The organism is Mycobacterium attenuatum (assembly GCF_900566085.1).
Classification (GTDB): Bacteria; Actinomycetota; Actinomycetes; order Mycobacteriales; family Mycobacteriaceae; genus Mycobacterium; species Mycobacterium attenuatum.
Genome location: NZ_UPHT01000045.1, coordinates 1 through 45,777, shown reverse-complemented (window position 1 = coordinate 45,777; position 45,777 = coordinate 1). Strand labels below are relative to the sequence as shown.

The 45,777-nt window shown below is 65.1% G+C and carries 37 protein-coding genes and 3 pseudogenes; 12 read left to right on the top strand and 28 right to left on the bottom strand.

Going from position 1 to position 45,777, the window contains the following annotated elements; genetic code table 11:
- Nucleotides 1-291 precede the first annotated feature (291 nt).
- The 9 genes and pseudogenes from EET13_RS07285 to EET13_RS07245 form a co-directional block, all read right to left on the bottom strand.
- Nucleotides 292-3,177 (bottom strand): annotated as a pseudogene (locus EET13_RS07285) (PPE domain-containing protein); the annotation flags it as partial.
- Nucleotides 3,178-3,546: 369 nt separating this feature from the next.
- Nucleotides 3,547-5,415: a PPE family protein gene (locus EET13_RS07280; protein WP_122441641.1), complete on the bottom strand. Its 1,869-nt coding sequence runs from the start codon at nt 5,413-5,415 to the stop codon at nt 3,547-3,549.
- Nucleotides 5,416-5,611: 196 nt separating this feature from the next.
- Complete coding sequence (locus EET13_RS07275; protein WP_122441640.1) at nt 5,612-6,049, bottom strand: hypothetical protein; 438 nt, start codon at nt 6,047-6,049, stop codon at nt 5,612-5,614.
- Between the two features lies 1 nt (nt 6,050).
- Nucleotides 6,051-7,328: a DUF58 domain-containing protein gene (locus EET13_RS07270; protein ID WP_122441639.1), complete on the bottom strand. Its 1,278-nt coding sequence runs from the start codon at nt 7,326-7,328 to the stop codon at nt 6,051-6,053.
- Nucleotides 7,312-8,289, bottom strand: coding sequence for an AAA family ATPase (locus tag EET13_RS07265; protein ID WP_122441650.1), 978 nt, complete (start codon nt 8,287-8,289; stop codon nt 7,312-7,314). The genes EET13_RS07270 and EET13_RS07265 overlap by 17 nt, the downstream gene beginning before the upstream one ends.
- A 27-nt stretch (nt 8,290-8,316) precedes the next feature.
- A complete protein-coding gene (locus tag EET13_RS07260; RefSeq protein ID WP_122441638.1) occupies nt 8,317-8,799 on the bottom strand; it encodes a hypothetical protein in 483 nt (160 codons plus the stop codon).
- Entirely contained in the window at nt 8,796-9,755 is a 960-nt protein-coding gene (locus tag EET13_RS07255) for a DUF4129 domain-containing protein (RefSeq protein WP_122441637.1), read from the bottom strand. Before EET13_RS07255 ends, EET13_RS07260 begins: the two co-directional genes overlap by 4 nt.
- A gap of 40 nt (nt 9,756-9,795) precedes the next feature.
- Nucleotides 9,796-10,648 (bottom strand): annotated as a pseudogene (locus EET13_RS07250) (SDR family NAD(P)-dependent oxidoreductase).
- Nucleotides 10,645-11,247 (bottom strand): TetR/AcrR family transcriptional regulator, encoded by a 603-nt coding sequence (locus EET13_RS07245; protein WP_122441636.1) that lies wholly within the window; start codon nt 11,245-11,247, stop codon nt 10,645-10,647. Before EET13_RS07245 ends, EET13_RS07250 begins: the two are co-directional and overlap by 4 nt.
- Nucleotides 11,248-11,290: 43 nt before the next feature.
- Here EET13_RS07245 and EET13_RS07240 point away from each other — a divergent pair, with 43 nt between their 5' ends.
- The 3 genes from EET13_RS07240 (at nt 11,291) to EET13_RS07230 (ending at nt 14,962) form a co-directional block, all read left to right on the top strand.
- Complete coding sequence (locus tag EET13_RS07240; RefSeq protein WP_122441635.1) at nt 11,291-12,427, top strand: phosphotransferase family protein; 1,137 nt, start codon at nt 11,291-11,293, stop codon at nt 12,425-12,427.
- The gene (locus EET13_RS07235) at nt 12,427-13,542 is read left to right on the top strand and encodes an Rv3169 family protein (RefSeq protein ID WP_122441634.1); all 1,116 of its coding nucleotides are present in this window, start codon (nt 12,427-12,429) and stop codon (nt 13,540-13,542) included. Before EET13_RS07240 ends, EET13_RS07235 begins: the two co-directional genes overlap by 1 nt.
- Nucleotides 13,543-13,615: 73 nt before the next feature.
- Nucleotides 13,616-14,962 carry a flavin monoamine oxidase family protein gene (locus EET13_RS07230; protein ID WP_122441633.1) on the top strand — a complete coding sequence of 449 codons (1,347 nt, stop codon included), beginning with the start codon at nt 13,616-13,618 and terminating at the stop codon, nt 14,960-14,962.
- On the opposite strand, the gene EET13_RS07225 is transcribed toward EET13_RS07230, so the two are convergent.
- On the bottom strand, nt 14,957-15,919 hold the full coding sequence (locus EET13_RS07225; RefSeq protein WP_211186375.1) for an alpha/beta fold hydrolase: 963 nt from the start codon (nt 15,917-15,919) through the stop codon (nt 14,957-14,959). The genes EET13_RS07230 and EET13_RS07225 overlap by 6 nt on opposite strands.
- Nucleotides 15,920-16,079: 160 nt before the next feature.
- Between EET13_RS07225 and EET13_RS07220 the strand changes: the two genes are divergently transcribed.
- Nucleotides 16,080-17,435 carry a flavin monoamine oxidase family protein gene (locus tag EET13_RS07220; protein ID WP_244603809.1) on the top strand — a complete coding sequence of 452 codons (1,356 nt, stop codon included), beginning with the start codon at nt 16,080-16,082 and terminating at the stop codon, nt 17,433-17,435.
- Nucleotides 17,436-17,465: 30 nt separating this feature from the next.
- Here the strand turns inward: EET13_RS07220 and EET13_RS07215 are convergent, their stop codons facing one another.
- From EET13_RS07215 to EET13_RS07175, 9 genes and pseudogenes are all read right to left on the bottom strand, one after another.
- On the bottom strand, nt 17,466-17,843 hold the full coding sequence (locus tag EET13_RS07215; protein ID WP_122441632.1) for a nuclear transport factor 2 family protein: 378 nt from the start codon (nt 17,841-17,843) through the stop codon (nt 17,466-17,468).
- Between the two features lie 63 nt (nt 17,844-17,906).
- Entirely contained in the window at nt 17,907-18,635 is a 729-nt protein-coding gene (locus EET13_RS07210; RefSeq protein WP_122441631.1) for a DUF2652 domain-containing protein, read from the bottom strand.
- 103 nt (nt 18,636-18,738) lie between these two features.
- Nucleotides 18,739-18,972, bottom strand: a complete 234-nt coding sequence (locus EET13_RS07205) for a hypothetical protein (RefSeq protein ID WP_122441647.1) — start codon at nt 18,970-18,972, stop codon at nt 18,739-18,741.
- Nucleotides 18,973-19,096: 124 nt separating this feature from the next.
- Nucleotides 19,097-19,627, bottom strand: a complete 531-nt coding sequence (locus EET13_RS07200) for a DUF5994 family protein (protein ID WP_244603808.1) — start codon at nt 19,625-19,627, stop codon at nt 19,097-19,099.
- Between the two features lie 355 nt (nt 19,628-19,982).
- Nucleotides 19,983-20,323: pseudogene (locus EET13_RS07195) on the bottom strand (citrate/2-methylcitrate synthase); the annotation flags it as partial.
- 137 nt (nt 20,324-20,460) lie between these two features.
- A complete protein-coding gene (locus EET13_RS07190) occupies nt 20,461-20,604 on the bottom strand; it encodes a LuxR C-terminal-related transcriptional regulator (protein ID WP_122441630.1) in 144 nt (47 codons plus the stop codon).
- A complete protein-coding gene (locus EET13_RS07185) occupies nt 20,556-21,548 on the bottom strand; it encodes a hypothetical protein (protein ID WP_136623128.1) in 993 nt (330 codons plus the stop codon). The genes EET13_RS07190 and EET13_RS07185 overlap by 49 nt, the downstream gene beginning before the upstream one ends.
- Nucleotides 21,466-22,419 (bottom strand): DMT family transporter, encoded by a 954-nt coding sequence (locus tag EET13_RS07180; RefSeq protein WP_122441628.1) that lies wholly within the window; start codon nt 22,417-22,419, stop codon nt 21,466-21,468. The genes EET13_RS07185 and EET13_RS07180 overlap by 83 nt, the downstream gene beginning before the upstream one ends.
- Before the next feature lie 150 nt (nt 22,420-22,569).
- The gene (locus tag EET13_RS07175; RefSeq protein ID WP_122441627.1) at nt 22,570-23,448 is read right to left on the bottom strand and encodes an oxidoreductase; all 879 of its coding nucleotides are present in this window, start codon (nt 23,446-23,448) and stop codon (nt 22,570-22,572) included.
- Between the two features lie 474 nt (nt 23,449-23,922).
- On the opposite strand from EET13_RS07175, the gene EET13_RS07170 reads away from it, so the two are divergent.
- Nucleotides 23,923-24,939, top strand: a complete 1,017-nt coding sequence (locus tag EET13_RS07170) for a diacylglycerol kinase family protein (protein ID WP_122441626.1) — start codon at nt 23,923-23,925, stop codon at nt 24,937-24,939.
- Between the two features lie 2 nt (nt 24,940-24,941).
- Here the strand turns inward: EET13_RS07170 and EET13_RS07165 are convergent, their stop codons facing one another.
- Complete coding sequence (locus tag EET13_RS07165; protein WP_122441625.1) at nt 24,942-25,253, bottom strand: hypothetical protein; 312 nt, start codon at nt 25,251-25,253, stop codon at nt 24,942-24,944.
- A 943-nt stretch (nt 25,254-26,196) separates the two neighbouring features.
- On the opposite strand from EET13_RS07165, the gene EET13_RS07160 reads away from it, so the two are divergent.
- The 5 genes from EET13_RS07160 to EET13_RS29855 all read left to right on the top strand — a co-directional run bounded on the left by EET13_RS07160 (nt 26,197) and on the right by EET13_RS29855 (nt 33,925).
- Nucleotides 26,197-29,436: a thioester reductase domain-containing protein gene (locus EET13_RS07160; RefSeq protein WP_122441624.1), complete on the top strand. Its 3,240-nt coding sequence runs from the start codon at nt 26,197-26,199 to the stop codon at nt 29,434-29,436.
- 51 nt (nt 29,437-29,487) lie between these two features.
- Entirely contained in the window at nt 29,488-30,396 is a 909-nt protein-coding gene (locus EET13_RS07155; RefSeq protein WP_122441623.1) for a metal-dependent hydrolase, read from the top strand.
- 13 nt (nt 30,397-30,409) lie between these two features.
- A complete protein-coding gene (locus tag EET13_RS07150) occupies nt 30,410-32,161 on the top strand; it encodes an SDR family oxidoreductase (RefSeq protein WP_122441622.1) in 1,752 nt (583 codons plus the stop codon).
- Nucleotides 32,162-32,171: 10 nt separating this feature from the next.
- Complete coding sequence (locus EET13_RS07145; protein ID WP_244603807.1) at nt 32,172-33,248, top strand: PDR/VanB family oxidoreductase; 1,077 nt, start codon at nt 32,172-32,174, stop codon at nt 33,246-33,248.
- Nucleotides 33,249-33,520: 272 nt separating this feature from the next.
- Complete coding sequence (locus EET13_RS29855; protein ID WP_136623127.1) at nt 33,521-33,925, top strand: hypothetical protein; 405 nt, start codon at nt 33,521-33,523, stop codon at nt 33,923-33,925.
- Here the strand turns inward: EET13_RS29855 and EET13_RS07140 are convergent.
- From EET13_RS07140 to EET13_RS07105, 7 genes are all read right to left on the bottom strand, one after another.
- Nucleotides 33,915-34,541 (bottom strand): hypothetical protein, encoded by a 627-nt coding sequence (locus EET13_RS07140; protein WP_244603806.1) that lies wholly within the window; start codon nt 34,539-34,541, stop codon nt 33,915-33,917. The genes EET13_RS29855 and EET13_RS07140 overlap by 11 nt on opposite strands.
- 302 nt (nt 34,542-34,843) lie before the next feature.
- Entirely contained in the window at nt 34,844-35,332 is a 489-nt protein-coding gene (locus EET13_RS07135) for a hypothetical protein (RefSeq protein ID WP_244603805.1), read from the bottom strand.
- A gap of 143 nt (nt 35,333-35,475) precedes the next feature.
- Nucleotides 35,476-37,242, bottom strand: a complete 1,767-nt coding sequence (locus EET13_RS07130) for a putative alpha/beta hydrolase (RefSeq protein ID WP_244603804.1) — start codon at nt 37,240-37,242, stop codon at nt 35,476-35,478.
- Nucleotides 37,243-37,605: 363 nt separating this feature from the next.
- The gene (locus EET13_RS07120; protein ID WP_122441619.1) at nt 37,606-38,766 is read right to left on the bottom strand and encodes a Wadjet anti-phage system protein JetD domain-containing protein; all 1,161 of its coding nucleotides are present in this window, start codon (nt 38,764-38,766) and stop codon (nt 37,606-37,608) included.
- Nucleotides 38,763-42,161 carry an ATP-binding protein gene (locus EET13_RS07115; RefSeq protein ID WP_122441618.1) on the bottom strand — a complete coding sequence of 1,133 codons (3,399 nt, stop codon included), beginning with the start codon at nt 42,159-42,161 and terminating at the stop codon, nt 38,763-38,765. The genes EET13_RS07120 and EET13_RS07115 overlap by 4 nt, the downstream gene beginning before the upstream one ends.
- Nucleotides 42,154-42,732, bottom strand: a complete 579-nt coding sequence (locus tag EET13_RS07110; RefSeq protein WP_122441617.1) for a DUF4194 domain-containing protein — start codon at nt 42,730-42,732, stop codon at nt 42,154-42,156. Before EET13_RS07110 ends, EET13_RS07115 begins: the two co-directional genes overlap by 8 nt.
- A complete protein-coding gene (locus EET13_RS07105; RefSeq protein ID WP_122441616.1) occupies nt 42,729-44,171 on the bottom strand; it encodes a DUF3375 domain-containing protein in 1,443 nt (480 codons plus the stop codon). Before EET13_RS07105 ends, EET13_RS07110 begins: the two co-directional genes overlap by 4 nt.
- Nucleotides 44,172-44,365: 194 nt before the next feature.
- On the opposite strand from EET13_RS07105, the gene EET13_RS07100 reads away from it, so the two are divergent.
- Both EET13_RS07100 and EET13_RS07095 read left to right on the top strand, forming a co-directional pair.
- Nucleotides 44,366-44,590 carry an AbrB/MazE/SpoVT family DNA-binding domain-containing protein gene (locus tag EET13_RS07100; protein ID WP_023371817.1) on the top strand — a complete coding sequence of 75 codons (225 nt, stop codon included), beginning with the start codon at nt 44,366-44,368 and terminating at the stop codon, nt 44,588-44,590.
- Entirely contained in the window at nt 44,583-44,999 is a 417-nt protein-coding gene (locus EET13_RS07095; RefSeq protein WP_342211233.1) for a type II toxin-antitoxin system VapC family toxin, read from the top strand. Before EET13_RS07100 ends, EET13_RS07095 begins: the two co-directional genes overlap by 8 nt.
- A gap of 89 nt (nt 45,000-45,088) precedes the next feature.
- Here the strand turns inward: EET13_RS07095 and EET13_RS07090 are convergent, their stop codons facing one another.
- The gene (locus EET13_RS07090) at nt 45,089-45,607 is read right to left on the bottom strand and encodes a glycoside hydrolase family 19 protein (protein WP_425294228.1); all 519 of its coding nucleotides are present in this window, start codon (nt 45,605-45,607) and stop codon (nt 45,089-45,091) included.
- Nucleotides 45,608-45,777: the final 170 nt, after the last annotated feature.

Sequence of the window (45,777 nt, the reverse complement as noted above, 5' to 3'; positions counted from 1 at the left end):
AACTTGCGCACGATGTCCTCCGCGGAATGCCGCTTACGACCAGCCATGTGTTTCATCGTCCCTTCCAGCCCGACCTCGGGCCACAGGACTCTAAAACAAGCCGGACTCATTCACGGGGAACACGCCACCGGCGTTGAAGAAGCCCGCCAGCGCGCCATTACCCGTATTTTGGACACCGGACACGTAGGCGCCGCCGGTCGCGTTCTGGAAGCCAGAGGTATCGGTGCCCGAGTTGTAGAAGCCCGACATGTTGGTGCCCGTGTTGCCGAAGCCTGACACCGTACCGGGTTGGTCGATCGAGCTGCCGACGCCCGTGTTCACGCTGCCCGCATTGAAAAGCCCGGTGTTGAGGTCTCCCGAGTTGAACCAGCCCGTGTTCTCGTTGCCCGAGTTGAACGAGCCCGTATTGACCCCATCCCCGGCGAAGCTGTTGAAGCTGCCGGTGTTTCGCGTGCCCGAGTTTCCGAAGCCCATGTTGTCCAGTCCCGAGTTGCCGACCCCCACATTGAAACGTCCGGCATTCCCGAATCCGAAGTTGCCGTCGCTGCCGTTTCCGAAGCCCGTGTTATGGCTGCCCGTGTTCCAGAAACCGGTATCGACGCTGCCGGAGTTCGCGAAACCGTAGTTAGCGTTGCCCGAATTGAAGAAGCCGACGTTGTTGTCACCGGAATTGAAGAACCCAATGTTGTTGTTACCCGAGTTCCCGAAGCCGATGTTGTTGGTGCCGGCGTTCAATCCGCCGATGCCGATCATGTTGTCTCCGGTGAGCCCGAAGCCGATGTTGTTGTTTCCGTGGTTGCCGAAACCGAAATTGTTGCTGCCTAGGTTGCCGAAGCCCAGGTTGTGGGAGCCGTGGTTTCCACTGCCCACGTTGGAGCTACCGAAGTTCCCCCCGCCGGAATTGAAGCTGCCCCGGTTTGAGCTGCCTACATTTCCGGCGCCGAAATTGCCGAAGCCGACATTACCGTTGTTGAGGTTTCCGAAGCCCAGGTTGAGATCGCCGAAGTTGCCGATGCCGAAGTTGGCGGTGCCCAGGTTGCCGCTACCCAGGTTGAAGAAGCCCCGGTTTCCGCTGCCCAGATTGGCGTTGCCGACGTTTCCGCTACCGACGTTGAAGTCACCAGTGTTTCCGCTACCGACGTTGAAGTCACCGGTGTTTCCGCTACCGGGGTTGAAATCACCGATGTTGCCCGTGCCCAGATTCCAGCTGCCGGTGCTCCCAAAGCCGGTGTTGATCCCCGGAATGCTGATCGCCGGCACGGACAGATGCGGCAAGGCCGGAAGGGCTGCCGTCGGCAAGATCGCGTGTAAGAAGCCCGACTGGTTGTCACCGGTGTTGAAGAACCCCGAGCTGAATAGACCCGCATTGGCGATGCCCGAGACCAGCTCACCGGAGTGGCCCAGGCCAAAATCGTTGGTGCCCTTGTTGAACCAGCCCGAGTTGATGCTGCCGGAGTTGAACCAGCCCGCGTCGCCGTCGCCTGAGTTGCCGATGCCCGAATTCAAGCCGAGGCCCGTGTTCGTGTTCTGGAAGCCCGAGGTGGCGGGACCGGTGTTGTTGAAGCCCGATACGTCGGTGCCGGTGTTGTTGAAGCCCGAGACCGAACCGGGTTGATCGATGGAGCTTCCGAAGCCCGTGTTCACGCTGCCGGCATTGAACAGGCCCGTGTTGGTGGCACCCGAGTTGAAGAAGCCGGTGTTGTTCGGGCTCGAGTTGAAGGAGCCGGTGTTTCCAGCCGATATGCCGAATGTGCCTCCGCCCGAGTTGAAGTCACCGGTGTTGAAGTCGCCCGAGTTGAAGAATCCCATGTTGTCGGACCCGCCGTTGCCGAAGCCCACGTCCTTGATGCCCCCGTTGCCGAAGCCGAAATCGAGGTTGCCCCCGTTGCCGGCGCCGGTGTTCCAGTTGCCCGCGTTCCAGAAACCCGTGTTGATATTGCCGGAGTTCGCAAATCCGAAATTACCGCTGCCCGAGTTGAAGAAGCCGAAATTGTTGTCACCGGAGTTGAACAGCCCGATGTTGTTGTTGCCCGAGTTCCCGAAGCCGATGTTGCCGATGCCCGAGTTCAGCCCGCCGATGCCAACTTGGTTGTCGCCGGTGAGCCCGAAGCCGATGTTGTTGTTGCCATGGTTCCCGAAGCCGAGGTTCTTGCTACCGAAGTTGCCGACACCGATGTTGTAGGAGCCGTGGTTGCCGGATCCCACGTTCTCGGGTCCCCAGTTTCCAAAGCCGACGTTGCTGCTGGAGTGGTTTCCGCTGCCCAGGTTTGCGTTGCCCCAGTTTCCGAACCCGAAGTTTCTGTTGCCATCGACGGGTCCGGTGTTGCCGCTACCGAAGTTGAGGTCGCCGCGATTTCCGTTACCGAGATTGAGGCTGCCGAAATTCCCGTTGCCCAGGTTGAAGAAGCCTCTGTTTGCGCTGCCCAGGTTTCCGTTGGCGACGTTTCCGCTGCCCAGGTTGGCGTTGCCGACGTTTCCGCTGCCGAAGTTGAGGTCACCGTGGTTTCCGCTGCCCAGGTTGTAGTTGCCGATGTTTCCGATGCCCAGGTTCCAGGCGCCGGTGTTGCCGAAGCCGGTGTTGATCGCCGGCACGATCGACGCCGCGGCAGCTGCCACCGGGCTGGCCGACACCACGCCGTCCACTTGACCCGCCACACCTTGCAGCGCACCCCGCCACGACGCCAACTGCTCAGCGATGACCGACACCCCACTGTGGTACCCAGTCATCGTGGCCACCGCCGACGCCCACATCCCCTCATACTCGGCCTCGGCCGCCGAAATCGCCGGCGCGTTCTGCCCCAACAGATTCGACATCACCAACTGCACGAACTCGTTGCGATTGGCCGCCACCACCACCGGCCGCACCATCGCCGTCCGCGCGGCCTCGAACACACTGGCCACCGCGTTGGCCTGGGCCGCTGCCCCAGCAGCCCGCGCGGCAGCGACATTGAGCCACCCCGCATACGGAGCCGCAGCCGCCACCATCGCCTGCGCTGCAGGACCCTGCCACGCCTGACCCGCCAACCCGAACGTCACCGAGGAAAACGACGACGCAGCAGACCCCAACTCCGCAGACAACCCGTCCCAAGCCGTCGCGGCCTGCAACATCGGGGTCGAACCGGCACCAGAAAACATCCGCAACGAATTGATCTCCGGAGGCAAGACTGAAAAATTCATCGCGCCCGTCCCTTCGAAGCCTGGTCGTCACCGGCCGATCGGCGAAAACCGAGCATCGCGCGAACCCCTCCGGCCCAGTAGGGCCTTCAGACCCTAGTCATCGGGACGAAAGTTCAGACCGTTGGCGGGAACGGGCCGCCGCGCGGCCGGCGGACATCGACGCGAGCTAAGACGATCTAAGACCGATTCCGCGCCCCGGCTGGCCGACCGGCACAGCAATGCACACCGCAGCTGCCATCAATGCGTGTTGGGTTGCGCCACCAAAGCTTTCATGCTTCGGTCCGTACTCGACCGATCGGCGCAGGGCGGGACGCTGACTCGGGCCGCAGCGGCGCCGGCGGATGCAACGTAAACCGGATACCGGTTCCGTTAGGGCTGACCGAGGATACCCGCCTGGTTGTCGCCCTGGTTGAACAAGCCCGCGCTGCCGTCACCGGAGTTGCCGAGACCGGAGCTGCCAAGGCCCGAGTGGAACAGGCCCGAGCTGAAGCCAAGTGCGGCCGTGTTTCCGATGCCGAAAACAAAACTGCCCGAGTTGCCGATGCCGGTGTTGTTATTGCCGGAGTTGAACAATCCGGTCTGGCCGTCGCCGGTGTTCTGGAAGCCCGAGTTGGAGTCTCCGTGGTTCTGGAAGCCGGAGGTGTCGTTGCCGTTGTTGAAGAAGCCGGAGACGTTGGTACCGGTGTTGCCGAAGCCCGACGAGGTCGCGCCGGCGGGGGTGATCGCACTACCGACACTGGTGTTGAGATCGCCCGAGTTGAACAGTCCGGTGTTGACGTCACCCGCATTGCCGAAGCCGGTGTTGTGGTTGCCCGAGTTCAAGAAGCCGGTATTCAACGCGTCGGCGTTGAACGCACCGGTATTGTCGTCGCCCGCATTACCAAGACCCAGGTTGGCGGCGCCCGCGTTCCCGAAGCCCATGTTGGCAGAGCCCGCATTGCCGAAACCAAAGTTGATGGAGCCACTGTTGCCGAAGCCGGTATTCGTGCTGCCCGAATTCCAGAAGCCCGTGTTGGTGTCACCCGAGTTGGCGAAGCCGAAGTTGCCGGTTCCGGAGTTGAAGAAGCCGAAATTGCCGTCGCCGGAGTTGAAAAAGCCGATGTTGTTGTTGCCGGTGTTCCCGAAGCCCATGTTGTTGAGGCCCGCGTTCAACATGCCGAAGCCGACCTGGTTGTCACCGGTGAGCCCGAAACCGATGTTGTTGTTGCCGTGGTTGCCGAAACCGAAGTTGTTGTCGCCGATGTTGGCGAAGCCGATGTTGGAAGAACCAATGTTGGCGCTACCGATGTTGAAGGCGCCCTGGTTCGCATCCCCGAAGTTGTTGGAACCAAATATGTTTCCGCTGCCCAGGTTTCCGCTGCTGAAGAAATTTCCGAAGCCGAAGTTCCCGTTACCGAAGAAGTTTCCGCTGCCGACGTTGAGATTGCCTCTGTTACCCCAGCCGAAGTTGGTGTTGCCGATGTTGCCGCTGCCCAGGTTGGCAAAGCCGAAGTTGCCGTTGCCCGAGTTGAGGTTACCGATGTTTCCGCCGCCCAGGTTGAGGCTGCCGAAGTTCCCGTTGCCCAGGTTGAACGATCCGATGTTGCCGCCACCGACGTTCCAGTCGCCGGTGTTTCCAAGCCCCGTGTGGGACAACGCAATACCGAACGGCGCTGCAGCCGGTGACGCGGCCGCCGCGCCGACGGCCGACGCCGCCGCCTGACCCAGGCCCGGTAGCCCGGACAACGCCTGTTGCCACGACTGCAACGCCGATGCCGCCGTCACCGCCCCACCGTGATACCCGACCATCGCGGAAACATCCGCGGCCCACATCTCCTCGTAGAGGCCCTCAGCAGCCGCAATCAACGGCGCATTCTGACCAAACACGTTGGACAAGACCAGCTTCACGAACACGTTGCGGTTCGCGGCAACCTCCAGCGGATGAACCATGGCCGACCGCGCCGCCTCGAACGCGCTCGCCACCGCCTTGGCAGAAGCACAGGCACCCACCGCCCGGGCCGACGCCGCCTCCAAGAATCCCGCGTACGGAGCCGCCGCGGCGGCCATGGCCGCCGCCGCCGGCCCCTGCCACGCCTGGCCCGCCAGCCCCGAAGTCACCGACGTGAACGACTGTGCCGCCGCGCCCAACTCCTCCGCCAACCCATCCCAAGCCGCCGCCGCCGCCAGCATGGGCGCGGACCCCGCACCGGTAAACATCCGCAGCGAATTGACCTCTGGGGGCAAGACAAAAAAATTCATCAGCTAGTCCTTTCGTCCGGTCGCCACACCGCATTCCTCCCCGGGCCGCGCGACAGGCCTCCCCGCGAGCTTCGGGCGACCGCGCACGGCACTACACCGGTTATCGCAGACTTTAGAAAAATCGCCGCATCAATGTGGGAGTTCCGTCAAAGTCGTTGACCCTTGTTGCTAACAGCAACATCGACCGGCCAGACACTCAGCCCACGAACGGGCGAGTGGCCAACACATAGATCGCCACCACCGACACCGGCGCCACCAACGGCAGCCACGGCAGCTGCAACGGGAATGACGTCGCGACCAACCCGGCCAAAGCAAATCCCACGGCGGACACGATCGTCGGCACACTGACCACCACGAGACCGACGCCGTGCCGGCACACCAAGTAGCCCGCCGCGCACAACCCCGACAATGCGGCAAGCCCCTGCGACGGGTCCGACATCACCAGCACTGACACCGACAACAGCACAGCAATCGTCGCCGCCGGCCGAAACGCGATCCCCGCCGCCACGGCAAGAGCGGCCGCAACCCCGCCGGCAACAGCGGGCCCGTGCGACCCGACGACGGCGGAAGCCACCATCAGCAGACCGAACAACAAGGACCCGACCCGGCTCACCTGACCGCCAGCAATGCTCATGTCAGCGCCATCCCGCCAGCTGTCCGCCCCCCCGACGACGACGATCCGGCAAGGTGCTCATCGACTGCTCCAGCGGCCGATCCCCGGGCCACGACAACACGTTGACACCGACGGTGGCCATGTCGCGATACATCGCAGAACGCTGCAGCGCCCACAGCCGCACCACCAGCGGATCCTGTTCGCTCTCGAACGGAGCGGCGTCGAGAACGTCGACGGCAACCACGACATGGCCGCGTTTGCGTAAGTCGATCAGCGCCAAAGCGAATTCGGTGTCGAGCAGGGTGGAGAACGCGATGACGATGGCCCCTGCGGGAACGGCGGCACGCGGCGCCAATGTCCCGGTCGTCTTTTCGAACCCGTCGCCGGTGCCGAGCACGGTATCAAGTACTCGATAGAACTGACGCTGGCCGATGTCGGCGCCGAGCCACCGGGGGCGGTTGCCTCCGAGCGCGACGATCCCGGCGCGGTCACCGTTTCGCAGGGCGGTCTGTACCACCTGAGCGGCGCCCCGCGCGATCCGCTCGGTGGCCTCGGTAGCCGGGCCCGGCGGCTGCCGGTAGGTGTCGATGAGCACGACCACGTCGGCGGCGCGGTCGGTCAACCGCTGCGTGACGTGCAATCGGCCGCGCCGCGCGCTGACCGCCCAGTTGACGGCACGCAGCTGGTCCCCCGGAACGTAGGGGCGAATATCTGCGTATTCCACGCCGGGGCCGATGTACCGGGTGAGGTGCGCGCCGAGGCGGTCGAGCAACTCGGTCTGCGGGATTGCCGTGGCCTGCGGCGGTGTCAGCGGGAAAACCACGATTTCGGCTGCGTCGACGGTTGCCGTCCCGGTCAGCAAGCCGCCCCGCGCGACCACATCGAGCCGCGCCCGGATCGGGTAACGCCCCCACCGCGGCGCCGACACGGAAACCGTTGTGGCTGGACGGCAATCCGATTCCACAACGTCGAGCTGCATACCGGTAGGCGCCGACACCGTGATATCGATCAGTTCCGAACTCGGCTGGCCGTCGGAATCCGTTGTGGCCCAAACCTTGACGTTGGCATGCTCATCCTCGAAGCAGCGCTGCGATTCAGGCTCGCCGTGCACCCGGACAGCCGGAACCGGTGGCTGCCAATAGATTGAGCACAGCACCCCGAGCAACGGCGCCGCAAACGCGATCAGCTGCCACCGACCCGCGATGACGGCGGCCGCCAGCGCCGCTGCGGCACCGGTAGCGACCGCCAGCGTCAGAGGTGAAGCGCGCCAACGCAATTCGGCGTCACGAGTTTGGATCATTCGTCCCACCAGTTCGTGGAACAGGCAAGCGCCGCAACAGTTCTGCGATCACGTCGACGCCCTGGATCTTGCGCACCCACATCTCCGGGCGCAATGTGATCCGGTGTGCAATCGACGCGGTGGCCAGCGCCTTGACGTCTTCGGGGATCACATAGTCGCGACCGAGCAACAGGGCGCGCGCCCGCGCGAGCTGAACCAGGTCGAGTTCGGCTCGCGGACTGGCACCGACCGCGACCTGGGGATGATTTCGCGTCGCGGTGGCCAGCGACACCACATAGTGCAAGACGTCCTCGTGGACCGTCACCTGCTCGACCGATTCCCGCATCGCCAGCAGGTCGTGCAGGTCAACGACCTGGTTCACCGCCGGTTCGGCCGACCCGCGGTCAAGACGACGGCGCAGCATCGCGGTCTCGTCCCGCTCGGAGAGGTAGCGAAGCTCGAGGCGGATCGCGAACCGATCCAACTGCGCCTCGGGCAGCGGGTAGGTGCCCTCGTATTCGATCGGGTTGTCGGTGGCCAGCACGATGAACGGTGTAGGCAGCTTGTGCGTCTTGCCGTCGATGCTGACCTGGCCCTCGGCCATCGCCTCGAGCAATGCCGCCTGGGTTTTGGGCGGCGTGCGGTTGATCTCGTCGGCCATCAGCAGGTTGGTGAAAATCGGACCGGGGCGAAACTCGAAGCGGCCGGACTGCATGTCGTAAATCGTCGAGCCGAGCAGGTCGGCCGGCAGCAGGTCCGGCGTGAACTGCACTCGCTTGAATTCCAGGCCTAGCGCGGCGGCGAAGGAGCGCGCGATCAGCGTCTTACCCAGACCGGGCAGATCCTCGATGAGCACATGGCCGCGGGCCAGAACGGCGGTGAGGATCAACGTGAGCGCGGCGCGCTTGCCCACCACCACGCGTTCGATTTCGTCGAGCACCGCCTCGCAGCGGGCCGTGGTCGTCGCGACCGGCATCATCATGATCAAGTCACATCCGTCGTACCAGCGTCATACCAGCTCGAATTTTTGCAGTATCGCCTCTAACGTCGCCCGGCCGGGACCGGGCTGATGCTCACCGGAGCGCACGACGTTGTTCGGGTTGACCCACTCCCACAACTCGGCGCCGAACAGCATCTGACCGGTGGCATGAAACGCCGCCGGGTCTTTGGCCAGCCGTTGACCGGTCGCGATTTCGTACCGGCGCGCAAGCATCGGACGCAAGTGCCGGTCCCAGTCCGCCCGGGTGGATTCCGACCACCGGATCGTGGTCTCGGTGCTCGACAGCCAGCGGCGCAATCCGTCGCCGAGATCGTCGTGGTACGGCTCGGTGGCCGGCGATGATCCGTGGCCGAGGACGCGGCGGACATTGAGCAACACCAGACCCACCGCCACACCCGAGGCTGCGAGCACGAACCGGCGATCCGGCACGATCAGCCCCAGCAGCTCGACTCCAACGATGAGGCAAACACCCAGCGCGACAAGCTTTTTCACAAGACGGCCCGCTGGGTGCGGAGCGCCAGTTCGTCGAGCACCAGCCGCAGGACCCGAACCGCGAGTTCGCGGTGCCCCTCATTCATCAGGTGCGGACTGAACCGCGCTTCGGCGAACAGATTCACCAGCTGTCCGGCGTTGTCGGCACGCAGGGCGCCGTGCGCGACGGCGCGGGCCAGCACCTCGGTGGGTGTGTCGAAGGCCTGGGGAACGGCGCCGGGAACGTCGGCGAGCTCGCGCTCCATGGCCGCGTAGCAGGCGATGATCGCCTCCCGCGGATCGCGGTCCTGATCGGTCATCTCGGCCAATCCCAATTCGGCGGCGCGAGCCAGCAATTCCGGACCCTCGGGCGGCCCCGGGAACTCGACGTCGGCGGCGGAGACGCTCGCCGGGGGTGCGGCGCGCCAACGCCGCCGAGCCATGACGGCTGCCGCCACGACGATCATGATCAACAGCGGAACCGTGTACGCGAGCAGGATCTCCAGGGTGTGTCCGGGATTGTCCGGCGAGTACTGCCTCGGCGGCGCCGCGGGGCGGGACGCCGGCGGTGGCGCGCTCTGATCCGCCGGGGGCAGCGAGGAAGCCACTTCCTGCGGCAGGACCAGGCGAGCGAGTAGCGTCGCGACCAGCAGCCAGGCCACGATCACGCCCAGCCCGATGAGCAGCACCCGCCAACTCGGCCTTCCCTTGCCGCCGCCGAGCATCTCGGACAGGTTCCCCGCACCAGGCGCCTCCGCGCGTGGATCACGCAATCGCGCGATCATCGCGAACGCCATCAGCGCGACACTCGCGCTCAGGGCGACGATCACGAACGTCAGCGCCGCCCGGCCGCTACCCGGCTCCGAGTGGGAACCGCCGTCGGCAGCCGGCAGATAGCCGCGCAAGGCAGCAGCGACCAGGATCAACAGCAGGAGCAGGGCGACAACGCGTCCTGTCGGCTTGTCGATACCGGGCATCTGGCACACCTGCCTGCCGCCGCTGCGGCCTGGGATTTCTTCATACTGGCACGTCAAAGACCCGTGTCGCCACAAGCGGTCGAAGTTGCTGCTCCCCGGCTACTCTCTCCGGATTCCCCCGGAACGCCCGGAAGCTGCCGTCGAGAACCTCGCGGTGGCCGAACGTGCGACCGGTTACCACCGCCGCATCAACGAGTGCCAATTCCACTGCCGCCCTGGCAAATTCATCGGCCGGGGCGGTGTCGGCGAATTCCCGGGCATAGTAGGCCAGCCCCGGAGTGAGGATGGGTTTCGACGGCGCCAGCGCGTTGACCGCGATGTTATGGCCGGCGAGATCGAAGGCTGCGTATTGGGTGAGATGCTCGAGCGTCGCCTTGCTCCGCCGTATCCGGGCAGCACCCGCCACTGCGATCCGGATAGGGCCCCTCACCGGGTAACCGGGAGGCCACCGAGGTGATGTTGACGACCCAGCCGCGGCCCGCCGCGATCATGTCGGGACAGGCGAATTGCATCAACTCGTAGGCAGCGAAAGGTCGAAGTGACGGCGATAGGCCGCCAACGGGATACTGAGGAAACCGGGCCAGCCGGGTTTGCCGTCGGTCGGCCTGGGCGGCTTGGCGCGGGGCTGCGCGCCCGGTATCGGCGGGCGACCGGGCGCAGTGAACGCCGCATTGTTGACCAGGATCATGATCGGCCCCAACGCATCTCGCGCTTGGGTCACCAGCCGGGCGACGTCGTCGTGCTCGGTCAGGTCGGCCCGCACCGCGATCGCACGTCCGCCGGCCGCCTCGATATCGGCCACGGTTTCACCGATGGTCCCCGGCAGCCGCACGGCCCAATCCGCGGCTGGCGCCAGTCACCACCGCGCTGCGGCCGGCCAGCCGCCGCGTCACCGCGTCACCCCGTGCACCAGGATGGCGGCGGTCTGATCGACCCACGTATCGTCGAGCTTTTCGTCCGGGCGCAGCAGCATCCGCAGCATGGTGGCTCCCCCGATCAATTCGATCAACCGGTTCGGGTCGACATCGGGATGCGCCTCACCGCGATCGACGGCCTCCTGCAACCGCAGTCGGACAGCGCCGAACAGGTCAGCGAAGCGCGACATCACCCGCGCGTTGAGCTCCGCATCGGCGGTCATGTCGGCCACCAGGCCGGGTAGAGCGGCCCGTACCACCGGGGTGGTGAACACGTCACGGGTGGCGGCGAGCATCATCGCGATGTCCACGGCGATATTGCCGGCTGGAGCCTCCAGCGCGGTGGGCGCTGCCGGGAACGCGGCCTCGTGAACCAGCTCGGCCTTGCTCGACCAACGCCGGTACAACGCCGATTTCGTGGTCCCGGCACGCTCGGCGACGGCGGCCAGGCTCAGGTTCGAATAACCGATCTGCACAAGCAGTTCCGCGGTGGCCGCTAGGATCGCTGAATCGATGCGCGGGTCCCGGGGCCGCCCGGCGCCCGGGGCCTTGTCAATGAAGGACGGGTCTGCTTTCATAACGCTACCTACCGTATCGTAATTGCAGCGCGAAGGAAGACCTGTGGCCAACGAACCGGCGATCGGGGACATCGAGCGCCTGCAGCGTTCGAGTAGGGACACCACCACCTTGCCCGCGGTGATGTCGCAATGGCTGTCGACGGTGCTGCCGAGCGGCGCCGCACCCGAGGTGAGCGTCGAAAGCGGCGTGGACTCCACGGGCATGTCGTCGGAAACCATCATCGTGACCGCGCGTTGGCATGAGGATGGTCAACCCAGTGCGCACAAATTCGTGGTCCGGGTGGCCCCCGCCGCCGCGGACGTACCGGTATTCCCCACCTATCGACTCGATCACCAATTTGACGTGATACGGCGGGTCGGCGAGCTGACCGATGTCCCGGTTCCAAACGTGCGCTGGCTCGAGCCCACCGGGCAGGTGCTCGGAACTCCGTTCTTCCTGATGGATTACGTCGAGGGCGTGGTGCCGCCCGACGTGATGCCCTACACCTTCGGCAACAACTGGTTCGCCGACGCGCCAGCCGAGAGCCAGCGCGAACTACAGGACACAACGGTCGCGGTGCTGACCAAGCTACATTCGATCCCTAACGTGCAGAACACCTTTGGATTCCTCGCCAAGGATTTCCCCGGCGATACCGCACTGCGCCGGCATTTCAACTGGGTCCGCGCGTGGTACGACTTCGCGGTGCCCGGCATCGGCCGCTCGCCATTGCTGGAGCGAACATTCGACTGGCTCGACGACAACTGGCCGCATGCAGCGGCTGCGCGCGAGCCGGTGCTGCTATGGGGCGACGCCCGGGTGGGCAACGTTTTGTACCGCGACTTCCGGCCGGTGGCGGTGCTGGACTGGGAAATGGTCACGTTGGGTCCGCGCGAGCTCGACGTCGCGTGGATGATCTACGCGCACCTGGTCTTTCAAGAGCTGGCCGCGCTGGCGACGCTGCCGGGACTGCCCGAGGTGATGCGCGAGGACGACGTACGCGCCACCTATCAACGGCTGACCGGCGCGGAACTTGAAGATCTGCACTGGTTTTACGTGTATTCCGGAGTCATGTGGGCGTGTGTGTTCATGCGGACCAGCGCGCGGCGCATTCACTTCGGCGAGATCGACAAACCCGCCGACGTGGAATTGCTGTTCTACCACGCCGCTTTGATGAGGCGTTTGATCGGAGAGGGCGACTGATGCTCGGGCCACTCGACGAATATCCGGTACACCAGCTGCCCCAGCCGATCGCCTGGCCGGGTTCCTCCGACCGCAACTTCTACGACCGTTCCTACTTCAACGCCCACGACCGCACCGGAAACATCTTTGTGATCAGCGGTATCGGCTACTACCCCAACCTGGGAGTAAAGGACGCGTTCCTGCTGATCAGGCGCGGCGACATCCAAACCGCGGTACACCTTTCCGACGCCATCGACCAGAACCGGTTGCACCAGCACGTCAACAGCTACCGCATCGAGGTCGTCGAGCCGCTGCGCAGGCTGCGCCTGGTGCTCGACGAAACCGAAGGCATTGCAGCCGATCTCACCTGGGATGGGCTGTTCGACGTCGTGCAGGAACAGCCGCACATCCTACGCTCCGGCAACCGGGTGACACTGAACGCGCAACGGTTTGCCCAGCTGGGCAGCTGGCACGGCCGGATTGTGATCGACGGCGAGGAGATCACGGTGGACCCCGCTACCTGGATCGGCAGCCGTGATCGGTCCTGGGGTATCCGGCCCATCGGTGAGCCCGAACCTGCCGGCCGGCCGGCTGATCCGCCGTTCGAGGGCATGTGGTGGCTGTACCTGCCGATGGCGTTCGACGATTTCGCGGTCGTGCTGATCATCCAGGAGCAGCCCGACGGATTTCGCTCGCTCAACGACTGCACCAGGATCTGGCGCGACGGCCGGGTCGAGCAGTTGGGCTGGCCGCGTGTCAGGATCCACTACCGTGCGGGCACGCGTATCCCTACCGGGGCAACCATCGACGCGACCGCGCCCGACGGCCGCCCGATGCATTTCGACGTGGAGTCCAAACTGCCGGTGCCCATCCACGTGGGCGGCGGCTACGGCGGCGATTCGGATTGGCTGCACGGCATGTGGAAGGGCGCGAAATTCGTCGAGCGGCTGACCTACGACATGACCGACCCGGCGATCATCGCGCGATCCGGTTTCGGCGTCATCGACCACGTCGGCCGCGCGCTGTGCCGCGACGGCACTGCCGAACCGGCCGAGGGTTGGGGCCTGTTCGAGCATGGCGCGCTGGGACGTCATGACCCGTCGGGTTTTGCCGACTGGCTGTCGGTTGCACCCTGAGCAGCGACCCGACGGCGATCCCGGCAGCCACAAATTCTCCCTAAGTATCCGCCGATACGGTTCACTGGAGGGCGTGACAAACCCACGCTGGATTGTCGACGTGGTCATAGTGGGCGCCGGCTTCGCCGGACTGGCGGCAGCTCGCGAGCTGGCCGGTCAGGGCCATGACGTGCTGGTCTTCGAGGGCCGTGACCGGGTGGGCGGGCGCTCCCTCACCGGCAATGTCGCCGGACTGCCGGCGGATATGGGCGGCACGTTCGTCGGCCCCACGCAGAACGAACTCCTGGCTCTTGCCGACGAGCTGCGAGTGCCGACCATCCCGACCTACCACCACGGCAAGAACGTGATCCATTGGCGGGGAACGGTGCGACCGTACAGCGGCACCATCCCGAGGCTTTCGCTGGCCGGACTGCTCGACATCGCGCGGTTGCGCTGGCAATTCGAGCGGCTGGCCCGTAACGTGCCGATTTCGGCGCCCTGGGATGCGCGGCGAGCTCGCGAACTTGACGGCGTGTCACTGGATCAGTGGTTGCGTGCGGTGCGCGCCACCGCGTCGTCGCACGACTTGATGGCCATCATGGCCCGGGTGACCTGGGGCTGCGAGCCCGAAGACGTGTCGATGCTGCACGCGACCCGCTACGTGCGCGCGGCCGGTGGTCTGGACCGCCTCCTCGACGTCGAAAACGGCGCCCAGCAGGATCGATTCGCGGGCGGTACCCAGCAAATCGCCGACCTGACGGCGGCGGAGCTGGGAAGCCGTGTGGTGCTCGACGCGCCGGTGCGTCGCATCGACCGCCACGGTGCCGGTGTGACGGTCAGCTCAGATCAGGGACAGGCCGAGGCCGGGTTCGTCATCGTGGCGATCCCGCCCGCCCACCGCGCGGCCATCGAGTTCAATCCCCCGCTGCCGCCGGAATACCCGGAACTGGCCCGGCATTGGCCGCAGGGCCGGTTGAGCAAGGCCTACGCCGCGTATTCGACGCCGTTCTGGCGAGCCAACGGATTGTCCGGCCAGGCGTTGTCGGACAACGGCCCGGTGTTCATCACCTTCGACGTCAGCCCGCACGACGACGGGCCGGGCATTCTGATGGGTTTCGTCGACGCCCGCACATTCGATTCGCTGCCCACCGAGCAGCGGCGCCGCGAGACGCTGCGCTGTTTCGCGTCGCTATTCGGCGACGAGGCTCTCAAGCCTCTTGACTACACTGATTACCGTTGGGGCAGTGAACAATTCGCCCCGGGCGGTCCCACCGCCGCAGTACCGCCCGGTTCCTGGACCAAATACGGCCGGCTGCTGCGCGAACCGGTTGGGCCGATTCACTGGGCGGGCACGGAAACCGCGGATGAATGGACCGGCTATCTCGAGGGCGCCGTCAGATCCGGTCGGCGCGCGGCCACCGAAGTCTCCGCACTGCTATGAGCTGATCCGCCGGACGGTGGAATCCCGCGCGACCGATTCGGCGAGGGTACGCAACTGACGGTTCACCTCGTGGTGCTGTTCCAGCATCGAGCAGTGGCCGCCCGGCAATTCCACCAGATCGACGAGATTGGGTGCGGCACTGGCGATTTTGCGCGACTGGCTGATCGGTGTCAGCCGGTCGCGTTTGCTGCCAATCACCAGGGTCGGCACCGTCAAACCGTCGAGGTTGATATGCCGCGGCCCCAGTTCCTGCACGAGCATCCGCGCGCAGCCGCCGCGCCCTGCCGGTGACGTCTGGGCGAAAAGCTCGTAGACCAGCCGCGCAGTACTCGGATGGGCATCTGCCCCGACGGCCATCATGGCCACCATGAATTGGGTCGGGATCCGCGCCGCGCCGGGAACCCGGAAGCCCCCGAACGCATTGATCAGGCCCCGGCCGGCCACCAGGCGTGCCGCCGCCAATTCCCGTGGCACCGACAGCAACTTCACTTTGCTCAGCAGGTCGCCGGTAGTGGTGTTGATCAGGGCAACCGCGTCGGCACGCCGGTGTACCTTGTGGCGGTACCGTTCCGACCAGGCCGAGATGGTGATCCCGCCCATCGAATGTCCGGCGATCAGCGCGCGCTCGTGCGGCGCAAGCGTCGCATCCAGCACCGAATCTAGGTCGGAGGCAAGGTGTTTGAGGGTGTAACTGTCACGTCGCGGGATGCCGCTGCGACCGTGCCCGCGGTGGTCGAAAGCGATCACCCGATAGTCGGTGGCCAGCTCCGCGATCTGATATGCCCAGACCCGGATGGAGCACACGAAACCATGGGTCAACACGATCGGATAACCGTCGGGCGGCCCGAAGACCTGGGTGTGCAGCGGGGTCCCGTCGGCGGCGCGAACGGTCACGGTGCGACTGGGCGGCAACGCATCGGGCAATTGGTTCGGCACACTGCCACGGGTGGACTTCATCGCCGCTCCCCCTTCGAACGCGGCCTCGTCGCCGCCCTCCGGATGGCGCCGAGTTTACCTGACGGTAATGTGGGGCCGGTCACATTTGCGTGAACACAATCTGGTAACGACGCTGACCAGCCGACATTTCGGCGTTGGCCCGGTGTGGGACGCTGACAGCGTGTCCCAGATGTCCCGCCGGGCGTTCTTGGCGGCAACAGCGGGTGTGACCTGCGCCGTCGGGGGCGGCGGGGTCGCCGCGTGTGCCAAGACAGCGCCTCCGGACAACACGGCGGTGCTGGTCATCGGTGCCGGAATGGCGGGTTTGGGTGCCGCGCGCAGCCTTGCCGACGCCGGCTGGCCGGTACGGGTGATCGAAGCCCGCAATCGGGTTGGCGGCCGGGTCAATACCACCCGCGACTGGGGCGCGCCGCTGGAAATGGGTGCCTCATGGATTCACGGCACGACGAACAATCCGCTGGTGGAGCTGGCCCGGAAAGTACAGGCGCACCTCGCGCCGACCGACTACAACCAGGCGGCGAAGCTGGTGATCGATCCTCGGCTACAGCCGCTCGACTATCACGAGGAAACCTGGCGCACTCTGGTGGCGCAGGCGCGTGACGAGGTCGGCGGCGGCAGCCTGGGCGCCGCGGTCAATGCCCAGGCCGAACGAGACGAGTTGTCCAATAGCCAGCGCGCCCAATTGGCCTACTACGTCAACACCGAAATCGAAGACGAGTACGCTGCCGACGCAGACCAGCTCTCGGCCACGATGTTCGACCGGGGCACCTATTATGGCGGGCCGCAGGTGGTCATTACCAGCGGATACGACGCCGTGCCGCACTCACTCGCCGAAGGGCTTCCCATCGTCTTCAATACGGCGGTCAAAGCTATTGTGCAGCACGGTAACTCGGTGACCGTACGAACGGGTGAGCGATCCTTCGAAGGACCCGCCGCGATCCTCACCGTTCCGCTCGGGGTGCTGCAAGCCGGCGCGATAACCTTCGACCCACCGCTTCCGGACGCACACGTACACTCGTTGCGGGCCTTGGGGTTTGGCGTACTGTCCAAGAGTTACTTCCGCTTCGCGCAGCGGAGCTGGGGCCTGGAAAACGCGTTTTACCAATTCCTGGGCGCCGACACCGGGATGTGGGCACAGTGGTTGACGTTGCCGGCCGCCGCCGGGCCGATCGTGCTGGCGTTCAACGCCGGTCGCCGCGGCCGGTACGCGGAGTCGTCGGCGCCCGAAGAGTTGATCGCCGGCGCACTGCCCATCGCCCGGCAGTTGTTCGGCGATGACGCCGCGATCGTCGACGTGAAATCGTCGAGCTGGACCGCCGATCCCTATGCGCGTGGCTCGTATTCGTTCCACGCGCCGGGCTCCGGTCTTGACGATCGCCGCCGGCTGCAGGAACCGATCGGCGACCGGCTTTATCTCGCCGGTGAGGCCGTCGGTGAGGACAACCCCGCCACCGTGCACGGCGCCCTGCTCAGTGGACGACACGCTGCGGCCGAATTGATGCGCCGGCTGGGGTAGGCGTGCGGGTGCGGTTGCCGATACGGGCGATCAGTACCCTTCCAGCGCCGCCACGCTGCGCCAGCTCGGCCACGTCGTCTCCCAGATCCGATGGATGCGGCCGTGGCGGTACGCCGCGATCAGCACCACTTCAATACGGGTCGGCGGCTCGCCCGGGCGAGACGTGGTAATCCATAGCCGTCCGGCGACCTTGTCGGCGGCGGCCACCCACGCCTGCTCGTCGTATTCGACCGCGTAGCTGATGTCGGTGGCATAGACAGTGCGGTGGCTGTCACGGAATTCGGCGAAGTCCTGGGCCAGCCCGTCGGAGTACATGACGAAGTCGGGGTCGTAGTAGCCCTCGATGAGATCGGCGTTTTTGGCCACGACCACACGGTCGAACATCTCGCGAAGCAGGGCCACCGACACCGGCCGATCGTAGCCGAACCATCAGTGAGCCTTTAGCCGCGCGGCCATTGGGCGGACCAGCGTTCAGGCCGGCAGCTCTTGTGCGCCGCGATCCAGGTTGTGGAACTGTGCACAGGGCTCCTTAGCTCCCAGCAGGAACGGCAACGCCTTCGTCCCGAAACCCAGCTTCGCCGAGAGCCGCCCCAAGAAGCCGCGTTCGGCCACCACCGGCCGCACCTGGCACGTGGCGAGATCGATATAGTACGTCGCCGTCTGACCAATTCCCTCGAAATCGTGGGTCAGCGCGATCGCGAGCATCCGTGTCGACTCGTCAAGACATCCGGCCACCACATCGGTCATCAGGACGTACTCCGACACCGGCACCAAGTTTTTCAGCATCCGGTGCACCAGGATCACGTCGACGCCGGCGAGTTCGACCCGCCGCTTGACCTTCTGCTCGGCGACTTCGCCCTCGTGGGTGACGAACTTCAGCCACAGGTTGTCGATCTGCGAACAGCTTCGACAGTCGCAGGCGATATCCTTCTTCAGCCGTTCCCGCCGCGCCAGGAACGCTTGTCGCATTGTTGCTATCCGTTCGCAGACAATGACTTTCGCGTTACCCCCGGGCGCCCAGAAGAATGCGGCATCGCCCTCGAGCTTGGCCAGCTTGAGACCTTTGCCGGCGTCGATGACCGCCTCGAGCAACTCGGCCACCGTCCGCTGCGCGTGGACCAGATGCAAGCGATTCCAACTCATGTAGTGCGTGTATCCACCGATGTCGGCGATGAGTAACACGGCGCGCCTAACGGCCATGAACTCGGGATTTTAGTGGTCCGATCCCACCTCGTCGATGCTGGCCGGTAGGCGGCCGGGCGCAATCGCCCCGGCGCCGCGGCCAGCGCCCGTCCCCGGGCCGTCAGGATGCCTTGGTGTACCTGCGGACCAATTCACCCTCCCCGAAGGTGCTCACGTAGTCCAAGCCGGCGTCATCGCGGCCGAAAAACGTCCACTGCTTGGGGCTTCTGTTCGGCTCGCTGATCAGCTTGACCTTGAAGGGAACGTGGGTCGGGCGCACGGTGCCGATGACGTCACCGACCCGAATCTCCGACGGATGAATTTCGGGTGCGTCCCACCAGTTCTGTACGGCCATGTCATACATCCTTTCTTACGAGCGTCGGCGCGACGCATCCAAAGCGCGGTCCCGCGCCGAGCATGAGACCCAAAAGCGTTGCTGCTGAACAGCGTTGCATTGTCGGCAAGGCACCCACGGCCGATCAGGCCTGCATATCGGCCGAAGCGGCGTGGGGGACGTCATCGTCACGGCCGAGCCGGCCGCACAGTGCGCTTTCGGCCCGAGCGGCGCGCACGATGTCGTCGCTGGTCTGGAATTCCTGGGTGTCGCGCTCCTCACAGATGGCGGGCAAGCCCGCGCATCGGCGCAACACCAACTTGGCCAGAGCAGCCGACGTTCGACACGGGACCACCAGCAGATTCGCCGAGGCCTGGCTACCCGTGATCCGCATCAGCCGCTGGTGGCCGACAAGCCGGTCGCCCACAGCCACACCGCCGGGTGCCGGGCGGTTGAGCGCATCGAGATCCGGTGAGCTCTCGAGCGGGGACCAGTTGACGGTGATCGCGGTGATCTTGCCCAAACGCGTGCGCAGGGCATCAACCAGCTCGGGAAGTTCGCGCGCTATCGAGGCAGTGTGGGGCCACCACGCCCCGTCCAGTGGCGCACCCAGCTCCGTCGCCAGTGCAACCCGCACGGGGCTGGCCAGGCGTCGCCCGCCCACGACTCGGTTCATGGCGCCGACATTGCCGGCATCGTCCCGACGGAAACCACCGGCGTGATGCGGCCGTGCTCCAGCGACATCGTCGCCACCACCAGTCGACCCCAACACAACTCGCGATGATCCATAGACGATCCCTTCACTTCGGCCTGACCCGGCACACGCGTGTGGGGATCGACAAACGAAGCCAGTCACAGACCGTTGCTTTGCGACGCGGTCGCGAACCCGAGATCGGAGCTGGCTACGAAAGAAAACCTCACCACGGACACTACACCCCCGGAGGCGCAGACCGCACCGAGATGAGCGATCCCATGACCGCCCGGACGTCCGGCTTCCCGCGCCCGTCACGCCCGCCTACCCCACCGGTGCGCTACCTGTCGAACGCCGTGAGCGACCGTTGCGACGGTCCGACGGAGGCGCTGGGCGGATGGATCAACGCGTTGGATCCGGCTTGCTCCATGACATGAGCGGTCCATCCGATGATCCGGCTCATCACGAATCTCGTTGTGAAACATGCGATATCGAAATCCATCAGGCGATATGCGGGGCCGGTGGGAAAGTCCAGATTCGGCCGGATCCCCGTCGCGGGCGAACATGTCGCGATCCAGGGGCGTGGTAGATGTCGAGCCAGCTCTGACCATCTCGGGCAGCGGCCACCCGCATCAGCGCCCGCTTGATGGTCGACACCCCGGAGTCGCCGTTCTTATAGTGACGCCAAGACATCAGCGTCCCAATCGATTTCGTGCAGGCATCCGACCACGGTCCAGAGCGCGCTACCCGAATTGTCCGATGCTGCCCGATGGCGATTGGTCAGCCGCCCGGATACGGCCTCATCGGTGCGATCGCTCTTAGCGCAGCAATGCTGCGAGTTCGTCGCGGTTCGTCACGCCAGTTTTGCGCATCGCACGATGGATATGCCCCTCGACCGTACGAAGAGACAGGGTCAGCCGCTGCGCAACCGCGCGGCCGGATAACCCCAGCGCGAGCAGCATCGCGATCTCGTGCCCGCGTTCGGTGAGTGGCAACCGCTGCCCGGCCTGCTGCAGCGCCGGAGTGCTTGCGCCGTCGCACTGTTCGCCAGTGCGGCGGCGCGGGCTCCACACGTCAACGCCGATCCTCGCAGCTCGTCGCGGCGATACACCCTCGCCGCATGCGAGGCGGCCTCGACCGCAGCGACCAGATCGCCGATTTGCTCGTATTGCTCTGATACGGCAGCCAGCGCGGCCCCGTCGCCGCGTGAAAGGCGGCGGCGAACCGCGCCGCCAGAGCGATGCGATCGCCCTCCACGAGCAACTGCAGCTCCTGCAGGCGGGCTGCGCAGCCGCTGTCGCCGAACTGTACAGCGGTCTGCAAACAGCGCTTCTGCGGCGAATTGCCCATTGACGCAGCACATTTCGGCCGACGCCAAGGCGATGCCGACTGCCTGACTCACCGCCTCCTGGCAGGCGGCAACCCACGCCTGCGCGAGCTCATATTCATAGTCCAGATTGCGCCAGCTCGGATGGCGGCATCGCGCAAGCACGGCAAGCGCGGCGGCGGCGTTGTCGTAACGCGCCTGGATCGCCAGCGAGACGATGGTCGGCAGCCGGTACCGGTGGCCGAAGCCGTTACTTTCTCCGACAGCGATCAGCAGATCGACGGCCGGTTGCAGCAGCGCGTCGGCTTCTTGAAGGTGTCCAGCGGTGAGGGCGGTCCGACCAGCCAACGCGTTACTGAATACCATTGCGGCGCCCGACAAAGTGGCGGCTTCCCGGCGCAAGCCCTCGGCCAGGAAACCCGCCTCGGGTATCCGGCTGGCGAGCAGAAGTGCCTCCAGGTGAGCATCGGCGATGACGAACCGCATGTGGGCGGCGTCAAACGACCGGACCGCCAGGGCGTATGCGCGTTCGGCGGCAATCACCGCGTCGCGTGGGCCGGTCTGCGGTGGCGACATCACGGCCCGCGCCGGCCGCCATGGTGGCGGCCTCACCGCGCGCCAAGCTCACCGTCGCGATGATCACCACCACCGCCGCGGCCACCAGCAACAGCGCCTCCGGACCGTCGGCCTCCAGCGTCTCGCCGAGCACGGTAACCCCGAGCACCGAGGCCACCACCGGTTTGGCCACCGTCAGCGTCGGCAACGAGGCGGTCAGGGCGCCGGCTCGAAACGCCGACTGCTGAAAGATCATCCCGCCCAGTGCGGCAAGCACCCAGCCGTACAACTCGGGTGTGCGCAACAGGTCCCCGCCGCCATGTTCGAGCACGTCGACAATGCCCTTGGTGAGCACCGCGAACAGCGCCAGCGACGAACCCGACACCACCGCCAGCAGCACCGGCGCGGCCGGACGATCCGCCCAGATCCGGGCGCCCAGCACAGACAATGCCAGGGCCGGACCCATCACCACGGCCACCACGATCCAGGCTTGCAGCGAGCCCCGCGAGTGGCCGGCCGCGGGGTCCCCGACGGTGATGACGGTGGCCAACGCCGCAGCCAGCAGCACCGCCGCCAGCCACTCCCGCCGGGTTATCCGATGATGGGCCAACCGTGCATAGAGGGGCAGCGCGAATAGCAGCACCGTCACCTGCAGCGCCGTCACCAGCATCACCGAGCCCTTGTCGAGGGCCGCAGCGAGCAGACAATAACTGGCGATGTCGCCCAGAGCGCCCAGCCACCAGCGGGCGTCGCGCAACAACATGCCGAACAGCGCCAGGTAGCCGACGGGTTGGTCGGTGATCTCCTGGGCGGACCGCTGGCGGATCACACTGCCGATCGCGGCTGCCAGCGCGGCGCACAATGCGAGAAACCCGGCGATATCCGTATTCGACATGGGGCGACCTCCTCGCCGACATCCGGCCCGCGGCCGCACGTATACCCACTATTCACGTTTCGTTTGCATTGAGTCGACTATGCCCGCAGGTGGGCAACGGCGGCAGCGCCGAAACCGCTTCGCTGACTTGCACACTCGCGCACCGTCAGCTCACAGCGGGAATTTGGCACCGGTGAGCCGTTCGGACAGCTCCCAGAGTGCGACCGCGGTGCTGGCGCGCTTGGCAGGCCAGTTGCGCCAGGTAGGCTGGGTGCGGCCATACAGGCCGAATCGCGGGCCCACGAAGGTGTTGCCCGGAAGATCCTGCGATATCGCATACAACGTCTGGCGCGCACCGAAGTCGGCATCGGTCGACACGATGCGGTCCACGGCCAAGACCGCCGCGTCGACCAACTTGCGCCCGGAATTGCCCTGCAGGTTCGTGTGCGACCAGCCCGGATGGGCGGCCAGCGCGCGCACCGAGGAGCCGACGTTATCCAGGCGCCGCTGCAACTGGCTGGTGAACAGCAGGTTCGCCAGCTTCGACTGGCCGTAGGCCAGCCACGCCGAATACCGCCGGGACTGCCAGTTGAGGTCGCTGAGGCTGATGTAGCCGATGTTGTGCAGCAATGAGGACACCGTCACCACCCGATCGGTGAGCTTGGGCAGCAGCAGGTTGGTCAACGCGAAGTGACCGAGGTGATTGGTGGCCATGTGGCCCTCGAAGCCGTCGACGGTGCGGCTGTACTTGGCGGCCATGATGCCCGCGTTGTTCACCAGGACATCGACTTTGTCGATGTCGTCGGCGAAGTCGCGCACCGAGGACAAATCCTGCAGGTCGACCCGACGCACCTCGGCGCGAGTGCCCGCGTCGGCCAGCCGCCGGGCGGCGGCCTCGCCCTTGGCGGTGTCGCGCACCGCCAGGATGACGTGGGCACCCACCCGGGCCAGCGCGCGGGCGGTCACCTCACCCAGCCCGCTGTTGGCGCCGGTGACTATGACGGTGCGCCCGACGAACGACGGCAGACTCGCTGCGGTCCACTCAGCCATGGCAGGCCCGCGGACGGCAGGCCTCCCCGGGCACGCTCGGTCCGCGTGGCTCGCCCGGAGTTTTCAGCCAGTACGACGCGAGCGCCGCGGCGCCCGCCAGTACCCCACCAAACCGATCAGGCATCCTTCCGTCCCACCCCGTCGTTGTCATGCTTTTACGCTTTGGAACCGCGACCGACGAACCCGCACACCCCCTGACATGGTAAGGCCCGATGTCTGGCAAGTAGTTTGCGGCGCACGGCCGGCCGCGGCTGATGTGGCCACCGGCCCGCGCGCCGACCCGGACGGGCACGACATCCGCGGATTGAAAACTCGCCCGGCTGGGTATCGTCCCGAGTGGTCCGCGTAACCGCACGTGGGCACCGCCGGTGTTGCCGAGGAGTAACCGAATGGGACGCGACGTATCCGCCTCGCCCCTGCGCCGGAGCCGTCGCGGGCCGGCCAGATCTGCGTCGTCGGGCGGGTGATCCGCGGATGTATCTGGGAGTCATCGTCAACCCGAAAGCACGCAAGAACCTCGCTGCGTCGGGTGATCGCGGCGCCGAGTTGCGTCGCATCGTCGGCGGGTGGGGCGAGGTGCACGAGACGGCGTCGGTCGACGAGCTGCGCACGACCCTGCAGCAGCTCTATCCGCGGGTTACCCATCTGGTGGGCGACGGCGGAGACGGAGCGCTGCACTGGCTGATCAATGAAACCCGGCAGTGTGTGACCGATCCGGGACGCTGGCCGGCGTTCGTGCCCACCAATGGTGGCAGCGTCAACGCCGTCGCGCGCAAGGCGGGGGTACGCGGGCGGGCCGATGTGATTGTCCGTGCGCTGGCGGCTGCTGCCGAGCGGGACCGGCCGCCGCCCGAATTGCGCCTCGACACCCTCGAACTGGCCGGTGAAATCGCCGACGGCGCTCCTTTCCATCGCATCTGCTTCGGGCTGGCCGCCGGAGGTGTCGGCAACAAGTTTTATGACAAGTACTACGCCAACCCCGATCACGGCCGGGCCGCCGTCGCCCGGGTGATCGGGCGCACGTTCGGCGATTACGTGACTTCGAAGGTTGCCCCCGGCCGCATGAACAGGCCCAACTGGGCGGCCCACCTGTTCGCTCCGACCCACGCTCGCGTCGTCATTGACGGCGAAGAGGTGCCGACCCGGACGCATCGGCTGCTGCACGCCGGCTCGATCGATTTGCGCATCGGCGGCCCGTTCCGGCTCTTCCCGAAGGCCGCCGAGCCCGGGGCGCTGCAATTCCAGGCCGGGGAGACAAGGCCTTCCAGGATCGTCGCGCAGCTTCCGTCGGGGCTGACCTACGGCAGCATCCGCGGCGACCGGGTACGTGACGTCAACGGCCAAGAGATGATCATCGAGGCCGAGGAGGAGCCGCTGTCGCCGATCATCGACGGCGAGCGTTTTGTGGGCGTCGTCAGGCTTGTGGCCTGCGCCGGGCCGCGTATCCGGGTAGCCCAGGTAAGGCCCGCGCGTCAGCTGCTGCCTTGGTGACGTCAGCGCCGGGAGCGAATGGTGCGGACGATCTGGGCCGACAGTTTGGGGTCGCTCAGTAGTTGGTCGACGAGTGCGACGAGGACCTCTTGTCCGGTGACCCGGGCAAGGCCGAGGCGATCGGCGGCTTCTCGCTGCCAAATGTCGAGGGCTCGATGCTGTGCCGGCGAGAGGTCGACCGTGCGCCGGGTGCGCGCGGCGCGTGTCCGGCCGATGGTGACGGGTTCGGTCGGTGCCGCCGCGACCGACGGCGTGAATGATGTGCCTGCGGCGTATGCCCGGAAACGTTCGGCGTCGGCGCTGGTGCTGCTCATCGTGGTGCCCCCCTCGGCAAGCCAGATCAGTATGTCAGTACATCCGTTGCAGTATATCCGTAGATGAGGAGTTGCTGCACGATTGCGCCGCGTGCGAATTCGGGCCGGCGCGGCGGCGGATCCGCCGGCGGGCGCGCAACCGCACCCGGCCACGCCTGCGCCGCGGAGGGCCACCGATCCGATCCCCGCTGACGGAGTTGCTGTAGACACTCACCGTGCGCCAGCCTCGGAACCGGTTCACGGCGCCGCGCGGTGGGGTCGGCTCTTGGGCGGTGCAGCACCCGGGCGTCGCGCCGACCCCATCCCGGCACCCCACCAGCCGATTCATCCGATCGCGCCGGCGTGCCGGTCGGTGCTGCCCGACGAGGGCAAAGCCGCACGCCGCAACGTCCGCACACCCACAGAACCCCCATTTCCGCAGGCGGCTCGGAAGGACGTTGCTGCAAATATGGATCCCGACGCGATAACGCGCGTTTGCGCTACGAGTTTTGGTTCTGTTGATTCTGCGGAGCTGCGTTCCTGGCAAGGCGGGAGGCAGCCCATTTATATAACGAGTCGGACACCGGAAATCATGAACCGCTGTAATACGCATGTACGTATGTCAGTATCGTCACGGACGCCTGTATCTTAGCAGCTAAAGCTGCTATCTCACAGTACTGAAGTACTGATATGCGTAGATACGTAATTGCACAGAAGCTTTTTTACGGGCTGGTCAGCACGCGGTCTCTGACCCAATCTTAAGGTCGGGCTATTTTCCGAATTGACGATTACTCTGATTTCGACTGTGAGGTAGGCGTAAAGCCGCATAAAGACCACTGAAATACTTTGCTTATCACCGGTCTGCGGCGTTACGCTTGGTATTGCCGCTCAGGCGCGCTCAGGCGAATGACGGTGTTCCGCCGATTCGGTCACGACCGGCCCGGAAGGGGGAATGGTTCCTACGATGGATACGCTCATCGACCACCTGCAGATGTGGGAATCGCGCACACCGGGCCAGACCCTCTACCGGTTCGTGGATGTCGAAGGCCGGGAACTCGAGCACTACACCTATCAAAGCTTCGCCGAACGGACCCGCGAGCTCGCCGCTTATTTGTTTGCCGAGGCCGGGCTCCGACCGGGGGACCGGGCGCTGCTGGTCTACCCGCCGGGGTTGGAGATGGTGGCCACGTTCTTCGCCTGCGCTCGTATCGGCGTGATCGCGGTACCGGTCAGTCCGCCTTTGCCCATGGCGTTCGAAGCGGGCCTGGCCAAGCTCAGCTTCATCGCACACGACTGCCAGGCCAAGGCGGTGCTGTCGACCAAGCAGCTCGAGTACGACTACCGCCTGCTGCTCGGGCACCGGCACGGCGGACTGCCATGGCCCGATGCCGCGCGGCCGCCGGAGTTGCCGTGGTTCGCCACCGACGGCACCTGGGACTTCGGCGGCGCCCCGGTGGCCGACACACCGGGCCCGGTGCTGTTCCTGCAGTACACCTCCGGCTCCACCAGCGATCCCAAAGGTGTCGTCGTCAGCCACGCCAACGTCATCGCCAACGGCTCGGCCTTCGCCGGCGGCGAGGTGGCGGTCAGCTGGCTGCCGCAGCACCACGACATGGGGCTGATCTCCGCTTACCTGTTCATATTGCTGCTCGGCGGGACCACGCACGCGATGTCACCGGCCGATTTCCTGCAGCGGCCGTCGGCCTGGCTCCGGCTCATCAGCCAGGTAGGCGCCACCCACACACCGGCACCCAACTTCGCCCTGGAGTACTGCCTGCGCGAAGACAAGCTGCCCGCCACCGAACTGACCGGAATCGACCTGAGCACTCTGGACAGTATCGTCGTCGGCGCAGAGCCGTTGCGCGCCAACACCTTTACGCGTTTCCGACAACGTTTCGCGCCCTACGGTCTGCGGCCCGACGCGCTTGCCGGCGCCTACGGCCTGGCCGAAAACACCCTGATCGTGTCCATCCGGGGGCGCCAGACCCTGGCTTTGAACAAGCGAGCGCTGGGGCAAAATATTGCCCGGGTCGAAAAGGCGTTGCCGGAGAACAACAACCAGACCAGGGTGGTGAGCTGCGGCAAGCCCGTCGCCGCGAACGTAGTCCGCATCGTCGACCCCCGGACGCGGCAGGCATTGGGTGAGGGCCGGATCGGCGAGGTGTGGCTAGACGGACCGTCCAAGGGCGGCGGCTACTGGCACCGCCCCGAGCTCACCGCGCAGACTTTCGGAGCCCGCATCAGAGGCGACGCAGAGCACACATACCTGCGGACGGGCGATCTCGGCTTCCTCTATGAGGGCGAGCTGTTCGTCTGCGGCCGTAGCAAGGACCTGATCATCGTTCGCGGCGTCAACTGCTATCCGTCGGATATCGAGGCCGTCGTGGAGCGGTCGGCGGCGCAAGTCCGCAACGGCTGCGTCGCCGCCTTCTCAGTCGAAGGCGACGACCAGGAAGCTCTGGTTGTGGTCGCCGAGGTGCGCGACGAGCAGTCCCCGCCCGACCCGAAGGCACTGGCGCGGGCGATCCGCCGCCACTGCCACGTCGACCCGCACACCATCGTGTTCGTGCCGCCCCGCAGCATTCCCAAGACCACCTCGGGAAAGATCAGGCGCGCGCAGACCCGACAGATGTGGCTGGACGCTCAGCTGCCCATGCTGGCGATCCACACCCGCCCGACCCAGGAAGCATTGGGCGCCACCGCGGGTCCGCCGGAGCGCTTCCGTCATCTCATGGAGAGCTACGACTTCACCGGCAACGAGGATTGCTCCTTCGCCGATCTCGGCATCGACTCACTGGCGCTGGCCGAACTGCGCACCGACCTGCAGGCGCTGCTGGACGAGCATGGCGCGGCGGAGCTGGCTGAGGAAGTCAACACTCGACTGCTGCAGCGCCTGACCGTCGCCGAGTTCTTCCGGCTCGTATGGCAATTCGGCGATGGGTCCGGGCAGCCGATCCACGCCCTGCGCCACGCGCTCGACCGGATTGCCGCCGAGTACGAGGCCTACGAGGCCATGCAGATGCGTGTCGACGCACGGCTGCCGCTGCCGGCGCTCCCCCCGGCGCGGTCGGGCGTACCAAGCGACATGCTCCTGACCGGCGCGACCGGGTTCCTGGGACCGTTCCTGCTCACCAGCCTGCTCCGACGGACGTCCTACACCATCCATGCGCTGGTGCGGGCCACCGATAGCGCACACGGTCAGGATCGGATCCTGGCCGCGTTGCGCAGGGCCCAGCTATGGTCCGCTGCGCTGGAGGCCCAAGTCCGGGCGCGGGTCCACGTGGTTTGCGGCGACCTGGCCCAACCTCACCTGGGTGTCGGTGAAACGGAATTCCGCCGCCTGGCGGACACCGTGGACGGCATCGTCCACAACGGCGCCCTGGTCAACTATGTCCGAACCTATGACGCCCTGCGGCCAGCCAACGTGATCGGCACCTGGGAGCTGCTGCGGCTGGCGCTGACCACGCACCGCAAGAGTTTCCACCTGGTCTCCAGCACCTTCATCTACGGCTGGAGCACGATGCCGGTGGTCGGCGAGTCCTACGGCAACGAGGAGATGGCCGGGCTGGACTTCGGCTACTCGCAAACCAAGTGGGTCGCCGAGCAACTGACGCTGGCCGCGCAGCGGCAAGGGCTCGACGTGCGCGTCTACCGGCCCTCACTCATCTCGCCGACCAGCGCCGGCTTCGGCACCCAGGACGACATCCTGGTACGCCTCACGGCGTTCATGATCGAGCACGGTCTGGCCGTCAACGCGCACAACCAGATCAGTCTGCTGCCGGCCGACCTGGTCGCCGATCACATCGTCGGGCTGATGGAACTGCCGGCCGAGGCGGGCCATGTCTTCAACCTGACGGCGGATGATTACTACAACCTGACCGACATCACCCGGCTGTTGTCCGAACGCTACGGTTACCGCTTTGCCTACCATGACATTCCGTCGTTCGCCGAGCAGCTGAACCGTCGGTGCACGCCGCGCGACCCGATGTACCCGCTGGTCGATTTCCTGACCCGCTCGGCCGGCAAGATCGAGGCGATGCGCGACAAGCGCTACGACAACACGCAGTACCGGCATGCCCGTGCGCTGGCCACGGTCGGGTTGCGCGAACCGGCCCTGGCCGACACGGTGGATGCGCTGGTCGAGTTCCTGCGGCGCGAGCAGCTGATCACCGAGGCTGAGACCGAGGCGCAATGCAGTGCGTAGCCACGACGTGGAGCACTCGTGGTAAGGGCGCATCCGTCCAGGGGGATCACCATGTTCACTGTCGATGACCAGGCGGCGGGCCCGCATGACGCGTCGCTGCACCACGAGCGAATCGTCCTTCAGGCGCGCGACGTCGAGTTCGACTGGGCGAAGCTGCCGTTCTACTACGTGCCCAACGAGCCCTTCACCACCCACTTCTGCAACGTCCTGCATCTGCTGCTGCCGGCGGGCGAAGAGTTCATTGTCGAGGTGTTCAAGAAGGCACTGCCACTGATCAAGGACGACCAGCTGCGGCTGGACGTGCAGGGATTCATCAGCCAGGAGGCCATGCATGCCCAGGCACATTCCGGGGTGCTCGAGCGCTTCGCCGCCAGAGGCATTGACGCGAAACCGTTTACCGATCAGCTCCGCTGGCTGTTCGGCAAGCTGATCGGTGACCGGCCCCGGTGGAGCCTGCGACGACGGCAGAGCTGGTTGCTGGAGCAGGTTTCGATCGTGGCGGCCATCGAGCATTACACCGCCATTCTGGGTGAATGGATTCTGGACACCCCGCAGCACGACGCCCTCGGTACCGACCCGGTGATGCTGGACCTGCTGCGCTGGCACGGTGCGGAAGAGGTCGAGCACAAGGCGGTCGCCTTCGACACCATGAAGCACCTGCGGGCCGGGTACTGGCGACAGGTGCGCACCCAGCTGCTGGTCACGCCGGCGATGCTGTGGTTGTTCATCCGCGGCGTGCGGTTCATGTACTCCGTCGACCCGCACTTGCCGCCGGGCACCCAACCACGCTGGCGCGACTACTTCGATGCGGCGCGACGGGGATTGGTGCCGGGGCCTTTCCAGTTCCTGCGGGTCATCGGCGCCTACTACACGCCGCGCTTCCACCCGTCCCAGCTCGGCGGGGTCGGACGTGCCGTCGAGTATCTGGCCCGATCCCCTGCGGCCCGAGCGTCGCACTGAGCATCGAGGAGCCATGGCCCGTACTGTCACCGCATCGGATGGCGTGACCCTAGCGGTGTACGCCTACACCGAGATCGACCCGCGGCGCCCGACCATCCTCGCCGTCCACGGCTACCCGGACAACCACCGCGTGTGGGATGGCGTCGCGGCGGAGCTTGATCAGCGCTACCCCGCCAAATACAACGTCGTCGCCTACGACGTGCGCGGTGCCGGCGAATCGAGCCGGCCGGCCAGCCGGTCGGGTTACAAGCTCCCCCAATTGGTTTCCGACGTCGGCGCGGTGATCGACAGTCTCGGCGTTGACCAGGTCCATCTGCTGGGGCACGACTGGGGGTCGATCCAAGGTTGGACAGCGGTCACCGACGACTCCGTGCTGGGCAGGATCGCGTCGTTCACGTCGATCTCCGGGCCGCATCTGGCCTACGCGGGCCGGTTTCTGCGCTCACCGCGAACGTCGCGGGCCGTCGCCGACGTCGCCCGTCAGGTCCTGGCTTCCTCCTACATCTGGTTATTCCTTTTTCCGGTTGCGCCGGAGATCGCGATCCGGTCCCGGGCGCAGGTGAAAGTCCTTGAAGCCATTGAACATATCGGCCGATCAAGCATCCGCAGCCAGCACCGCGCATCGCCTCGGTCCCTTGATGACTACCTCAACGGGCTCAACCTGTACCGCGCCAACATGCCGGCACCGTTTCTGGCCTCGCCGGCACGGCTGCCGCAGGCAGGCGTCCCGGTGCAGGTGCTGGTGGCACGCCAGGACTATTTCGTGACACCCGCCCTGCAGCGATTCACCGGCTCGATTCCGGCCGAGCACAGGATCGTGCCGATTGAGGGCGGGCACTGGGTGGTGACCTCGCGTCCCGACGTCATCGCCCGGCTCACCGGCGAGTGGGTCGACATGATCACCGAAGGCGTGGCCCCGGCGGGTGAGTCCACCCAACCGCGCTCTGTGCCAGGCACACTCGCATTGGTCACCGGGGCGGGTGCCGGGATCGGCCGGGCCACCGCAGTCGAGTTGGCCCGCCAAGGTGCGCGTGCCGTGGTGATGGTCGACCGAGATTTGGCCGGCGCCAACGATACCGCGGAGGAGGTGCGGGCAGCCGGCGCCGAGGCCGCGGTCTACCAGGCCGACGTCAGTGACGAAGCCGCGATGAACGACCTTGCCGCACAAGTGCGTAACCATCACGGTGTGGTCGACATCCTGATCAACAACGCAGGCATCGGAATGGCCGGCCGGTTTCTGGAGACCACAGCGGAGCACTGGGACACCATCATCGGGGTAAATGTTCGCGGCGTCATCAACGGCAGCCGAGCATTCGGAGCGCAGATGGTCGAGCGCGGTCAGGGGGGCACGATCATCAATGTGGCCTCGGCGGCGGCGTATGTGCCGTCAAAATCGATGGTCGCCTACGGCACCACGAAGGCGGCGGTGCTCGCGCTGAGCGAATCGATGCGCGCCGACTTCGCCGATGAGGGCATCACGGTCACGGCGGTGTGCCCGGGTTTCGTCAACACCAACATCGCCAAGAGCACGGTCTATGCGGGGCTGACCGCCGAGCAGCAGGAGCGCGCCCGCGCCAGGGCCGACGCCGCGTACCGACGGCGCAACTACACTCCGGAGGCCACCGCCAAAGCCATTGTCAGGGCGGTGCGGGCCGGCCCGGCGGTGTTACCCGTCGCGGCCGAGTCTCGGCTCGGGTATGCGCTGCGCCGCATCAGTCCGTCGCTGGTTCGGCTGTTCGCGCGCTTCGATATTCGGCAGACATAGGGAGTTTGTTGTGGCGCAGACTATTTGGAGCAGCAGGCCCGCCGACCTGTATGGTCGCCGCCGGCGCGATCGCATGCTGACCGCATTATGCGGCGTGGGTGCCCTTTTCGGCGGCTTTGCCTCGGCGTCGCGGTGGTCGCCATCGCAGATAGTGCCGGTGCGGCGGACCACTGCCGCCGTGGTGGCCAAATGTGAATTGGTTGCCCCCGACGTGATTGCGTTGACGTTGGCCGACCGTGACGGCGGGCTGTTGCCATCCTGGACCCCGGGAGCGCACATCGACGTCCGGCTGCCGTCGGGGCGCCGCCGGCAGTATTCACTGTGCGGTCCGCCGGGGCGGCGCACCGACTACCGCATCGCCGTGCGCCGGATCGCCGACGGTGGAGGCGGTTCGATAGAGATGCATGAGGCGTTCGCCGAGGGCGACACGCTGATGTTCGACGGCCCACGCAACGCGTTCTACCTCGTCACCGACGAACGGGACGTGTTGTTCGTCATCGGCGGCATCGGGGTGACCCCGATCCTGCCGATGATCCGGCTGGCCCATCAGCATGGAATCGACTGGCGCGCAGTATATGCCGGCCAGAGCCGGGGCTACATGCCGTTGCTGGACGAAGTGGTGGCGGTGGCGCCGGATCGGGTGACCGTGTGGGCCGACGACGAACGCGGCTGCTTCCCCACCGCCGAGGACCTGCTGGCCGAAGCCGGGCCGACGACGGCGGTGTATGTGTGCGGGCCGAGCGGGATGCTGGAGTCCGTGCGGGTAGCGCGGGGCCGATACGCTAACGCGCCCTTGCACTATGAGCGGTTCGGTCCCCCGCCCGTGGTCGACGGTGTTCCGTTTCAGCTGGAACTGGCACGCTCGCGGCGGCTGCTGGACGTGCCCGCCAACCGGTCGGCGCTGGGCGTCATGCTCGATCGCGATCCGGCGACGGCATATTCGTGCCAGCAAGGGTTCTGCGGGACCTGCAAAGTCAAGGTGCTGGCCGGCGAGGTTGATCGTCGGGGGCGCGCCGCGGAGGGCCAGAACGAAATGCTGGTCTGCGTTTCGCGAGCGAAAGGCGATCGGGTGGTCATCGACGCCTGAGTGGGTGGGGGGAGTTACGGATTGAGCGCCGGCGCACGCCAGCCCCATACAATCTGGATGCCCATGTCCCACGGGAAGTCCTCGAGACTTCGACTGAGGCCGCCAGGATTGTTTGTGATCAGCAGCGTTTCGGCGTCGACCCACCGATCCCAGCTGCCGGGGCTGCACGTGCGCGTTTCGTGAGCGGACAAGCGTCTCGGTGGGTGCGGAAATGTCGACATAGTAATGACCCGCACCGGTGCTGCTATGAGTCAACGCCGTCAACAACTGTCGTGCAGCTCGATGTCAGCCGCGCCGGGATCGATCAGGAATTCGTGAATCTTCCCGTCGTGCGCTATTCGCGACGATCCCTGGCGCTCAGTCTGAACCAGCGCTGCCAGGACGGTGTTCACCCCGGCGGTGTCCATGGCCAACAACACCGCGTCATCACCGAAGTAGAACTTTCATGCCAGTTCGGCACGAACTACGGTCATCGTCGTCATGTTTTCTCAGGGGCAGCCGAAGCGGGACAGCGCACTCCGGTGTCTTTCCGAATCACGTTCATCCTCGATCAGACGACCGCTACCAATTCAGAAAAACTTTTCATCGAGCCAATCGTACGGCCAGCATCCCCATGGTGGCCTGCACCGCAGCGTTTTGGTTGTCCGTTAAGGATGGCCCTCTGTTTCACGCAGTAAGAATCATCGGAAAACGGCTGCGATCACTGGGCAGATCGGGGGGAAAGCAAGGTGAAATACCTTGAAGGCTAGGGGGATACCCGGACTTGTATCGCGCCACTATTTGCAGAATGTAACCGTCTGGTGCGTAGCCAAAGCGATTCGGTTTGTAGAAGCCGTCCCGTTCGTAGACGTACCAGCCCCAGCTTTTCCAGATATCACCGGTCTTGACGATGAGAGCTTCGGAGTCGATACCTGGTGGGAATGTCAGATCGCCATTTGTTGCCAGTTCCATCGGCGAGGTGCCGCTGGTGACATCCTGACACGGGGCGACGGTGGCGCCGCTGCTGTAGCGCGTGGCGTCCAGCGTTATTCCCGGTGGAAGCGCCTGCAGGGTCTTCTTCAGGTATCCGATCACAATGTCCTGTGCCTGCTGCTGAGTTTCGGGAATGGCGGGCTGGAGCTTCCATCCAGGTGGTGGCGGCGGTCCGGATTCCATAGTTGGTCCTCCTAGTGGGGTGGCGCCGGCTGGTGTAGGCGGCCCGAGCGGGCTGTCCTGACTGCAGGCACAGACGAACAGCACGATCGTGAGGGCAACCGCAAATGCGGCAAATGGTGGTTGGCTGACGCGGATCATCGGGGTTCAATGTCCTCCATCGTTAAGGATGACCAGCGCTCACCCGGCGCACAAACCCCGAGCCCCATCAACGCAGCGCCAACCGACTTTCGCAAGCCGACGTCACCCACGGTGGCTCGACACCATCACCAAAGTGAAACGTTGTCAATCTGCCCGACGACCGCTGACAGGTTGCCCGACAGCGCGATTCAGCCTGCGCCAGTGACACTTTCGCCGACACGAGTCGACGGACTTTCGGCGGTAGGTCGTCAACTTCAGTGGATAGTGTTCTATCGGTTGTCCATTACGGTTGCCCAGTGTCATCACGCAGTGAGAATCATAGGAAAGGGGCTGCGATCATTCGGAACATCGGGGGGAAAGCAAGGTGATACTCCCCCGAGAGTGGGCGGGTAGCCCGGTCGGGATGTCGCTTCGATGCTCAAGCTGTAGCCGTCAGGGGAATATCCAAACCGGTTGGGCTTGTAGAAGCCGTCTCGTTCGAAGACGTACCAGCCCCAGCTTTTCCAGATGTCGCCGGTCTTCGCAATTATGGCATCCACGTCGGCGCCGGAAGGAGGCGTGAGGTCGCCGACCGTGGATAGCTCTAAGGGCGGCGTACCGCTGATGACATCTTTGCACGGGACGGTGTTGGCTCCACCGCTATAGCGGGTGGCGTCAATAGTTGTTCCCGGGGGAAGGTTCTGTAGGGTCTTCGTGAGGTATCCAATCAGCGCGTCTTGGGCTTGCTGCTGGGTTTCGGGCACCACGGGTTGCAACTTCCATCCCGGTGGCGGTGCCGGTGCTGACTCCATGGGTGTGCCTCCAAGGACGGTGGCGCCTGTAGGTGTGGGCGGCCCGAGCGGGCTGCCGTGACTGCAAGCACCGACCCACATCGCGATCAACAGAGCAGTGAGGATGCGCAGTCTAGATGGCCGGTGCAGATGGTTCATTGCGCCTAACGTCCCCCCTCGTTTGGAATGACTTGGGGAGCCGGAACGCCAGCGATAACGGCGCCCATGTTACGCAGCGCCGGGTTGTCGTAATCCCAGTAGCTGCTATGGGCCGCGACGCTAGGCGTCAATCCAACCGGATCGCTGCTGGGGCCCGGCGCCGCCACCAACCGTGTCCCGCCAAACTCCGACGCCGCAGGGTCATGACCGAGGGTCAGGTCGGTGACCATTTCGATGATGTCGTTACGCGCCCTCATGCCGTAAACGGTGGCACCGGCATCAAGATTCAAGTCGCCGGCATGGTGCGAGAGCATCCCGGGACTGCCGACCGCGATGACGTTATTGACGTCGAGATGGTGCCCGCCTGTCGCGGCTGCGCCGACCTCCGTTGAGCCGTAGCTGTGCCCGATCACAGTGTCGATCGACGGCCCACCGACATGGGAGGCCCGCATTCCGCTTTCGAACGAATCGAGCGCCTCTGCACCGGCGCGGGCCCGATCGGGGGATGCGGCCTCGAAAAGATTCATCGGCCGGTCGTAGCCCATCCACGTCGTGACCGCGACATCGCTCGGGTTGAGGCTGGGGTCGGCGCGCAGCGCGGCGCGGAACATGGCCAGAGATTTGGAATCGCTGCCTTCAAAGGCTGAGAGGTCTTGGCCGGTGCCGGGCACCAAGATGGCATTGCGCGTGGCATAGTCGGGGTTCCCGATGGCTACTGCCGCGTGACCTTTGTCATCGATGAGGCCGAGGTAGCGCTTTACACCGTCGTTGCGGTTCAGGGTGGCCTGCACAGTCTTGTAGCCCTCCAGGGTGTGTCGGGCCGCGAGCAATTGAGGCCTTAGGGCGTTGAGTTCGTCGGTGGTCGACTGGCTGTGGTCACCCATGTATAGCCCATTGAGGAGTTGGTTGACGCGCTGCTGCATTCGGTCGACATCGGCCTGGGTGTGCTGTTGCAAGTCTGACAGGTGCAGCCGATTGTAGTGGTCTTTGCCGAGATGATCTGGCGGGTCCCACGGCATTCCAGGATGGTTGCCAATAAACGGATTATGGTGGTACTCGGCGTCCTTTTGCTCCGGCGTGAGAGCGCTCCATGCTCGCGCAAACTGTTGAGGGTCATCCGGCAGTACCGGCACCGGCGACTGCGGACCCTCGACCGCCTGGATACTGGCGGGGTCGTAGCCGTCGGCGCGCAAACTGGACAATGAGTTCTGCAATGTGGCCGAGTAGCCATTGCGAGTCGCCTCTAGCTGGCCCACAGCGGCCTTAGTGTCGCGGATCGCGTCGTCTTCACAAGCGTTGACAAACGTATCGAGGGCGTCCCTGTCCGCAGCGCTGAGGTGGATGTCTTTTTCCATCTCGGCGGCCTGACCAATCAATTCATCGAGCCGCCCCAATTGGGCCTCCAGCGCGGCGATCTGGCCAGCAGCGCTTTTCTGCGCCTCGGCCAACGCGGCGGCAATGTTTTCGAGGTCGGCTCCGATCTTCGGCAACTGCAGCGACTGCGCACCGAGCGACTGGACGGTCCGCTGAACTTCTGCAGAATCATTGATCGGGTGGTCACCGTTCTGATGATTCCAGGCCCCATCGAACCGGCGCCGGGCTTGCTCGAACGCGGCGTCGGCCTCGGCGGTGCATCTGCCCGCAGCGTGAAAGGCTTCGGCTAGATGGGAAATCTGCAACGGCTGACCAGCTTGCAGGCTCTGGTTGATCGCCCACGGATCCCCACCGGCCTCAGCGATCAACGTCGGGACACTTATGTAGCGCAGCTGCATTGCGCCGCCGGTTGTTCTCGCGATAGTCGATCGGCCCGATCCTGGGCGTGTTTAGGCGGGCGGTAGGGCTTCCCCGGTGTAAACCAGTGTCGCCGAACATCATCACCCCTTCTAAGCTTGCGTAACGCTCCCGCACCCATAACGCCATCTCAATGGCAGGCCGGCATCCCGGCGACGGATGGGTTCGACGGCGCGTTTGTACCATGTTGTCGCGAGTTCATCTCGTCCAGCGTTTCGACCGCGCGGCGGCGGTGGGCCTGTCCCACATCACATTCCACCATCTGGGCCACTCTTAGGTCATACACCGAACTTGGGACGCGGCTACAGGCACATCACGTGCAACGACAATTCGACGACCGTTCATCAAATCCCCGCGCTGATAACACCTGATAGCCGATGTATAGTCCACTGCCAGTCGATTCGCTCCTGTTCGAGACGCACGCGTTCACCCAATCCGTCTGCGACCAGATCCGAGTAGAGGTCCTGCTCGTCGGGCGTCAGGCGCGTGAGAACGGACGTGGCCGGACGGTCTTCGGTCACCCAACAGTCACGGTGCGCGAGCAGCGTTTCACGGTCCATGAGCACTGAGCGCGCTTGCGGGAGCCACGCCCGTAGCCGGTCGAGTATGGCGAATCCGTGGGTGTCGATGTCTCCCCAGTACAGCACATCGGCTTCCGCCAACCATGGCAGTCGACCAACGCTGTCGACCTCGAAACCCTTCCCCCAGACCACGACACCGTGTTCCGGGACGTCGACGGACAGATAGCTGATCTCGTTTTCGATGATTACCGCTGCGCGCGGTTGCACCGCGAGTTGCGCCAGCTCCTCGGAACGCACCGCCAGCTCGGTGAGCGGGGCCGGCAGGCCCAACGAGGGCGCGGGCCGCAACCGAACCAATCCCGGCTTGCATCTCAGGCCAAGGCCGGCCAGGAATCCCGAGGCCGTCGAGGAAACGGCAAGCATCGCTGCCAGGACTGGTCGGTGCCTTTCAGCGAATTTGGTATCGACGCCGGGTGCACTGATCTCACGGAGATACCGGTTGGAATTGCGGTGCGTGTCCAGCCAAGTGTAGGCAGCGATCAGCTGTGGCATCTCGTGCGCCAGCGCCAGCGCACGATGCGGATTGCCAACTATCCACTGCCGAACTCGCGGATGTTGTTGTGCAAGAACCAAAAGCTCATCGAAACAGCGAACCAACGTCGTCACGCCCAACAGCGCCCAGGCCTGGTCCATCGACACCACCGCGCGGACGGGCAGCCGGTTACGGCCAATCTGTCGGCCTCCGATCGATTGCCACTGCAGGGTGTATCGGCTGTCGTCGCGACGGCCGGCATCCAGAGCGCCCACCCACTCGCGGGCGGCGGCAAGATCGTCGCCGACTTGCGACGGTTTGGGGCCGCGAAGCGGGACTTCGATCGGATCAAACCGATCACCGTTGGCGTAGGCACGTAACAGCGATCCGTCGTCCCACCGGCGTCTGACCCTGGCGACAATGTCGTTTGGCGTGGTCCACCCGCGACTCATGGCCGTCGTCCGTCCCGTCGTGTCCGGTACTCCTCGATCGTCATCGTCTGCAGGCGAGAGAACGTTCCCGTCGGATTGTCGACAAATCCGATCGCCTTCACGTACGGCTCGATGACGTGAACCTTCTGCAGCGGCGTGACGATGAGAAGTTGCAGCCCAAGCGTCGCAAAAAGATCCAGTGCGTAACGTGTCGAGACGTCCGAGCCGCGCCCGAATGCCTCGTCGATGACCGCGAACCGGAAGTCTCGTGACCGCTGCGCACCCCACTCCAGCCCGAACTGGTAGGCGAGGGACGCCGCCAGGATCGTGTAGGCGAGCTTTTCCTTCTGGCCGCCGGACTTGCCGTCAGAGTCGCTGTAATGCTCCCACTCGGCACCGGTTTCCACGTCGCGCTCGGAGGCGGAGAAGACGAACCAGTTGCGCACGTCGGTAACCCGTCGGGTCCAGTTCTTGTCCGATTCGGCGTAGCCATCGCGACCGCGGAAGCGCTCGATGATCCGCTTGACGTCGAGGAAGCGCTGCTCGGAGTACTGGTCGCCGTCGAGCGCGAGACTGTCGTTGGTCAGGTTGCGCAAGTCCGAACGGAACTGCGCCACGTCCTGGTTGTTGGTGGGCTCCTTTTCCAACCGGATGAAGCGGCCCGGGTTGTAGGGCACCGCGCCGAGCGCCTCGTTGATCCGCTCGACACGTTCGTCGATCACTGAGGCTTGCCGGTGTAGCCAGTTGTTGAACCCGGCCAGCTCCTGGATGGCGTTCTTGTTGAGCTGTTCCTTGAACTCGCTCTCGAACCGCGGCAGATCGTCGGTCGCGATGCGGTCGCGGAAGGCCAGAAACTCTTGGCGCGCATCGACATTAGCGTCCATGTCGGCGCGAAGCTCAGGCCACCGGGTCAAGACCTTGAGCATGGACTGGATCAAGCTCTGCGCATAGCCGCCGAGTTCTTTGTTAAGCCGGTCGATACGTTGATGCAGGTCCGCGGCCAGCGCGTTCTCGGTTTCGGCGCAGTCTGCTGCCCGCTTCGGATGGTTCTTTCCCAGGCGCTCGTCGAGGGCTGGGTACGATTCGCGGGCGGCTGCCAGCGCTCCGTGCGGCTGGTTCGCGACGAGTTCGTCGTCGCGCTTCTTGTCCAGTTCTGCTTGCTTGGCCCTCGCGGCGGTGGTGGCCAGCCTGCCCGTTAGTTGCTCAATCGAATTCGCTACCGCCTCAGCTTGTTTGGCGTTGTCCGCGAGCGCTCGGGCGATCTCCTCCAAACGCGATGATCCGGCCTGCAACCGAACCCGTTCAGCGTCGAGGTCATTGGCGCGCGACTGCGCCTCGTCAACGTCGATGTCGGCCCAGTCGCGGAATCCCTCAAGCCGGAGAAGCGCATCCAGCCGTTCTTGCAGCGCTTCCCGCAATCCGCTGAGCCTGGCCTGCTCGCATGCGGTCGCATCGCGCTCGGCTTCCAGCTCGGCGAGCTCAGCGCGCAGCGCGGCGATCTTTCGTTCGTTGGCCCAGCCGAGAACCCAACGACGCGGGTCGTCGACGCGATAGCGATCGTCCTTCTCGTGGCGCTCACCGGAGCGCACCTGGCCCTCGCGGGTAACGGCGCGCCGCTGGCTGCCGAACTCCGCAAGGCTCGCCGCGCAACGGAAGTCGGCTCGTTTCGTGAGTTCGTTGAGGAGGTACTCGCGGAACTGCCCGTCCTTGACGTCGATACAGTCGGCGAGCAGCAGCCCGTCATGCTCCGAGCGCTGTAGGCGAACACGTTGCCGCGCAACTCTTTCGTAGACCAGCTTGGCTCCGGTCACCTTTCCGCCGCGGCCGTGAAACGTCAGCCGTCGACCGTTCACCCATCCGGCGACGGCGTCGTAGTGCTGCGGTGGCACCAGCAGTGAGAGGGCAAACCCGCGCAACACGCGTTCGGCGGCGCCGCGCCACTGGGCGTGCTCGTCGAAAACATCGAGAAGCTCACCCGCGTAAGGAAGATCCTCCGGTGTCAGCCCGAGGGCCGCGCACAGCTCGGCGCGCACCTCAACCTGCTCGACGGGCAGGTTGCTGGTGCGCTGCTGCAGGCTCGTGAGCTCCTGCGCGATGTGATCGCACTTGCGTTGCAGCTGCTTCTCGTTCCCGATCGCGTCGGCAAAGGCCGCGTCAAGGTCTCGTTTTTCGGCTGCCAGCCGGGGACGCTCGGTGGAAACCAGAGCGGATAGGGCTGCGAACTCCGCGCTGCCGGCGATCTCTCCCAGTCCCGCGGTGGCGACGGCGACGTCGAACAAAGCCCTTGCGCGACGCCGTGTTTCGGCCTGATCCCGCGCCTCGCGCGCCAGTCGTTCCAGCTCGCCGATGCGATCGCCGCCCGCTTTGGCACGCTCCTCGATGAGGGATTCGCGTTCGCGCGTGAGCATCTGCTGCCGGGCTTTGGCGCTGTCCTGCTCGCGCCACAGGGCCGCGCCCTCGGTTTCCAACTGCGAAATTTCGCCGGCCAGCAGATTCGACCGAAGCTCCGCGATGAAAAGCCGGACGGCGGATCGCTCGCGCTCCCGGGCGTCGCGCTGCGTCTGGGCATCGTCGTACTTCGCCGTTGTCGCTACGACGGGCTCGAGTGCCTCGAGTTGCTCGCGCGCCCGCTTGACGGCGTCGTGAGCCTTGGTCAGATCGTCGAAATGGGCGATGATGTCGCGTACGCGCTCGGTCGAATCGCTCGGTTCGAGCATGTGGTCGCGCACGAAATCGTTGAGGTTGCCGACGGACTTCAGCGAGACCGTCTGGTGGAACAGCTCGAGCGCCTGCTCCGATCGAATTCCAAGCAGGCGACGCAACGAGGTTGCGTAGTTGGGGAATTCGTCGAAGATGTCTGCTCCGGCGGCCCGCAGCCGCTTGCGAAGATCACGCAGGTCGGAACCGAAGTCGGCGAAGTCCGTCGCGATAGACAGCTGCTTTGTCGCGACGACGAAGAAACGGTGGGGCTGTCCGGTGCTCTCGCGCTGCTGGAAGACCTGGGCCAGGGTGACCGTCTCGTCATAGCCATGGTTGGTGAAAACTCCGAGGATCACCGAGTACGTGCCCCGGTTCTCGCGCAGCCCCTTGGCGCGGGATTTTCCGGTGGCCTCGTTTCGCTCCGACTTGTAGTGGCCTTCAACGTAGGAGCGCAGGGTGCGTTCCCTGGCCTCGGCGCCGGCGGCCTTGTTGTAGGCGGCCTTGTGGGACGGCACCAACAGTGTGGTGAGTGCGTCGACGATCGTCGACTTGCCCGAGCCGATATCACCGGTGAGCAGCGCGGTATCGGTGGCAGGGCTGAACCGCCACACCTGGGTGTCGAACGTACCCCAATTCAACACCTCCGCGTGCTGCAGACGGTAACCGACCCGTCGGGTGTCCCCGAGCGCGGCTGTGGCAGAAGGTATTTCACTCATCACTGGACACCGCTCCGGCATACTCGCGCAGCTTGGTCGCAAAGTCCGACAGGGTCTGGGCGTCGACGTAGGCCTTGATGATTCGCCGAACTTCCCAATGGTCGCGTTGACCGCGCAATGGGCGTAGGAAGCCGAGTTCGGCGGCCTTCTTGATCGTCGTCTCCGCCTGGTCCACGACTCGTGCGTCGTTGCTGGACTCGGCCTGGAACAGTCGCAGCATCTCGACGATCTGGTCGGTGGTCAGAACCAGTCGGCCCTCGCTGCCGGTCGTCTCGAACTCGACGAGCCGCTTGCGCAGGAGCACCAGCAGCAGGCTGACGTTGTACGTCAGCGCTCGCCTGCGCACCAGCCGCGGGAGCCCCTCGTCGCCATCTTCGGATGGCCGGGACCGAAGATAGGCATAGCCTTCGGCGTCATCGACTACTACGTCGACACCTATGGCGGCGAAATGGTCTCGGACGCCGGCGCCCAAACGTTCCAGTGTCAGCCAGGTGTCCTCGTCCGACTCGCGGTAGACGACTCCTTGCATCAGCCGGATGATGGCGCTGGCGGTGGCATGCTCGTTGCTCATCGTCGTCGCACCGTCACTTTCGGCAGTCGCGCTCGCTTGGCGATTTCCGGGTCGGCGGGGTCGCTGTATTCCAGGAGAGTCTCATCGGTGTCGTCCATGTCGACGCTCAGCTCCTCGTCGTCAAGTGCCAGGTAGCCGACGATCTCTGCCGCACCCTGCTCGATGGGGTGCGCCGCGATGATGTCGGATAGCAGCGCCGAAGAATTCTCCGGCAGAACATCGCGGATGGTCTCCATCAGGCGTGCTTGGTCGATGAAGGTCTGCGCGAAGAGCAGGTCGGTGTCGACCTCCTCGCTCGCCGGTGGGATGGTGCTCTCGACCGCGACCGCTGCGGGCACCTGGTAGAGCGGGCGCTCGAAAGGAAGGGCAATCTCGATGCCCGGCTGGTCCAGTTCGAGCCCGAAGGGCGGCGGGTTGTCGCGCAGTTCCAGCGCTGAACTTTCCACTGCCCGAACCAAATTGAGGACGCGCCGGTTCTCCAGCCAAATCTGGTCGTCGAGGAAGCGGCGCAGTTGTTCGGATATCTGCCGGACGGTGCGCTGCGCCCGGTCGGCGGCTTCGGACCAGTCGTGGTGAATACCGCGAATCCGATGGTCGGCTTCGATGGTCTCGAGGGTGCAAACCTTGGCCAGGAGTTCGGCCAGCTCGGCTTGGCGCGTCTCGGAGAGAAGGAAGTCGTAGAACGCCTGGAAGCTGCGGCCTTGGTCGGATCCAGCGATCTGGGAGCGGCTTCCGACCAGCTCGGCGAGCAGTTCACCCTTGGACCCATCCCAGGCCGCGATCTTTTCTCGCGCGGCCCGGTCGAGGAGCCGGAAGTTCTCTTCGACCTCGCGAAAGTCCGAGAGCAGTTCCCGCGCGGTTGTGGCCAGCTGTTGGTAGCGGTCACGGACTCCGGTCGCGTCCAGCACCTGAACAACCCCGGCCTCGACGGCGGCGATCTCGGCGTCGAGTTCGTTTCGGCGGCGCCGTAATTCGGCCAGCCGGACATCGGGTTCGACTTCGGTTCCGTGCACGATCTGGCGCAGCAGCTCGACCACCGTGTGCAGCCTGGACTCGGTTCCGACAAAGGACCTGCCTTTAAGGCCCAGGACCCACGCGTAGGCCTTCTCGAACGCCGGAGTCACCTCGTAATGGACTTCGTCGTCGCCGGCCGGGTAAAACCGTCGCAAATACGCCGCGTCGGTGGCCGCCCAGTCCTCCAGATAGGACCGAGCGTCCCTCGGAAAGCGTTGCTGACCGTTCTCGGTGGGAATCTCGGTGTTCAGGGCGTACACGTAGTCGTCCAGGGCGGTCGCGACCTGACTCGCTGGGCAGGCGCCTCGGTTGTCCTCGACGAAAAATCCCCCGAGGAAGGACAGGATCAGCGTGGCATTGCCGGCACGAAGCAGCCGCCAAGCCGGGTGGCGCTCCCGCAATGAATTGATCGCCTCGTACTCCACAGTCAGAGCCTAAGCAAGCCCACCGACACTTCGTCCAAGGCTTGCGGGAATGCACGGTCGCAGACTCGCTGTTATGGCCCACGTGAGGCTGCGCGTTTCGCGCTGGCTACCGGCGTCCCCCGCAAGAGCGCCGTAGCACCTGGTGCTCGGCTTGGTATTACTTAGCGGTATTACCGGCTGATAGGCTGACTGGTATGCGGGTGACGAGCAAAGGCCAGGTGACTATTCCGCTCGCGGTGCGGCGCAAGCTCGGCATTGAGCCGGGTTCTGAGGTCGAGTTCGAACTTGACCAACACGGTGCCCGGCTGGTGCGCAAGAAGACCACCCGGGGCAAGGCGATCGCACGTCGGATGCGAGGCCGTGCCACAGTTGCGATGAGCACCGACGAGATCATGGCACTGACGCGCGGCAATGCATAGTTCGCTGGTGGCCGGAACGCTTGTCGACTCCAACGTGCTGCTCGACCTGTTCACCGAGGACCCCCGCTGGTGCGACTGGTCTGAGACGCAGCTTGCCGATGCCCTCGACCATGGGCCAACGCTGATCAATCCGATCATCTACAGCGAGATCTCGATCGGCTTTGAGCGGATCGAGGAACTCGAGCGGGCATTGCCAACAGAGCTGGAGCGCGAGGACCTGCCCTGGGAAGCGGCGTTTCTGGCCGGCAAATGCTTCTTCGAATATCGGCGGCGGCAAGGCCAAAAGCGTTCGCCGCTACCGGATTTCTACATTGGTGCCCACGCCGCCGTGACCGGCCGTGCGCTCTTGACGCGCGATCCCCGGCGCTATCGGTCGTTCTTCCCGCGCCTCGAGCTGATCTCGCCATGAACCTCGCAAACTTTGACGCCTAGTTGTTGCTACGGACCCTGACAACTGCTCAAATGCCGTCGGGGCGTGGGGTGGCCCCTGATGGACAGCTAACTGGTGGGACTGCTGAACCCACGGGAAGGATATCCGTAGGTCGCGCACGCGTCGTAAGTACACTTTGGGCGTTGATTGACGACGACGACGTGGTAACACCCGACGAGCTGACGGCGACGGTGAATGGCCGCTCGAGCTGCATCCGGTGCCACCGCTGCCGCTATGAAAGAAGCGGCGTACCAGGAGGCGAGTTGGGTGATCCCACGCCTTCTCACCGGCCCAACACCTGCAATTGCGCGGTTGTAGCACTCGGTTCGCTCGGCCAACCCGTGGTGTCCGCCGTTGACCATCTCGGGTGATGTGGCCCTGGTCTGCAGTCGCATTTCCGTTATGGTCCAACACCACAGCGCAGTCTTGAACGCATATTGCGGGGTTGCGGCCAACTTCGGGTGATCCACGAAATCCACGCCGCGATCCTTATTCATCTTGGTGTAGTTGTAGCGGCCAGTGACCTGGATTGCTCCGCGATCGTTGTACCTTGGCCCGTCGCCGGCCTGGGTTGTTACCCAGGTCAGCCCTACCTCGTAAGGGCTGGGATCTGGTAACCACAGCCCAATCTGTCGTTTGCCATGAGCTTGGGACCAGTGTGACCTGATTTTTGCCAGGGTGATGGGACCACCTGGATTGCCAGTTATGGGACCACCGGCGCGTTGCGTCGGTGGTCTCTTCGTTTGCCCGTTCGATC

Bases quoted from the DNA above. Each gene is read 5' to 3' on its own strand.
- EET13_RS07280 (WP_122441641.1), bottom strand. From the start codon at position 5,415: ATGAATTTTTTTGTCTTGCCCCCAGAGGTCAATTCGCTGCGGATGTTT.
- EET13_RS07275 (WP_122441640.1), bottom strand. From the start codon at position 6,049: ATGAGCATTGCTGGCGGTCAGGTGAGCCGGGTCGGGTCCTTGTTGTTC.
- EET13_RS07270 (WP_122441639.1), bottom strand. From the start codon at position 7,328: ATGATCCAAACTCGTGACGCCGAATTGCGTTGGCGCGCTTCACCTCTG.
- EET13_RS07265 (WP_122441650.1), bottom strand. From the start codon at position 8,289: ATGATGATGCCGGTCGCGACGACCACGGCCCGCTGCGAGGCGGTGCTC.
- EET13_RS07255 (WP_122441637.1), bottom strand. From the start codon at position 9,755: ATGCCCGGTATCGACAAGCCGACAGGACGCGTTGTCGCCCTGCTCCTG.
- EET13_RS07245 (WP_122441636.1), bottom strand. From the start codon at position 11,247: ATGAAAGCAGACCCGTCCTTCATTGACAAGGCCCCGGGCGCCGGGCGG.
- EET13_RS07235 (WP_122441634.1), top strand. From the start codon at position 12,427: ATGCTCGGGCCACTCGACGAATATCCGGTACACCAGCTGCCCCAGCCG.
- EET13_RS07225 (WP_211186375.1), bottom strand. From the start codon at position 15,919: ATGAAGTCCACCCGTGGCAGTGTGCCGAACCAATTGCCCGATGCGTTG.
- EET13_RS07210 (WP_122441631.1), bottom strand. From the start codon at position 18,635: ATGGCCGTTAGGCGCGCCGTGTTACTCATCGCCGACATCGGTGGATAC.
- EET13_RS07205 (WP_122441647.1), bottom strand. From the start codon at position 18,972: ATGGCCGTACAGAACTGGTGGGACGCACCCGAAATTCATCCGTCGGAG.
- EET13_RS07200 (WP_244603808.1), bottom strand. From the start codon at position 19,627: ATGAACCGAGTCGTGGGCGGGCGACGCCTGGCCAGCCCCGTGCGGGTT.
- EET13_RS07190 (WP_122441630.1), bottom strand. From the start codon at position 20,604: ATGCTGCTCGCGCTGGGGTTATCCGGCCGCGCGGTTGCGCAGCGGCTG.
- EET13_RS07180 (WP_122441628.1), bottom strand. From the start codon at position 22,419: ATGTCGAATACGGATATCGCCGGGTTTCTCGCATTGTGCGCCGCGCTG.
- EET13_RS07175 (WP_122441627.1), bottom strand. From the start codon at position 23,448: ATGGCTGAGTGGACCGCAGCGAGTCTGCCGTCGTTCGTCGGGCGCACC.
- EET13_RS07170 (WP_122441626.1), top strand. From the start codon at position 23,923: ATGTATCTGGGAGTCATCGTCAACCCGAAAGCACGCAAGAACCTCGCT.
- EET13_RS07165 (WP_122441625.1), bottom strand. From the start codon at position 25,253: ATGAGCAGCACCAGCGCCGACGCCGAACGTTTCCGGGCATACGCCGCA.
- EET13_RS07160 (WP_122441624.1), top strand. From the start codon at position 26,197: ATGGATACGCTCATCGACCACCTGCAGATGTGGGAATCGCGCACACCG.
- EET13_RS07155 (WP_122441623.1), top strand. From the start codon at position 29,488: ATGTTCACTGTCGATGACCAGGCGGCGGGCCCGCATGACGCGTCGCTG.
- EET13_RS07150 (WP_122441622.1), top strand. From the start codon at position 30,410: ATGGCCCGTACTGTCACCGCATCGGATGGCGTGACCCTAGCGGTGTAC.
- EET13_RS07140 (WP_244603806.1), bottom strand. From the start codon at position 34,541: ATGATCCGCGTCAGCCAACCACCATTTGCCGCATTTGCGGTTGCCCTC.
- EET13_RS07135 (WP_244603805.1), bottom strand. From the start codon at position 35,332: ATGGAGTCAGCACCGGCACCGCCACCGGGATGGAAGTTGCAACCCGTG.
- EET13_RS07130 (WP_244603804.1), bottom strand. From the start codon at position 37,242: ATGCAGCTGCGCTACATAAGTGTCCCGACGTTGATCGCTGAGGCCGGT.
- EET13_RS07120 (WP_122441619.1), bottom strand. From the start codon at position 38,766: ATGAGTCGCGGGTGGACCACGCCAAACGACATTGTCGCCAGGGTCAGA.
- EET13_RS07115 (WP_122441618.1), bottom strand. From the start codon at position 42,161: ATGAGTGAAATACCTTCTGCCACAGCCGCGCTCGGGGACACCCGACGG.
- EET13_RS07110 (WP_122441617.1), bottom strand. From the start codon at position 42,732: ATGAGCAACGAGCATGCCACCGCCAGCGCCATCATCCGGCTGATGCAA.
- EET13_RS07100 (WP_023371817.1), top strand. From the start codon at position 44,366: ATGCGGGTGACGAGCAAAGGCCAGGTGACTATTCCGCTCGCGGTGCGG.
- EET13_RS07095 (WP_342211233.1), top strand. From the start codon at position 44,583: ATGCATAGTTCGCTGGTGGCCGGAACGCTTGTCGACTCCAACGTGCTG.